Annotated in this window: 61 protein-coding genes, 1 tRNA gene and 1 pseudogene (1 of these 63 cut by a window edge); 41 read left to right on the top strand and 22 right to left on the bottom strand. The window is 61.5% G+C overall.

From position 1 onward, the window contains the following. Positions 1–403, top strand: partial view of a thiamine phosphate synthase gene (locus B3M53_RS03435; protein ID WP_273020938.1) — the 3' portion only. 215 nt of this gene lie to the left of the window's left edge; the window shows 403 of its 618 coding nt (coding positions 216–618); its start codon lies off the left edge, out of view; its stop codon occupies positions 401–403. On the opposite strand, the gene B3M53_RS03430 is transcribed toward B3M53_RS03435, so the two are convergent. Both B3M53_RS03430 and B3M53_RS03425 read right to left on the bottom strand, forming a co-directional pair. After that, positions 400–966 carry an NtrZ family periplasmic regulatory protein gene (locus B3M53_RS03430; RefSeq protein WP_156861410.1) on the bottom strand — a complete coding sequence of 189 codons (567 nt, stop codon included), beginning with the start codon at positions 964–966 and terminating at the stop codon, positions 400–402. The two genes, B3M53_RS03435 and B3M53_RS03430, sit on opposite strands and share 4 nt — an antisense overlap. Before the next feature lie 98 nt (positions 967–1064). Further along, positions 1065–2249 carry a porin gene (locus B3M53_RS03425; RefSeq protein WP_273020937.1) on the bottom strand — a complete coding sequence of 395 codons (1185 nt, stop codon included), beginning with the start codon at positions 2247–2249 and terminating at the stop codon, positions 1065–1067. Positions 2250–2500: 251 nt separating this feature from the next. On the opposite strand from B3M53_RS03425, the gene B3M53_RS03420 reads away from it, so the two are divergent. From B3M53_RS03420 to holA, 3 genes are read left to right on the top strand one after another with little or no spacing between them, the layout of a single operon-like run. After that, positions 2501–2980, top strand: a complete 480-nt coding sequence (locus B3M53_RS03420; RefSeq protein ID WP_160092881.1) for a DUF3576 domain-containing protein — start codon at positions 2501–2503, stop codon at positions 2978–2980. A 9-nt stretch (positions 2981–2989) separates the two neighbouring features. Continuing rightward, positions 2990–3493 (top strand): LPS assembly lipoprotein LptE, encoded by a 504-nt coding sequence (gene lptE / locus B3M53_RS03415; RefSeq protein ID WP_273020936.1) that lies wholly within the window; start codon positions 2990–2992, stop codon positions 3491–3493. Next, the gene (gene holA, locus B3M53_RS03410) at positions 3490–4536 is read left to right on the top strand and encodes a DNA polymerase III subunit delta (protein ID WP_273020935.1); all 1047 of its coding nucleotides are present in this window, start codon (positions 3490–3492) and stop codon (positions 4534–4536) included. The genes lptE and holA overlap by 4 nt, the downstream gene beginning before the upstream one ends. A 108-nt stretch (positions 4537–4644) precedes the next feature. Here holA and B3M53_RS03405 read toward each other — a convergent pair whose 3' ends face one another. The 6 genes from B3M53_RS03405 to B3M53_RS03380 form a co-directional block, all read right to left on the bottom strand. Next, on the bottom strand, positions 4645–5577 hold the full coding sequence (locus tag B3M53_RS03405) for a ParB/RepB/Spo0J family partition protein (RefSeq protein WP_022700836.1): 933 nt from the start codon (positions 5575–5577) through the stop codon (positions 4645–4647). After that, a complete protein-coding gene (locus B3M53_RS03400; RefSeq protein WP_040705353.1) occupies positions 5574–6392 on the bottom strand; it encodes a ParA family protein in 819 nt (272 codons plus the stop codon). The genes B3M53_RS03405 and B3M53_RS03400 overlap by 4 nt, the downstream gene beginning before the upstream one ends. 10 nt (positions 6393–6402) lie before the next feature. Beyond that, positions 6403–7041, bottom strand: coding sequence for a 16S rRNA (guanine(527)-N(7))-methyltransferase RsmG (locus tag B3M53_RS03395; RefSeq protein WP_273020933.1), 639 nt, complete (start codon positions 7039–7041; stop codon positions 6403–6405). After that, positions 7038–8930 carry a tRNA uridine-5-carboxymethylaminomethyl(34) synthesis enzyme MnmG gene (mnmG, locus tag B3M53_RS03390; protein ID WP_273020932.1) on the bottom strand — a complete coding sequence of 631 codons (1893 nt, stop codon included), beginning with the start codon at positions 8928–8930 and terminating at the stop codon, positions 7038–7040. The genes B3M53_RS03395 and mnmG overlap by 4 nt, the downstream gene beginning before the upstream one ends. Positions 8931–9039: 109 nt before the next feature. Beyond that, entirely contained in the window at positions 9040–10371 is a 1332-nt protein-coding gene (gene mnmE / locus B3M53_RS03385; protein ID WP_273020930.1) for a tRNA uridine-5-carboxymethylaminomethyl(34) synthesis GTPase MnmE, read from the bottom strand. 8 nt (positions 10372–10379) lie between these two features. Then, positions 10380–10631, bottom strand: coding sequence for a DUF6489 family protein (locus tag B3M53_RS03380; RefSeq protein ID WP_022700841.1), 252 nt, complete (start codon positions 10629–10631; stop codon positions 10380–10382). Between the two features lie 124 nt (positions 10632–10755). On the opposite strand from B3M53_RS03380, the gene B3M53_RS03375 reads away from it, so the two are divergent. Further along, positions 10756–11436: a dienelactone hydrolase family protein gene (locus tag B3M53_RS03375; protein ID WP_273020927.1), complete on the top strand. Its 681-nt coding sequence runs from the start codon at positions 10756–10758 to the stop codon at positions 11434–11436. A gap of 10 nt (positions 11437–11446) precedes the next feature. Then, on the top strand, positions 11447–12406 hold the full coding sequence (locus tag B3M53_RS03370; RefSeq protein WP_160092889.1) for a glycerophosphodiester phosphodiesterase family protein: 960 nt from the start codon (positions 11447–11449) through the stop codon (positions 12404–12406). Positions 12407–12464: 58 nt separating this feature from the next. On the opposite strand, the gene B3M53_RS03365 is transcribed toward B3M53_RS03370, so the two are convergent. The 5 genes from B3M53_RS03365 to hemE all read right to left on the bottom strand — a co-directional run bounded on the left by B3M53_RS03365 (position 12465) and on the right by hemE (position 17369). Next, entirely contained in the window at positions 12465–13106 is a 642-nt protein-coding gene (locus B3M53_RS03365; protein WP_273020925.1) for a glutathione S-transferase family protein, read from the bottom strand. Between the two features lie 122 nt (positions 13107–13228). Further along, complete coding sequence (gene rho, locus B3M53_RS03360; protein ID WP_028284616.1) at positions 13229–14485, bottom strand: transcription termination factor Rho; 1257 nt, start codon at positions 14483–14485, stop codon at positions 13229–13231. A 296-nt stretch (positions 14486–14781) separates the two neighbouring features. Then, on the bottom strand, positions 14782–15234 hold the full coding sequence (hemJ, locus tag B3M53_RS03355; RefSeq protein WP_022700846.1) for a protoporphyrinogen oxidase HemJ: 453 nt from the start codon (positions 15232–15234) through the stop codon (positions 14782–14784). Continuing rightward, positions 15234–16292 carry a ferrochelatase gene (hemH, locus tag B3M53_RS03350; protein ID WP_273020924.1) on the bottom strand — a complete coding sequence of 353 codons (1059 nt, stop codon included), beginning with the start codon at positions 16290–16292 and terminating at the stop codon, positions 15234–15236. Before hemH ends, hemJ begins: the two co-directional genes overlap by 1 nt. Before the next feature lie 39 nt (positions 16293–16331). Further along, positions 16332–17369, bottom strand: a complete 1038-nt coding sequence (gene hemE / locus B3M53_RS03345) for a uroporphyrinogen decarboxylase (RefSeq protein WP_273020922.1) — start codon at positions 17367–17369, stop codon at positions 16332–16334. Positions 17370–17860: 491 nt separating this feature from the next. Between hemE and B3M53_RS03340 the strand changes: the two genes are divergently transcribed. Genes B3M53_RS03340 through dnaQ form a run of 5 tightly spaced genes read left to right on the top strand, consistent with a single transcriptional unit; the run spans position 17861 to position 21426 of the window. Then, positions 17861–18694 (top strand): pyruvate, water dikinase regulatory protein, encoded by an 834-nt coding sequence (locus tag B3M53_RS03340; protein ID WP_022700849.1) that lies wholly within the window; start codon positions 17861–17863, stop codon positions 18692–18694. Positions 18695–18703: 9 nt separating this feature from the next. After that, complete coding sequence (locus B3M53_RS03335; RefSeq protein ID WP_160092893.1) at positions 18704–19288, top strand: Maf family protein; 585 nt, start codon at positions 18704–18706, stop codon at positions 19286–19288. A gap of 1 nt (position 19289) precedes the next feature. After that, on the top strand, positions 19290–20114 hold the full coding sequence (gene aroE / locus B3M53_RS03330; RefSeq protein ID WP_273020919.1) for a shikimate dehydrogenase: 825 nt from the start codon (positions 19290–19292) through the stop codon (positions 20112–20114). Next, entirely contained in the window at positions 20111–20716 is a 606-nt protein-coding gene (gene coaE / locus B3M53_RS03325) for a dephospho-CoA kinase (RefSeq protein ID WP_273020917.1), read from the top strand. Before aroE ends, coaE begins: the two co-directional genes overlap by 4 nt. After that, positions 20713–21426 carry a DNA polymerase III subunit epsilon gene (gene dnaQ, locus B3M53_RS03320; protein ID WP_022700853.1) on the top strand — a complete coding sequence of 238 codons (714 nt, stop codon included), beginning with the start codon at positions 20713–20715 and terminating at the stop codon, positions 21424–21426. The genes coaE and dnaQ overlap by 4 nt, the downstream gene beginning before the upstream one ends. 9 nt (positions 21427–21435) lie before the next feature. On the opposite strand, the gene secB is transcribed toward dnaQ, so the two are convergent. Further along, positions 21436–21939, bottom strand: coding sequence for a protein-export chaperone SecB (secB, locus tag B3M53_RS03315; RefSeq protein WP_022700854.1), 504 nt, complete (start codon positions 21937–21939; stop codon positions 21436–21438). Between the two features lie 184 nt (positions 21940–22123). Between secB and B3M53_RS03310 the strand changes: the two genes are divergently transcribed. The 6 genes from B3M53_RS03310 to B3M53_RS03285 all read left to right on the top strand — a co-directional run bounded on the left by B3M53_RS03310 (position 22124) and on the right by B3M53_RS03285 (position 28307). Continuing rightward, positions 22124–22783 carry a Tim44/TimA family putative adaptor protein gene (locus B3M53_RS03310; protein ID WP_022700855.1) on the top strand — a complete coding sequence of 220 codons (660 nt, stop codon included), beginning with the start codon at positions 22124–22126 and terminating at the stop codon, positions 22781–22783. Positions 22784–22910: 127 nt separating this feature from the next. After that, positions 22911–23999 carry a murein transglycosylase A gene (locus tag B3M53_RS03305; protein WP_233346007.1) on the top strand — a complete coding sequence of 363 codons (1089 nt, stop codon included), beginning with the start codon at positions 22911–22913 and terminating at the stop codon, positions 23997–23999. Continuing rightward, the gene (locus B3M53_RS03300) at positions 23999–24601 is read left to right on the top strand and encodes a Smr/MutS family protein (RefSeq protein WP_022700857.1); all 603 of its coding nucleotides are present in this window, start codon (positions 23999–24001) and stop codon (positions 24599–24601) included. Before B3M53_RS03305 ends, B3M53_RS03300 begins: the two co-directional genes overlap by 1 nt. A gap of 96 nt (positions 24602–24697) precedes the next feature. Then, positions 24698–25096 (top strand): BlaI/MecI/CopY family transcriptional regulator, encoded by a 399-nt coding sequence (locus B3M53_RS03295; RefSeq protein ID WP_022700858.1) that lies wholly within the window; start codon positions 24698–24700, stop codon positions 25094–25096. Continuing rightward, positions 25093–26694, top strand: a complete 1602-nt coding sequence (locus B3M53_RS03290; protein WP_273020912.1) for an ankyrin repeat domain-containing protein — start codon at positions 25093–25095, stop codon at positions 26692–26694. Before B3M53_RS03295 ends, B3M53_RS03290 begins: the two co-directional genes overlap by 4 nt. A 65-nt stretch (positions 26695–26759) precedes the next feature. Then, entirely contained in the window at positions 26760–28307 is a 1548-nt protein-coding gene (locus tag B3M53_RS03285) for a serine hydrolase domain-containing protein (RefSeq protein ID WP_273020910.1), read from the top strand. 96 nt (positions 28308–28403) lie between these two features. Here B3M53_RS03285 and hslU read toward each other — a convergent pair whose 3' ends face one another. Beyond that, a complete protein-coding gene (gene hslU / locus B3M53_RS03280; RefSeq protein ID WP_273020908.1) occupies positions 28404–29708 on the bottom strand; it encodes an ATP-dependent protease ATPase subunit HslU in 1305 nt (434 codons plus the stop codon). A 109-nt stretch (positions 29709–29817) separates the two neighbouring features. Here hslU and B3M53_RS03275 point away from each other — a divergent pair, with 109 nt between their 5' ends. Both B3M53_RS03275 and B3M53_RS03270 read left to right on the top strand, forming a co-directional pair. After that, a complete protein-coding gene (locus B3M53_RS03275; protein WP_022700862.1) occupies positions 29818–30249 on the top strand; it encodes a VOC family protein in 432 nt (143 codons plus the stop codon). Positions 30250–30334: 85 nt separating this feature from the next. After that, positions 30335–31507 carry a saccharopine dehydrogenase family protein gene (locus B3M53_RS03270; RefSeq protein ID WP_286799635.1) on the top strand — a complete coding sequence of 391 codons (1173 nt, stop codon included), beginning with the start codon at positions 30335–30337 and terminating at the stop codon, positions 31505–31507. A 72-nt stretch (positions 31508–31579) separates the two neighbouring features. On the opposite strand, the gene hslV is transcribed toward B3M53_RS03270, so the two are convergent. Both hslV and B3M53_RS03260 read right to left on the bottom strand, forming a co-directional pair. After that, entirely contained in the window at positions 31580–32134 is a 555-nt protein-coding gene (gene hslV / locus B3M53_RS03265; RefSeq protein ID WP_022700864.1) for an ATP-dependent protease subunit HslV, read from the bottom strand. A 1-nt stretch (position 32135) separates the two neighbouring features. Then, on the bottom strand, positions 32136–33125 hold the full coding sequence (locus B3M53_RS03260) for a complex I NDUFA9 subunit family protein (RefSeq protein WP_273020439.1): 990 nt from the start codon (positions 33123–33125) through the stop codon (positions 32136–32138). A gap of 229 nt (positions 33126–33354) precedes the next feature. Here B3M53_RS03260 and B3M53_RS03255 point away from each other — a divergent pair. After that, positions 33355–33441 (top strand) — tRNA-Leu (locus B3M53_RS03255). Between the two features lie 152 nt (positions 33442–33593). Here B3M53_RS03255 and B3M53_RS03250 read toward each other — a convergent pair. Continuing rightward, positions 33594–34064 carry a MarR family winged helix-turn-helix transcriptional regulator gene (locus B3M53_RS03250; RefSeq protein ID WP_273020437.1) on the bottom strand — a complete coding sequence of 157 codons (471 nt, stop codon included), beginning with the start codon at positions 34062–34064 and terminating at the stop codon, positions 33594–33596. Positions 34065–34176: 112 nt separating this feature from the next. Here B3M53_RS03250 and B3M53_RS03245 point away from each other — a divergent pair, with 112 nt between their 5' ends. The 8 genes from B3M53_RS03245 to ptsN all read left to right on the top strand — a co-directional run bounded on the left by B3M53_RS03245 (position 34177) and on the right by ptsN (position 40474). After that, on the top strand, positions 34177–34596 hold the full coding sequence (locus B3M53_RS03245) for an organic hydroperoxide resistance protein (RefSeq protein WP_273020435.1): 420 nt from the start codon (positions 34177–34179) through the stop codon (positions 34594–34596). A gap of 196 nt (positions 34597–34792) precedes the next feature. Next, the gene (locus B3M53_RS03240; protein WP_022700868.1) at positions 34793–35407 is read left to right on the top strand and encodes a ribonuclease D; all 615 of its coding nucleotides are present in this window, start codon (positions 34793–34795) and stop codon (positions 35405–35407) included. A 104-nt stretch (positions 35408–35511) separates the two neighbouring features. Further along, the gene (gene lptC / locus B3M53_RS03235; RefSeq protein ID WP_286799633.1) at positions 35512–36195 is read left to right on the top strand and encodes an LPS export ABC transporter periplasmic protein LptC; all 684 of its coding nucleotides are present in this window, start codon (positions 35512–35514) and stop codon (positions 36193–36195) included. Continuing rightward, a complete protein-coding gene (locus tag B3M53_RS03230; RefSeq protein WP_022700870.1) occupies positions 36192–36773 on the top strand; it encodes an LptA/OstA family protein in 582 nt (193 codons plus the stop codon). The genes lptC and B3M53_RS03230 overlap by 4 nt, the downstream gene beginning before the upstream one ends. Before the next feature lie 64 nt (positions 36774–36837). Continuing rightward, positions 36838–37596: an LPS export ABC transporter ATP-binding protein gene (lptB, locus tag B3M53_RS03225; protein ID WP_040705366.1), complete on the top strand. Its 759-nt coding sequence runs from the start codon at positions 36838–36840 to the stop codon at positions 37594–37596. A gap of 12 nt (positions 37597–37608) precedes the next feature. Beyond that, positions 37609–39120: an RNA polymerase factor sigma-54 gene (gene rpoN / locus B3M53_RS03220; RefSeq protein WP_022700872.1), complete on the top strand. Its 1512-nt coding sequence runs from the start codon at positions 37609–37611 to the stop codon at positions 39118–39120. Between the two features lie 207 nt (positions 39121–39327). After that, complete coding sequence (gene hpf / locus B3M53_RS03215; protein ID WP_273020429.1) at positions 39328–39966, top strand: ribosome hibernation-promoting factor, HPF/YfiA family; 639 nt, start codon at positions 39328–39330, stop codon at positions 39964–39966. 43 nt (positions 39967–40009) lie between these two features. After that, positions 40010–40474, top strand: a complete 465-nt coding sequence (ptsN, locus tag B3M53_RS03210) for a PTS IIA-like nitrogen regulatory protein PtsN (protein WP_022700874.1) — start codon at positions 40010–40012, stop codon at positions 40472–40474. Between the two features lie 76 nt (positions 40475–40550). Here ptsN and B3M53_RS03205 read toward each other — a convergent pair whose 3' ends face one another. Continuing rightward, the gene (locus B3M53_RS03205; RefSeq protein ID WP_022700875.1) at positions 40551–41411 is read right to left on the bottom strand and encodes an isoaspartyl peptidase/L-asparaginase family protein; all 861 of its coding nucleotides are present in this window, start codon (positions 41409–41411) and stop codon (positions 40551–40553) included. Between the two features lie 178 nt (positions 41412–41589). Between B3M53_RS03205 and B3M53_RS03200 the strand changes: the two genes are divergently transcribed. The 3 genes from B3M53_RS03200 to B3M53_RS03190 all read left to right on the top strand — a co-directional run bounded on the left by B3M53_RS03200 (position 41590) and on the right by B3M53_RS03190 (position 43452). After that, positions 41590–42090, top strand: a complete 501-nt coding sequence (locus B3M53_RS03200; RefSeq protein WP_273020427.1) for an Hsp20/alpha crystallin family protein — start codon at positions 41590–41592, stop codon at positions 42088–42090. 144 nt (positions 42091–42234) lie between these two features. Further along, positions 42235–43008 carry an SDR family NAD(P)-dependent oxidoreductase gene (locus tag B3M53_RS03195; protein ID WP_273020425.1) on the top strand — a complete coding sequence of 258 codons (774 nt, stop codon included), beginning with the start codon at positions 42235–42237 and terminating at the stop codon, positions 43006–43008. Between the two features lie 159 nt (positions 43009–43167). After that, entirely contained in the window at positions 43168–43452 is a 285-nt protein-coding gene (locus B3M53_RS03190) for a TMEM165/GDT1 family protein (protein WP_273020423.1), read from the top strand. A 78-nt stretch (positions 43453–43530) separates the two neighbouring features. Here the strand turns inward: B3M53_RS03190 and B3M53_RS03185 are convergent, their stop codons facing one another. Together B3M53_RS03185 and B3M53_RS03180 are read right to left on the bottom strand one after the other, a co-directional pair. After that, the gene (locus tag B3M53_RS03185) at positions 43531–44049 is read right to left on the bottom strand and encodes a CC0125/CC1285 family lipoprotein (RefSeq protein WP_022700879.1); all 519 of its coding nucleotides are present in this window, start codon (positions 44047–44049) and stop codon (positions 43531–43533) included. A 312-nt stretch (positions 44050–44361) separates the two neighbouring features. Beyond that, positions 44362–44994, bottom strand: a complete 633-nt coding sequence (locus tag B3M53_RS03180) for a tetratricopeptide repeat protein (RefSeq protein WP_273020420.1) — start codon at positions 44992–44994, stop codon at positions 44362–44364. A gap of 62 nt (positions 44995–45056) precedes the next feature. On the opposite strand from B3M53_RS03180, the gene B3M53_RS03175 reads away from it, so the two are divergent. Continuing rightward, complete coding sequence (locus B3M53_RS03175) at positions 45057–45905, top strand: SDR family oxidoreductase (protein WP_273020419.1); 849 nt, start codon at positions 45057–45059, stop codon at positions 45903–45905. Here B3M53_RS03175 and B3M53_RS03170 read toward each other — a convergent pair. Beyond that, a complete protein-coding gene (locus B3M53_RS03170; RefSeq protein WP_273020418.1) occupies positions 45902–46645 on the bottom strand; it encodes an alpha/beta hydrolase in 744 nt (247 codons plus the stop codon). The two genes, B3M53_RS03175 and B3M53_RS03170, sit on opposite strands and share 4 nt — an antisense overlap. A 107-nt stretch (positions 46646–46752) precedes the next feature. On the opposite strand from B3M53_RS03170, the gene B3M53_RS03165 reads away from it, so the two are divergent. From B3M53_RS03165 to B3M53_RS03125, 9 genes and pseudogenes are all read left to right on the top strand, one after another. Next, on the top strand, positions 46753–47871 hold the full coding sequence (locus B3M53_RS03165) for a glycosyltransferase family 4 protein (protein ID WP_273020416.1): 1119 nt from the start codon (positions 46753–46755) through the stop codon (positions 47869–47871). Between the two features lie 4 nt (positions 47872–47875). Continuing rightward, entirely contained in the window at positions 47876–48862 is a 987-nt protein-coding gene (locus tag B3M53_RS03160) for a glycosyltransferase family 9 protein (protein WP_022700885.1), read from the top strand. Between the two features lie 100 nt (positions 48863–48962). Then, complete coding sequence (gene infC / locus B3M53_RS03155) at positions 48963–49502, top strand: translation initiation factor IF-3 (RefSeq protein ID WP_040705371.1); 540 nt, start codon at positions 48963–48965, stop codon at positions 49500–49502. A 223-nt stretch (positions 49503–49725) separates the two neighbouring features. Continuing rightward, on the top strand, positions 49726–50673 hold the full coding sequence (locus B3M53_RS03150) for a peptidase (RefSeq protein WP_199285740.1): 948 nt from the start codon (positions 49726–49728) through the stop codon (positions 50671–50673). Between the two features lie 101 nt (positions 50674–50774). Then, the gene (locus B3M53_RS03145; protein WP_022700888.1) at positions 50775–51236 is read left to right on the top strand and encodes a pre-peptidase C-terminal domain-containing protein; all 462 of its coding nucleotides are present in this window, start codon (positions 50775–50777) and stop codon (positions 51234–51236) included. Positions 51237–51362: 126 nt separating this feature from the next. Next, positions 51363–53132 carry a hypothetical protein gene (locus B3M53_RS03140; RefSeq protein ID WP_273020414.1) on the top strand — a complete coding sequence of 590 codons (1770 nt, stop codon included), beginning with the start codon at positions 51363–51365 and terminating at the stop codon, positions 53130–53132. Positions 53133–53320: 188 nt separating this feature from the next. Beyond that, the gene (rpmI, locus tag B3M53_RS03135) at positions 53321–53521 is read left to right on the top strand and encodes a 50S ribosomal protein L35 (protein ID WP_286799630.1); all 201 of its coding nucleotides are present in this window, start codon (positions 53321–53323) and stop codon (positions 53519–53521) included. Between the two features lie 12 nt (positions 53522–53533). Beyond that, positions 53534–53710: pseudogene (gene rplT / locus B3M53_RS03130) on the top strand (50S ribosomal protein L20); the annotation flags it as partial. Between the two features lie 170 nt (positions 53711–53880). Further along, on the top strand, positions 53881–54029 hold a 149-nt coding region (locus tag B3M53_RS03125), incomplete at its 3' end, for a 50S ribosomal protein L20 (RefSeq protein ID WP_286799663.1).

Here is a 54029-nt window from a genome sequence, read left to right as displayed (position 1 = left end):
GACAATCCGACACGATAAAGGCGGACTGTGCCTGATCGCGGCGGAACCTGATCTGGCTGCAGAGGCCGGGGCTGACGGCGTCCACTGGCCGGAACGCTGGCTGACCGGCGCCAATGTCAGACGCTCACACGGGTTGATCTCCACCAGCGCGCATACGCCCTCAGCCCTGCGCCGCGCTCAGACGCTGGCGGATCTCGCCTTCGTCTCCACGGCATTCGCTTCTGAGAGCCCCAGCGCCACACGCCCGATGGGCGCGTTCAGGCTGGCCGCCTTCGCACGCCATGCTGAGATGCCTGTTTATGCGCTTGGCGGCGTCAACATACGCACCATCAAACGGCTAAAAGGCTTGGGAATTTCAGGAATTGGCGCGGTCGACGCCGTGTCAGGCCATACGCAAACCTAGAAGCGGAAGGCGGACTCAAACCGGATTTCCGGCGCTTTGTCCTCGCCGTTTTCACCAAACACCTGCTCTTCAGGAGAAGTGAACCGCACCTCGCCGCCAAAGCGGAAATGGTCCGAAAACTCGATAAAGGCGCCGGCGCTGAAGTCTTCCAGGTCCACGCCCTGATCGCCGCGCGCCGGCGCGGTGTAGCCCAGCGTCACACCCCAGCGGTCGCCTGCCTGAAGCTGAAACTCGTCAGACGGCTGAGCCCAGACCGACCGCGTGGCCGACGGGGCAAGCGTAAACCGCTCATACCAAGGCAGCGCAGAAGCCGAACCGCGATCATCAATGACGGTTGGACGAGACGGCAAGTCCACCGGATCAGACATCACGGCGTCGGGCGCCGCATCCAGCGCGTCAAAGGTCCGTAGAGACAGCGTGAACGGCTCAAGCACAGGGGCCAGGCTGGCGCCCCCGGTCAAGGCGAACGCATTGTCGGAATTGGACTCTTGCGCATACGCCGTGGTTCCGGCGCAAAGAGCGCCGGTGCACAGCAGAGTCGCAAGGAGCGTCTTGAAACGCATCAGTCCATCCAATCCTATCCAAACTCAAACATAGCGTAGCCCTGTGACGCTTGTAAGGCGCCGAAAGAGGCCGACCGGCACAATCCGCTTTGGGCGTGTCAAAAACGCAACCCTGTCTCTACAAGCACTTGAACGCTGTCGCGATCCGCGCCGTTCGCACGTTCACGCACCGTCATGAGCCCAACTCCCAATAACCCGTTCGCGCCAACCAGCCGGGACGCGCCGATGAGCGCGCTGACACTCTCGGCGCCCACCAATTCAGACCGGCCATACCCAAGCTCGGCGCCATAGACCCAGTCGCCTTGCTCATACGCCAAACCAAAGCCAAAACTGTCGTATTCCGCGTCCAGATAGCCGTCTGACCCGGTCAGACCAGACAGGCTGAGCGTCAGATCGCCCGCCTCGCGCACCAGGTCCGCCCGCAACAGCCAGGGATCATCAAACAGGCTTGCGGCCGGACCTTCCGCCTGCGCGGATTCATACCCGAGTGATGCGCTCCACCGCACGCCGGTTGACGGCAAGCGTCGGTCAAAACTGGCCGCCATCGACCAGATCGCGCTCAAATCGGCACGTAGAACCTCAGCTCCGGCCGGATGACAACCCTGCGCACAGGGATCACTGTCTGGCGCAAAGGATGCTGACACCCGGAAACCGACAAGACGTCGCGATTGAATGGACACAATGGGCGCAGCATCCGCCAATGTCAGACTCGTATCCGCCAGATTCAGACCGCTCAGGTCAAACACCCCGCCCTGAGCGCGGGTCAGGCGAAACGCATGCAGCGGCTCTGACGCTTCCAACTCTGCAGCAGACTCGCCCAATCCGGCGCGAAGCTTCACCCACCGTGTCTGGAGATAGAGCTGCGCCTGTTCAGCGATGAACCGCGCACTGGCGTCATCAAGCCCCGCATCGCCTGACAAGCCCGTCAACAGGCCTGCAATCGGACGGCCATTCACGCGAGGCCCGGTCAGGCCGGAACGCGCCAAACCGCGCCGCCCGTCCGAGCTGGTCAGACGCGCTTCAAGCTCGATTCCATAGCGCCAGGCTTGCTCTGTGAGGGTTTCACTGGAGCCGCGCAGCGTCAGATCGGCATAAGGCGAGTCTTTTCGAACTGCGGATTCTCCGACCCCGACGACGAGATCAACATCCGCTTCAAACTCAAAACGTGTTTCAGAGAGAAAAGATGAGCGCGCCGGAGCGTCCTGGCTCCAGGCTGATGTCGGCGCGGCCACGAGCCCGCCTGAGAAGACGCCTAAAATCAGCGCCTTACGGATACAGGTCATAACTCGTGGCCTCGCCGAACGGCCCCGTCCCCCCGGACGTGCCCTTGTTTTCTCCGCCTAACCGATGCTGACCGTCAAGCTGACAGGCCCAATCAGACGGCGGAACTGAATATTTGTGACATGAAAACAACAGCTGTACCGCCAAGAGCGCCAGCCTCAAGACTGGCGTCAGCGCACCGGCATGCTATAGAGCAATAAGATAAAGACGCGTCGGAAACCGGCGCTAAACCGCTTGGCCGGGAGCCGTTTACATGTTGTTTCGCCGTTTGATCACTCCGTTCGCCGTCGCCGCTTGTGTGATGAGCCTGGCTGCTTGCGCATCGCGTGGCGACAACAGTCAGGATCGTGGTCTTCTGGGCGGCGTCTTCGGCGGCGGCGGACAGGTCAGCGATGCGCCTGAAGCCGGCATCGGCGTGAACAGCTTCCTGTGGCGGTCTTCACTCGAAGTTCTGTCCTTCATGCCGCTTTCTGAAGTCGATCCGTTCGGCGGCGTCATCATCACCGACTGGTACGCCAATCCCGAAATTCAGAACGAGCGCTTCAAAGCCACGGTCTACATTCTTGATACCCGCCTGCGCGCCGACGCCCTGTCCGTGCAGCTGTTCAAGCAAGTGCGCGGCGCCGATGGCGGCTGGGCGGACGCTGAGGTTGATCCTGCAACCCGCATCCAGATCGAAAACGCCATTCTGACCCGTGCACGCCAGCTGCGCATCCAGACCATTCAGGACTAATCCGCACAGATGCTGTCCTTGCGCCCCTCCCTGCTACGCACTGGCGTTCTGGTGATCACACTGATCGGCCTGTCCGCCTGCGGCTTCAAACCGCTTTATGGGGGCGCGGGGTTCAGTCAATTGCCCGGGCTCGAAGTCAGCCGCGGACAAGAGCGCGTGGACTATCTGATCGAGGACGCCCTGCGTGATTTTCTGGGTGATGGACGCAGTCCCTATCACCTGACTCTGACCAATGAGACGACGCAGAGCTCTCTCGGTCTGAGCGCGACCGGCATTGCGCGCCAATACGCTCTGGTCATCACGACGACGTATACGCTGACCGACGCTTCAGGCGCAGTGATCACGGAAGGCCGGCTGCGCGAAGAATCTCTCTTCGACGCTAGCTCAGATCCCTATTCGCTCGTCTCCGGCGCCTCGAACGCGGAGGAGCAGGCCTCTGAAGCCATGGCTGAACGTCTAGTGCAGGAGATCGCCGTCGCGCTGCGTCAGCGCGAGGCGACAGCGAACCGGTGAAGCTCAAGCCCCGCGATGCGGACCGGGCGCTGTCCAAGCCTGATGGCTCTTATACGATCTATCTGATTTATGGGCCGGATCTGGGCATGGTGCGTGAACGCGCCGATACCCTGGCCAAAGCGCTGGTCAAGGATCCCGACGATCCGTTCGCTGTCACTCGCCTGACCGATGATGACGTGAAAGCCGATCCCGCTGCGCTGGCCGACGCGCTTGCAGCTCTGTCGATGACCGGGGATCCGCGTCTGGTGCGCTTGCGCCTGTCCGGCGATTCTGCGCCCGTCGCCCGTCTGCTGACTGAAGTTGATGACGGCGTAACGCCGTCAGAAGCCACTTTGGTGATTGAATCAGGCGATCTGAGGAAAACCTCAAAACTCCGCAAGGCCGCTGAAGACGGCAAGCGCAGCCTCGCTGCGCCCTGCTATGCCGACAATGCGCGTGATCTGATCGGCCTCGCTGAAGAGATGTTTCGCGCCGAGAGCCTCTCCCTGGACCCGGACGCGCGCGCCATGCTCGCGCCCTTTCTGGAAGGCGATCGCGCCCTGGCGCGCAGCGAGGTGGAAAAACTCATCCTCTATAAAGGTCTCGCCGCGCAACGCGATGGAGAACCCGCGCAGATCACTCGACAGGATATCGCTGACATCTCGGCCGTCGGCTCAGAAGCCGCCATGGACCAGATCCTGGATCCAGCGCTCGGTGGAGATGTGCGCGCAGCGGACGCCGCCTATGCCCGCGGGCTCTCCGCCGGTCTGAACCCGGTCGGCGTGCTGCGGGGCCTGCAACGCCGCATCGACCAGTTTGACACCTTCCACACCGGAGGCGGCGATGCGGGCGCTTTGGCCCGTGCGGGCGCTCCGCGCTTCGGACCGCCGGCCGATCAGTTCAAACGCTCAGCACGACTGTGGACCGGACGGCGTCTGGACCAGGCGCGCAAATATGCCTTTGACGCCGAACGCGCCGTCAAACGCTCGGGTGCCCCAGCCGAGGCCATTGTGGGGGATCTGATTTTGCGCCTGTCTCGCGCCGCCGCAAATGCGCGCCGATAAGTGATTTTATTTCAGTAACTTATAGAGAAATTTCTCTGAGAGCGCCTGAAATTTCGACAGACGTATCTGTCTACGCATCACGCGCTCTCAGCGAAGTTGATTTTCGCGCTAATAGGCGCCTGATCCGGTCTGGCTGAGCCGACGACACACATCATCAAGTTGCTCGAGGCTGGAAAAGCGGACACGCAGCTCGCCTTGCTCGCCCTTCGCCTTGATCTCGACCGCCAGGCCAAGCCGGCTGGAGAGATCCGCTTCGAGCGCTCGCGTATCCGCATCTTTGGGCTGGGACCCGCTGGACGCCGACTTGCGCTCCGGCGCCTGGCCTGAGGCGTTCCGCGCCAGAGCTTCCGCAGCGCGCACTGACAAGCCGTCACGAATGATCTGTTCGGCCAAGGCTTCAGGATTGGGCGCTGTGGCGATAGCGCGCGCATGCCCGGCGGTCAGACTGCCAGCCTCCAGATGCGCAAGCACCGCTTTGGGCATCGCCAGAAGTCGCAGGGTGTTCGCCACATGAGCGCGCGACTTGCCGACCGCCTTGGCCACGTCTTCCTGAGTATGACCAAACGTCTCCACCAGTTGACGGAAGGCGCGCGCCTCTTCGACCGCATTGAGATCCGCCCGCTGGACGTTCTCGACGATCGCGATTTCCAAGGTTTCGCGATCGGTTAGCTCACGAACCAGACACGGGACTTCATGCAGCTGCGCGCGCTGCGCCGCCCGCCACCGGCGTTCACCGGCGACAATCTGGTAGCGCTCGGTCTCACCCGACATCGGACGCACCAGGATGGGCTGGAGCAGGCCTTTCGTCGCGATGGAGTCACTCAGCTCGGCCAGATCAGCTTCGGTGAAGGTCTTGCGCGGCTGGTCAGGATTGGGCTGAACCAGTTCCACGGGCAAGATCTGCACCCCGTCCCGGCTGGAGCTGGACCGCTTGGCGTTGGCGGTGTCCGCGCGGATGGCGTCCGCCTCTTCCCCTTCGCCCAGCAGGGCGGACAGACCTCGGCCCAGACCGCGGCTCGGCTTGCGTTCGTCTGCACTCATGCCGGGGTCAGCGCGTCAGCTGCGCGCCGCTCCTGCTTGACCACTTCACTGGCCAGTTTGAGATAGGCCTGCGCCCCGGCGCATTCGAGATCGTACAGCAAAACCGGTTTGCCGAAGCTCGGCGCCTCAGACACCCGAACATTACGCGGTATGACCGTCTTGTAGACCTTGTCTCCGAAATGCTCACGCACATCGGCGGCGACCTGAGATGAGAGGTTGTTGCGGCGGTCATACATTGTCAGGACAACACCTTGAATTTCCAAGGTTTTGTTCAAGTTTCCGCGAACAAGATCAATCGTCCGCATCAGTTGGGTCAGACCTTCCAGCGCAAAGAACTCCGTTTGCAGCGGCACCAGCACGGAATCGGCCGCCGTCATGGCGTTCACCGTCAGAAGATTGAGAGAGGGCGGGCAGTCGATCAGGATGTAATCGCAATGCTCGCCCATGCCTGAGAGCGTCCGGCGGAAACGGTCAATCGCATGCCGCAACCGATAGGAGCGACGCGGCGCATCCGACAGTTCAAGCTCGGCGCCCGACAAATTCTCATCAGAGGGAATGATCGCCAGGCCCGGCACATCCGTGTCGATCAAAGCGTCCTGCAACGGACGCTCATCAACCAGCACGTCATAGGAGGTTGCTCGCCGGTCTGCCCGGGAGACGCCCAGACCCGTGGACGCGTTACCCTGCGGATCCAGATCGAGGACGACAACCCGTTGACCGATGGCGGCGAGCGCCGTGGCCAGATTAATGGCGGTCGTGGTCTTGCCCACGCCCCCCTTCTGGTTCGCGACGGCGATAACCTTGGGCGGCGCGATGCGAGAGCTTTCAGACACGAGCAAGTCCCCTGATTTTAAGAATAGCGGCCTCGGGCGATGTACGGCTCGGCAAGACCTCTGCCTCAAAAGTCCAGCTTTTCCGCGCCTCGGTCAATTCCTCATTATACCGTGCGCCCTTCGGAAGCAGGGCTACAGCCCCTTTTTCCACAAATGGATGGACATAGCCGAGCAATTTGCCCAAAGGCGCCATGGCGCGGGCGGTGACGACATCCATTTCAGGGACAGGATGGATCGATTCCACCCGGTCTGCACGCGCAATCGCGGGGGCTTTGGTTTCCCGGATGACCTGGTTCACGAACGCCATTTTCTTGGCGACAGAATCCACCATCAACACATGGCCCGCCTCAACGCCACGCTCCATCAAGCCGAAAGCGATGGCGAGACCCGGAAAACCCGCCCCGGCCCCCAGATCCGCCCAGCGGGCGGCGTCTGGCATCAACTCCAGCACCTGCCAGCTATCCAGCGCATGACGATGCCAGAATTCGGCCAGCGTCCCCCGCCCCACCAGATTGGTGTGGGCGCTGGTCTCTTCCAGAAGCCGCCGCCAGGTTTCGAACCGCTCCAGTGTTTCACGTGAAACACCGGTTTCAGCCTGAAACTGCTCAGGCCCGTAGCTCATCTCGCTCATGCGCTCTGCGCCCCGGCCGTCCGACGTTTCAGATGCGCGAGGAGCGCCGTCAGGGCGCCAGGCGTAACGCCTTCAATGCGAGCCGCTTGTCCCAGCGTGGCAGGGGTCGCCGCAATCAGCTTTTCACGTACTTCATTGGAGAGCCCGCCCACGTCCGAATAGTCAAAGCCGGTGGGGATCCGAACGCCTTCATCGCGTTGGAACGCAAGAATGTCCAATTGCTGACGCTCGAGATAGCCATGATAGACCGCATCGATCTCGATCTGCTCAGCCACACGCGGCTTGATCTCGCTCAATTCAGGCCAGATCGCCGCCATATCACTCCAGCCAATATCGGGATAGCTCAGCAATTCCATCACAGAGCGCCGTTTGCCGTCCTCATTGACCTTGATGCCATGACGTTTGGCTTCCGCCGGCGTCAAAGTGAGATCCGTCGCCATCTTCCGAGCCTGAGCCAGATCGGCCTGACGCTGACGCCAGGATGTTTCACGTGAAACACTCACAGCGCCCAGCGCAATCGCCTTGTCGGTCAAGCGCTGATCAGCGTTATCGGCTCGCAAGGTCAGGCGGTATTCGGCCCGCGACGTGAACATGCGATAGGGTTCGGTCACGCCTCGGGTGATCAGATCATCGATCATCACGCCGATATACGCCTCTGACCGATCGAGAATAAAGGGCTCAGACCCTAAAGCTTTCAGCGCAGCGTTGAAACCCGCCATCAAGCCTTGAGCCGCCGCTTCTTCATATCCCGTGGTGCCATTGATCTGACCCGCCAGGAACAGGCCCGGCATGGCCTTGATCTCCAGCGTCGCGCTCAGCTCGCGTGGGTCTACATAATCATACTCAATGGCATAGCCGTATCGGCGCACCTTGACTTGTTCGAGCCCCGGAATGGTGCGCAGAAAAGCGTCCTGGACCGCATCGGGAAGCGAGGTGGAAATGCCATTGGGATAGACCGTGTCGTCATCGAGCCCTTCCGGTTCCAGAAAGATCTGGTGCTGGCTTCGGTCTGCAAACCGCACGACCTTGTCCTCGATCGAGGGGCAATACCGTGGTCCCCGTCCCGAGATCGCCCCGCCATAGACCGCGGACTGATCAAGATTGTCAGCAATGATCTTATGCGTCTCTTCGGTGGTGCGCGTGATGCCGCACGCAATCTGCGGCACCGTGATCGTATCCGTGAGGAATGAGAACGGCACAGGCGTGTCGTCCGCCGCCTGCATCTCAAGCGCCGACCAGTTAATGGTCGAACCGTCCAGGCGCGCCGGCGTGCCCGTCTTCAACCGACCAAGCCGCAAACCCAGACCGTAGAGCGTTTCAGACAGGCCATTCGCAGGCGCTTCGCCGTGTCGGCCCGCCGGGATGCGCTCATGCCCGCGATGAATGACGCCTTTCAGAAAGGTGCCCGTGGTCAGAACCACTGCGCCTGCGCGATAGGCGCGCCCCTCCCCGTCAATGACGCCGCGGCACTGCCCGTTCTCGATGATCAGGTCTTCCGCCGCAGCCTCGACGATGGAGAGGTCAGACTGTGAAGCGAGCGCGGCTTGCATGGCTTCGCGATAGAGCTTGCGATCAGACTGGGTGCGGGGCCCGCGCACCGCCGGACCTTTGGAGCGATTGAGCAGTCGGAACTGGATGCCAGACGCATCCGCTACCCGGCCCATCACACCGTCCAGCGCATCCACTTCACGCACCAGATGCCCTTTGCCCAACCCGCCAATAGCCGGGTTGCAGGACATCTCGCCAATGGTCGACGCCTTGTGGGTCAGCAAAAGCGTGCGCGCGCCCAGACGCGCCGAGGCGCTGGCCGCTTCACAGCCCGCATGGCCGCCGCCGATAACAATCACGTCCCAGGGCTGCGCCTGGGCTTGGGTCTGATCAAGTCTCATGGGTCAACTCTCAGGCGCGGGGTCTCTGCGTCGCGCCGGGCCGCTTACATAGGGCGCCGGGGGTAAGGAGTCGAGATGATGTCAGATTTTCAAGGCCTGAAAATGGCGCCTATTTGCCAATGCAGAACTGGCTGAACACCCGATCGAGCACGTCTTCCACGTCGATGCGTCCCGTGAGGCTTTCCAGCGCCCGGATCGCCAGGTGCACATCGCTGGCCGCAAGCTCCGGCGCCCGTGCGAGCTGGCTCTGCGCAGCCTTCAGATGATCAAGAGCCCGCTCCACCGCCTGACGATGGCGGGCGCGAGACAAGGCTGGCGCCTCCCGGCGGCTCAATCGCTCTATGACCTGACGCTCCAACCAGCCTTCCAGGGCTGACAATCCCTCGCCGGACTTCGCACACAACTTGAACCGGGTCATACCCAGCTCATCTGATAGATGAAGCGCCTGTCCCTGATCCATCTTGTTCAGGATCAGGGCATCATTCGTACGCAGCGTTCCCAGCAACTTGTCGGGACGTGTTTCACGTGAAACATCGACGACGCCGAGCCGAAGATCCGCACGTTCCGCCCGTTCGAGCGCACGCCTGATGCCCTCCGCCTCCACCTGATCGGCCGCGTCTCTCAAACCCGCCGTATCTGCGATGATCACCGGAAACCCACCCAGAACCAGACGCACTTCAACGACATCGCGCGTAGTCCCTGGAATATCGGTGACGATGGCCGCATCTCGACGCGCCAGGGCGTTCAGCAAGGTGGACTTGCCCGCATTCGGTTCGCCGATCAGCGCGATGGAGAACCCTTCACGCACACGCTCTCCCCGCCGCCCATCATCAAGATGCCGGGTCAAAGCCTGGCTGAGCGCCTCAAGCGGAGGACCCGCCGTATCTGACAAGGTGTCCGGCACATCCTCTTCGTCCGGGAAATCCACCTCCCCCTCTATGGCGGCGAGGACCGAGATCAATTGTTCGCGCCAGTCTTCGTACAGGCTGCGCAGAGAGCCGGTCATCTGGGACAAAGCCTGCTCTCGCTGACCTTCGGTTTCTGCGTCAATCAGGTCAGCAAGGCCTTCTGCCTCGGTTAGATCCATCTTCCCGTTCTGGAAGGCGCGGCGCGTAAATTCTCCGGCTTCAGCGGGTCGTGCGCCCAGGGCCATCAGGCGATCCGCCAGCGCTTCAATGACCGCTGACCCGCCATGGACATGAAACTCGGCGCAATCTTCACCAGTGAAGCTCGCCGGGCCTTCAAACCACAGCGCCAAACCCTGGTCGATGACCGCGCCGCTATCGGATCGGAACGCCCGCAAGGCGGCCAGACGCGGCTTGGGTCGCGGCAAGCCCGCGACAGCGTCCAGCACATCTCCTGTCCGGGGCCCGCTCACACGGATCACAGCAACGCCCGCGCGACCCGGCGCGCTCGCCAGTGCAAAAATCGTCTCAATCATGAAGGAGGTCAGCTCTTGTCAGATCCTGAGCTCCGGCCAGAGGCGGCCTGGCCCATCAGACCCATCATCTGTTTTTGCCACTCGCCCCCCATGGTCATCCAGGAGCGCATCAGGGCGTCAGGCTCCATGGCGTCCATATTGGCGGACATGCGCTTGCTCATCTCTTCGACAAGCTGAGCATTGAGCCCCGTGACATCAGGCAGGCCCATAAAGGTCCGCGCCTCTTCCGGAGTGCATTCGATATTGATGTTGACCTTCATGGGGGCCTCGCCTCAGTCTCGCCGCGCAGCGGGCGAAGAATTCATCGCCTCACTGTACGCCTCCATGCGGCACATGACAAAGCCAGGCTGCCGCACCCGCTCAACACGCAAGGAGACTCGTCTCATGGCAGGATCAAACATCATCATTCATGGCCCCGACGGCGACTTTTCCGCATATCAGACCGGTGAAGGCCCCGCCCTGATCGTTTTGCAGGAAATCTTCGGCGTGAACGCCGTCATGCGAGAGCTGTGCGACGATTACGCCGCTCAGGGCTTCACGGCGATCTGCCCTGACCTGTTCTGGCGGATCGAGCCTGGTATTCAGATTACGGACAAAACCGAGGAAGAGCTGAATCAGGCGTTTGATCTCTTCGGCAAGTTCGATGTGGACGCCGGAATCCGCGACGTCGCCGCCACCATCGCCCAGCTGAGACAGAACGGCGCCCCCAAGGTCGGCGCGGTCGGGTACTGCCTGGGCGGTCAGCTGGCCTATCTCACTGCATGCCGTACAGATGCGGACGCGTGCGTGGGCTATTACGGGGTCAACATCCAGAACCTGCTCTCAGAGGCGCGCTCAATCTCTCATCCGCTCATGCTGCACATGGCTGGCCAGGATGAGTTTGTGCCGCCCGAAGCGCAGGCCCAGATCCAAGAAGAGCTGTCCCGGCATGGACTTGTCACGATTCATCATTATGCAGAGCGTGATCACGCCTTCGCCCGGCCCGGTGGCGCTCACTATCATGCCGAAGATGCGAAACTTGCCAATGCAAGATCAATCAACTTCTTGAATGATCAACTGAAATAGGAATTCTTCCATGCGCTTCCTCTTTGGCGTCAGCCTATTCGCCCTCGCCGCCTGTTCCGCACAAGCGCCGGCGCCCGAGCAAGCCGCCGAACCAGCGACGCCGTCCGAGCTCAACGCGGCGCATGCCGAAACCGCCGCAGCGGATCTGTGGCTGACCGGCGTCGATCTGCCCGCCTATCTCGACTGCGCGCGCGAGCAAGGCGTCACCTTGCTCCAGGCGCACCGCACGGGCGATCGTCCGGGCGCGGCGGAAAACTCAATCGGCGCCATGCAGGCCTCGCTTGATGACGGCGCTCTGTTCATGGAAATGGACGTGGCCAAAACTGCGGACGGCGTATTGATCCTGATGCATGACGACACCGTGGACCGCACCACCAACGGAACCGGCGTCGTCACCGAGATGACCTATGCCGAGATTTCAGAGCTGCAGCTCGTCGATGTGGACGGTCAGGTGCTGGATGAAAACGTGCCCACTTTCGCCGATGCACTGAGTTTTCTGGACGGTCGCGGCTTCGCCCAGGTCGACCTCAAGGACACCAGTTTTGAAGAGATCAGCGAAACTCTGGTCGCCGCAAACGCCGTTGATCGCTCTATCGTCATCACCTATTCGATCGAGGATGCGATCACCCTCTCCGCTCTTCAGCCTGATGTCACCCTGTCTGTGGGCGCCCGTGATGCCGCAGACCTTGAACGTCTGAGCCAGGGCGGCGTGGATTTCAGCCTGACCACGATCTGGTTGGGCGTTGGAACCGGAAACCCTGACTGGGACGCCGTCCTCGCCAATCTCGGGATCGAGACAAGCTTCGGTGATTTTGGCGGCGAGCGGAATGGCACGGTGGACTATCAGCTGCTCAGCCGAAACGGCGCGGAAGTGATCTCGGTGGACGATGTTCCAGCCGCCGCTGCAGCGCTGAACGCCGATGAAGCGTCACGGGCTCTGCTTGAGGCGTGTCCAGCGGCTCAGGGCTAGGCTCAAACCTGTTGGACAAGAAAAAAGCCGGCGAGATCTCTCGCCGGCTTTTTCATGCTCAATCCGCGCTGGCGCGCTGCCAGGCTGGACGGGTCCGCAAGCGATCAAAATACGCGTTCACCGCTTCAGGCGCGCCATCAAACTGTTTCACGATCTTCAGAAGATAAAACAGATAGCCCAAGGCGATGTCGGCGGCCGTAAACCGATTGGCCGCCAGATACTCCCGACCATCACCCAGACCGCGCTCAGCAATCAGCTTGAACTGCTTGTCGAGTTCCATGCGCGCCCACTTGGCGAGTCCTGGATTACGCTGTTCCTCAGGCAACAGCGTCGTATGCGCCAAGGTGAGATTGACCGCCATGGACATGGTGCCCTCGCTGAAATGCATCCATTCCAGATAACGGTCATAGTCAGGCTCGTCCGGCGTCACAGCGAGCTCGGTCGGCCCGTATTTGGTGACGAGATATTCCACCATGGCGACCGATTCCAGCATCACACGATCACCGTCCGTCATTGCAGGAATTTTCTGCATGGGATTGATCGCCTTGAAGTCTGCTCCGCCCATATTTCCGCGCTGGTTTGCGGTGATGGGACCAAGATTGACCAGCGTATGCGGCAAGCCCATTTCCTCGAGACACCAGCGGACGCGGACGGAGCGGGACATGGGCGCGTGATAAAGGGTGATATTCGGATCAGACATGGGTTTTCTCCCCGATACTTTAGCTTTTAAGCATTATCCATATCCCATCATCCAAACGCTAGCCCCAAACGCAAACGGCCGCCCTGAAGGGCGGCCGCTGGAACACACAACACCTTGAAATATCAGGTGTTCATGGAGTCATAGAACTCTTCGTTGCTCTTGGTTTCCTTGAGCTTGGAGAGCAGGAACTCGATCGCGTCCTGTGTGCCCATCGGATTGAGGATCCGGCGCAACACATAGGTTTTCTGCAGATCCTGCTTAGGCACCAGAAGTTCTTCTTTACGGGTGCCGGATTTGAGAATGTCGATGGCCGGGAAGACGCGCTTGTCGGCGACTTTCCGGTCCAGGATGATCTCGGAGTTGCCGGTGCCTTTGAACTCTTCAAAGATCACCTCGTCCATCCGCGAGCCGGTGTCGATCAGCGCGGTTGAGATGATGGTCAGGCTGCCGCCTTCTTCGATGTTCCGCGCCGCGCCGAAGAAACGCTTGGGACGTTGCAGGGCGTTGGCGTCCACACCGCCCGTCAGCACCTTGCCAGAGCTCGGGACCACGGTGTTGTAGGCGCGGCCCAGGCGCGTGATGGAATCAAGCAGGATGACCACGTCACGCTTGTGCTCGACCAGGCGCTTGGCCTTCTCGATCACCATTTCGGCCACCTGGACGTGACGCGTCGCCGGCTCGTCAAAGGTGGAGGCCACGACCTCGCCCTTCACGGTGCGCTGCATGTCCGTCACTTCTTCAGGGCGCTCGTCAATGAGCAGCACCATCAGATAGCACTCGGGATGATTGGTCTCGATGGCGTGAGCGACGTTCTGCATCAGCATCGTCTTACCGGTCCGCGGCGGCGCCACGATCAGGGCGCGCTGGCCCTTGCCCAGCGGAGAGACGATGTCGATCACCCGGCCCGACCGGTCTTTCTTGGTCGGGTCCTGGATTTCCATGTTGAACCGCTCGTCGGGATAGAGCGGGGTCAGGTTGTCAAAGTGAACCTTGTGACGGGATTTCTCGGGCTCTTCGAAATTGATCGAGGAGACCTTCAGCAAGGCGAAATACCGCTCATTATCACGCGGCGCGCGGATCTCGCCTTCCACCGTATCGCCAGTGCGCAGACCAAAGCGGCGGATCTGGCTGGGAGAGACATAAATGTCGTCAGGGCCCGGCAGATAATTGGATTCCGGAGCGCGCAGGAAACCAAACCCGTCCTGCAGCACTTCCAGCGTGCCGCCGCCTGAAATCTCTGCCCCTTCATCCGCAAGCGCCTTGAGAATGGCGAACATCATGCCTTGCTTGCGCAGGGCGGAGGCGTTTTCGATATCAAGGCTTTCAGCCAACTCCACCAGTTCGGCGGGCGACTTTTCCTTCAATTCCTGAAGCGACATGCGGCGGGTCGAATGGGACACGGCGTCGCTGCCGTCCTGCGGCTCGGTTTCAGGCGTATCGGTCATGGGTTTCTCAGACAGCTCGGCTCACAAGACCGGACACTGCAAGGGTCTTGCGAAACACCAGACGACGAACAGCGCCGGTCTCGGCGCAGATCGACTATGGAAATGGGTAGTCGGCTCAGGCGCTGTCCAGACATGAATGCTGGCGCGGCCCGAAGCCAAAAGGAGGGATCCTGTAAAGGAGTCACCTTTCCCTGCCACGAACCCGGGTCTGCGTCAATGATTTTTCAGGCTCAGAAAGGCTTCACGACAGCCAGCAGCACGATGATGATCACGAGGATCGCCGGGCCTTCATTCATGATCCGCCAGAACTTTTCAGAGCGAGGTCGTTCGCCCTTGGCGAATTTCTTGGCGCTCGCCGCATAAAATCCGTGAATGCCGGACATCAACAGCACCAGCAACAGTTTGAAATGAAACCAGCCCTGGCTGAACAAACTCGGATTTGCGGCGATCATCACAATCGCCAGAACCCAGACCGCAATAAGGGCCGGGTTGAGGATGATCTTGAGAAGATTGCGTTCCTGGATCAGCAACGCCCCTTCCAGCTCCCCCGCCGTCTGGGCCTGATGATGATAAACGAACAGACGCGGCAGATAGAGCATGCCCGCCATCCAGAAGATCACCGCGATGATATGCAGTGCCTTGATCACCAGATAGCCGGTGGAGCCTGGAAGAATGAAATCCATTACGCCGCAGCACCCTGTTTCAGACCCGCTTCAAGACATGGGCAGCGTCCGAACTTGCCCGGACAGATCGGTTTGCCCTGAGGCGGCTTGAGGCCGTTGCCGCCTTCAAGTGCTTCTAGCGTGATCTTGGCGAGCGCTGCAATGAAATCAGGCTGATCGCCCAGCGCCGGCACCCGGTCATAACCGCGTGCGCCATGCTCTTCGGCAAGCTCGGCGTATTCCTCATCAAGTTCCACCAGCGTCTCGATGTGCTCGGACACAAAAGCGATCGGGGTCAGAAGAATGTGCTTGTCATCCTGACAGGCGCGTTCGATGGCTTCTTCGGTGGACGGTCCGATCCATTTGAGCGGACCGACGCGGGACTGAAAACAGATCTCGTGGTTTTGCAGGTGTTCAGGCAGGCGCGCATTCACCTGGGCCACGGTCTGCTCGACCTGCCATTGATAGCTGTCGCCCTTCTTGATGATGGTCTCCGGCAGACCATGCGCCGAATACAGCACCCGCGTATTGTCTGGCTTGCCGGCTTTGTCCCAGGCCTGTTCGATCAGCTTGGCGTGAGCGGTGATGAAATCGGCCTCTTCGGGATAACAACAGATCGCCCGCGCTTCAGGTCCGCCCGCATCCTTCCACGCTTTCAGCGATGAGCCGGTCGTGGTCGTGGAAAACTGCGGATAGAGCGGCAGAAGCACAATCTCATCAGGATCATAGGCTTTCACCGCCTCAACCGATTCCGCAACAAAGGGATGCCAGTAGCGCATGGAGAGGAAACAGCGCACCTCGTCGTCTTCATTGAGATGCTCTTGCAAGGCGGCGGTGAGAGCGGTCGCCTGTTTCTGGCTTTCCGGCACGATGGGCGATCCGCCGCCCATCTTGGCGTAGTTTTCCGTCGCTTCCTTGGTCCGGGTCGTGGAGATGAACCAGGCCAAGGCTTCTCGGATCAGGCCAGGCGCGCCGATGATTGCGGGATCCCTGAACAAATTGCGCAGGAACGGCCGCACATTCTCGGGCTTGTCCGGGCCGCCCAGATTGAACAGCACCACTGCAATACGCCGCGCCATGACCTTACTCCTGTCTGAAATCAACGCCGCCGGAATGGCTTAAGCCTTGAAACTCCGCACCCGTTCGATCAGTCGAGTGACGTTTTCAGGCGGCGTGTCGAGATGAATGCCGTGTCCGAGATTGAACACATAGGGCCGACCCGACCATGCGGAAAGGAGGCGATCAATCTCACTGTCCAGCTGTGCGCCGCCTGCCCGCAGCACCGCCGGGTCCAGCTGGCCTTGCAAGACGAGATCCTTGGGGAAAGCCTCACGCGCCCAGCCCGTATCCACACCATGATCAAGGGCCAGGCATTGCACCCCGGTTTCACGCGCATAGCGAATGGCTTGCGGACCGGCGCCACGTGGAAAGCCGATGACGGGCAAGTCCACGCCCATTTCACGCAAACGATCGATGATCAGCTTGGTCGGCCTGATGATCACCCGGTCAAACAGGGGATCAGGCAAGCCCTCCGCCCAGGAATCAAAGAGCTTGAGCGCATTTGCGCCAGCATCGGCCTGCGCCTTGAGGTACTGCGCGCTCGCTTCGGCCAGCAGGTCCATCAAAGCGTCAAACTCGGCGGCCTGGCTCCAGGCGAGCGTTCGGGCCTTGAACCGGTCCTTTGATCCGCCGCCCTCGATCATATACGTGGCGACCGTCCAGGGCGATCCGGCGAAGCCGATCAGGGAGCAGGTGTCAGGCAGACCGGCGCGCACTTTGCGGATGGTCTCGCTGACGGGCTTAAGAACCTCTTTCGCTCTTTCGACAGACAGCGAACCTATATCTTCAAGCGCCAGCGGCTCCAGTTTCGGCCCTTCGCCTTTTTCAAACCAGACTTTTTGGCCCAGTCCGTAAGGGATCAGCAGAATATCGGCAAAGACGATTGACGCATCAAAGCCGTAACGGCGAATAGGCTGCAAGGTGACTTCAGCGGCGGCGTCAGGGTTCAGGCAGAAATTGATGAAATCAGGCTGTCCGGCCCGAACTTCACGATATTCAGGCAGATACCGTCCCGCCTGACGCATCAGCCAGATTGGCGGGGGAGAGACGGTTTCGCCGGCCAGGGCGCGCAGGAAGGGCTGGTTCTTGTCAGTCATTGATAGCTCTCTTCAGCGCCGGGGTTTGAAGGTTATCCCCGGTCAGGTCAGACCCGGTCATACCTTTCTTTTAATTTGAATCAAAAGAGGGGGTGATAGTAGAGGCGCCCATAACGTGGATAAGTGCGACGCTTCAACGCTGGCGCCAGCTTTCCACAGGGTGTGAGCATGGGTCATCCACGGTCTGACTTTTGTATCAAAATGAGACGTTAACTCATTTTTTACCTTCGTTAACATTGACCTATGCGAGTGTGTGGTGGCAGAGAGGGAAAAACCGGGTCCCGGACTCAGGTAATTATCGACAGACCGCAGGCAAGTTTCGATCTGTTTATGCCCATGTGTGAATGAGTGGGCGCCAAATGGGCGCCGACGAGATCCTCGCTCGGTCTTGTCCCCATTCACTCTCATGTCGTGGACAAGCAGACAGGGTTATTCACAGCTTGCGCGCAACAAGCTACCGATGGGGGATGAGGTCTGCTGAGGAGCCGCGCATGCCCCGATCCGGCGATATCGGAATCTATTTCCACGTCCATATGATTTCCGATTCCACAGGGGAAACCCTGATGGAGGTGATGCGCGCTTCGGTGGCGCAGTTCCAGAATGTGAGGCCCATCGAGCATTTGTTTGCCCTGGTGCGTTCCCCGCGCCAACTCGAGCGGGCGCTCGAGCATATTCAGGCGTTTCCCGGCATCGTCATGTTCACGCTGGTGAACGCGGATCTGCGCCGGGATCTGGAAGACGCCTGCGCGTCCATGGGCATGCCTGCGCTGGCGGTTCTTGATCCCATTCAGGCCACCATGTCTAGCTATCTGGGTGCGCCGGTTCAGGGCAAGGCGGGCGCGCAACGGGTGCTGGACGCCGACTATTATCGCCGGATAGAGGCGATGAACTATTCCATGGCTCATGATGATGGTCAGGGGGATGATCTCGCCAGCGCCGATGTTATCTTGCTCGGCGTGTCGCGCACCTCGAAAACCCCGACCAGCATCTATCTGGGTCATCGCGGCGTGCGCACCGCCAATATTCCTCTGGTGCCGGGCGCGCCTTTGCCTGAAATCCTGTATCGCTTGAAAAAGCCGCTGATAGTCGGGCTCACCGCCTCGCCCGAGCGCATTATTCAGATTCGCCGCAACCGGCTGTTGAATCTGAAAGAAGACCGCTCCACCGATTATGTGGACGAGGAGACGGTGAAAGAGGAGGTCATTCACGCCAAGCGTCTGTTTGCACGCTATAACTGGCCGTCGATTGACGTCACCCGTCGCTCGATTGAAGAGACCGCGGCGAAGGTTCTCAACCTTCTCAATGATCATAAATCCAAATTCTGAGGCGCTTACATGAGCTTCATTCTCGCATCAGGGTCGGCGTCACGCCGCGCCATTCTGGAAAACGCCCAGCTCAACTTCGAGATTGATCCCGCTGATATTGATGAGGGCGCGGTCAAAGACAGTTTTGAAGGCGACCCGGCGGCGCTGGCGTTAAAACTCGCTGAGCTCAAGGCGTTGGACGTCTCCAGACGACGGCCAGGCGCGCTGGTGCTGGGCTCTGATCAGGTGCTGGAGTTTGACGGCGTCGCCTATGACAAGGCGCGTTCGGTTGAAGAGGCTGAAGCGAGGCTGCGTCAGCTGCGCGGCGGCGCACATTATCTTCAGGGCGGAATCGCCCTGGCGCGAGATGGTGAGATCGTCTGGCGACATCAGGCGCGATCAACCCTGGTGATGCGCGATTTTTCCGATGAGTTCCTGGCATACTACCTTGAGAACGCTGGGGAGATTCTGACCAAGGGCGTGGGGTGCTACGCCTATGAAGGGCTGGGCGCGCAATTGTTTGAGCGCACTGAAGGCGACTATTTCGCCATTCTGGGCTTGTCGCTCCTCCCGGTTCTGGACGCGTTGCGCCGTGAAGGCGTTGCGGCGCGCTGACATGGTGAGTGACTGGCCCAAAGCAGCCGTGGTGGGATGGCCGGCGAAGCATTCGCTGTCTCCGTTGATCATGAAGACCTGGCTCGATGAAACAGGCCAGCCCGGCGATTACGTCATCATTGAATGTGAGCCGGATGCGTTCGCTGAAGCGGTCCGCGCGCGGTTTCATGCGGGTCTGGTGGGCGTCAATGTCACCATCCCGCACAAAGAGGCGGCCTTGCAGGCCGCTGATACCGCTAGTGATGCGGCGCGCGCCATAGGAGCAGCGAATGTGCTGGTCTGGCGTCAGGGCCGCATTGAAGCGGACAATACCGATCATGTGGGGATCGCCCGCGCCCTTGAATCAGATTCAGGTTCAGGGCCTGCTGTTCTGATTGGCTCCGGCGGCGCGGCTCGCGCTGCGCTGTATCATCTCAAATCCCAGGACCGTGAAATCCGTATTCTCAATCGTACGGCGGATCGTGCGAAGGCTTTGGCGCAGGATTTTGGTCTGACGGCGGAGATCTATGCGCTGGACGATGCCGCGGCGTTTGAGGGCGCAAGCCTTGTCATCAACGCGACGTCCCTGGGCATGACCGGCCAGCCGCCCCTGACGGTTGATCTGTCAGCGACAGCGAGCGACGCGCTGGTGTTTGACATGGTCTATGCGCCGTTGAAGACAGAGCTTCTGGCGCAGGCCGAGCAGTTGGGCCGGCGCACCGCTGATGGCCTCATCATGCTGGTGGGACAGGCGCGCCCGGCGTTTGAAGCGTTTTTCGGCGCTCCGGCTCCTGCACATGACGAGGTGCGCGGGGCTTTGCTGGCGGCGTTGGAGCAACGGGCATGATCGTTCTGGGCCTCACAGGATCCATCGGCATGGGAAAATCCACCACCGCCACCCTGTTCGCCGAAGAAGGCGTGCCGGTGTTTGATGCGGACGCGGCGGTGGCGCAGATGTATCTCCCAGGCGGCGAGGCGGTCCCCTTGATCGAGCACGCGTTTCCGGGCTGCACGTCGGACAGCGCAGGGGTGGATCGCGTCAAGCTGAGCGCGGTATTGCAGGCGGATCCGGCGAAATTTGAAACGCTGAACGCGATTGTCCATCCCCTCGTAGGGGCGGCGCGTCGCCGGTTTTTCCATGAGGCGGAACAGTCTGGCGCTGAAATCGTGGTGCTCGATGTGCCGTTACTGTTTGAAACCGGGCAGCATGACCAGGTGCATCATGTGGTGGTGGTCTCGGCGCCCGAAGCGGTTCAACGTGAGCGGGTTCTGGCGCGTGAGGGCATGAGCGTGGACAAGTTTGAAGCCATTTTGGCGCGGCAGACGCCGGATGCGGAAAAACGGTCCCGGGCTGATCATGTGATCGACACCAGCCAGGGCGTTGAGTTTGCGCGCGACCAGGTGCGCGCGCTGCTGGATCAGCTCAAAACGGATGGGGACGCGTCATGAGCAAGCGCGAGATCATTTTCGACACCGAGACGACAGGTCTGGACCCCAGAGGCGGTGATCGCATCACCGAGCTGGGCTGCGTGGAGGTGATTGACCTCATCCCGACCGGCAAGGACTTGCGCATCCTGATCAATCCCGAGCGCGACATCCCCGCCGAGGTGACCGCCGTGACGGGTCATACCCGCGAAATGCTCAAAGACGAGCCCGTCTTCATCCAGATCGTCGATCAGTTCCTGGAGTTTATCGAGGACTCAACGCTGGTCGCGCATAACGCCATGTTCGACATGGGCTTCATCAATATGGAGCTGGAGCGTTGCGCCCGGCCGATCATCCCCAAGTCACGCTTTATCGACACCGCCGCCATGGCGCGGGCGAAGTATCCCGGCTCACCGGCAAGTCTCGACGCCTTGTGCAAACGCTTTGACGTCTCGCTCGACAGCCGCACCAAGCACGGGGCGCTGATCGACTCCTACTTGCTGGCGGAAGTGTATCTCGAGCTCAATGGCGGACGTGAGCAAAGCTTGAGCTTTTCAGGGTCTGACGGCGGCGACGGCAAAGTGGTCTATCCCGTGCGCACGCCGCGTCCGAAATCGCTCAAATCCCTGGTCTCTGAACAAGAACGGGCCGCCCACGCCGAGTTTATCTCGGAGATGGACGACCCGCTCTGGCAGTCTCTGGGCCTGCTCAAGGCTGACGCCTCGGCAGAGTAAGGCTTGATCTTAGGCGTCAGCCGGCGGGGTCGCCGGTGCGCCTTGCTGGGCCTGGGCGCGCTGAGCCATTTGCTGGCGGTAGAGCGCGGCGAAGTCGACCGGCTCAAGCATCAGCGGCGGAAAGCCGCCGTCGCGGGTGGCGTCAGACAGGACGCGGCGTGCGAACGGGAAGATCAGGCGCGGGCATTCGATCAGCAAGAAGGCTTCGCGCGCTTGCGCATCCACGTTCTGGATCTGGAACAGGCCGGCATAAGTCAGCTCGACGATGAAGACCGGGTTGGAGTCGCGCTGGGCGCGGGCGCCGATGATCAGCTCGACCTCGAACATGTCGCCGCCCATATCGCGGGCCTGAACGTCCACGCTCAGATCGATATTGGGCTGTCCGGCGCCGCGCAGGCTGTCTGGCGCGCCAGGATTTTCAAACGACAGGTCTTTGACATACTGTCCCGCCACACGGATGGCGGGAGGCATCGGCTGTTCGCCGCCTTGCGGCGTGGCGGGCGCGTCGGTCATGATGAGTTTACTCAGGTTTTGATCGGGACCGCGCAGGCTGCGCCATCCCGTAACAGACTAAGGGTGAAGCGGGGCGCGTAGCATGCGCACGCGTGTGCGGCAAGCTCAACCCCCCGCGTGACGCGGGCGGTCATAGCCCCTATATCTGAAGGCCAACGCACTCAAACCTGCGCGAGCGCCCCTTATGGACATTCTTCAAATCCTGTTTTTCGCTGGCCTGGCCGTGTTCCTGGGCGTGCGCCTGTACATGGTGTTGGGCAAGCCGTCGGGACGAACGGCGGAGGATGTGGAACGCGAACAGCGCGAGCGGGCCGAAGCCGCCGGCGCCATGCCGTCTCCGCCCTCCATGCGCCCGCCTCAAGAAGATACGCCCTTCGCTGCGAGTTTTTCCGGTCCGGCGGGCGAGGGTCTGACCCAGATCGCCCGGCATGATCCCAGCTTTGACCCCAAGGAATTCACCAAAGGCGCCAAAGCGGCCTATGAAATGATTGTTTCGGCTTACGCCAAAGGTGACCGCGAAGCGCTTCAGCCGCTTTTGTCAGATCGGGTGATGAAAGCCTATGATCAGGCGATATCGGCGCGTGAAGACCAGAACCTGACGATGATCACAGAGATCGACCGGATCAAGTCCGCCGAGATTTCTGAAGCCTCTCTTAACGATAATCGGGCCAAGGTGAAGATCGCCTTCTCCGCCGAGCTCGCCAGTGAAACCCGCAATGCTCAAGGAGATGTGGTGGAGGGAGACCTCACCACTCTGAAAACGGTCGATGAGATCTGGAGCTTTGAGCGTGACGTCACCAACGACAACCCCAACTGGCGCCTGTCCGGGGTCAAGCCCGCTTAAGCTGGCCGGGCTTCTGGCCCTGTTAGTCGTGGCTGCGTGTTCCAGCGGACCGGGCGCGCCCTCACCCGCTCAACCTGGCCAGACGGACCGCCCCGGCGGTTTTCCGCCGCGCCCGGCGGTGAGTTCAGTGACGCTTCATCCGGTGCCGTTCTCTTCAGTTGAGGGTTGGCATCGCGTGGATGCGCAAGCGGCGCTCTCTGCTTTTGTGCGGTCATGCGAGCGTATTGAAGATCGACCAGACCGCGATCCGATGAATCCGCGCGTCAGCTATGCCGGCTCTGCAGGCGATTGGCGTTCGGTCTGCTTGCAGGCGGCGATGATCGCGCCCCTGCAGCCCGATGCAGCCAGCGCGCGCGCCTTCTTTGAGCGCAGCTTCACGCCGGTCGAGCTGGATGGCGCAGGACGGCTGACCGGGTATTACGAGCCTGTGGTCGAGGTCAGCGCCTCGCCGACGCCGGAGTTTTCGATGGCGATCCGGGGATTGCCAAGTGATCTCCTGACCGGGGATCTGGGCCAGTTCATCGCCGGACTCGAAGGCCGCCGCGTCGTCGGCCGGGCCGCCGATCGCGAGTTCGTGCCGTATCAGTCGCGCGCCGAGATCGAAGCGCAAAACCTCGGCGTGCCACTGGCCTGGGGCCGTCCGATTGATGTCTTCTTCTTGCAAATTCAGGGCTCGGGCCGTCTGCACTATCCGGACGGCTCTGAAGCGCGGGTGCGGTTCGCGGCGCATAACGGCCGGCCCTATGTGTCGATCGGGCGTATCCTGATCGATCGTGGTGAATTGTCTGAACACAACGCCTCCAAACAGGATATCGAGAATTGGCTGCGCCTGCGCGGGCCGCAATCCTGGCGTCCGCTGTTTGATGAAAACCCGCGCTATGTCTTTTTCACCCTCGATAGCCTTGATGATCACACCGAAGGTCCGATCGGCGCGCAAGGCGCGCCTCTGACGCCGATGGCGTCGATTGCGGTGGATGCGGCGCACCACGCCTGGGGCGTGCCTGTGGTGGTGAATGCGCGACTTCATGGCGCGCCGAACTGGAGCGGGCTGGTGATCACCCAGGACGCTGGTGGCGCGATTCAGGGTCCGGTTCGGGGCGATCTTTTTTTTGGCTGGGGGTATGAAGCGGGCGAGCGCGCCGGGCGGCAGAATGATCCGAATGCGCGCTGGACGCTGCTTTTGCCGAATGAGCTGGCGGCGCGACAGCTGCGCTGATGGCGAAGCGGCGCACTCCACGCGGGCTCAAGCCTGAAGAGCGTGAGCTCTGGACCCGGTTTGCGCGCGGGGTCAAACCGCTGGATGCAGAGCGTCTGAAACGGCTGGAGCGCGAGGATGTCGAGCCGCCCAAGCCCAGCGCTCCGCCCATCCCGCAGGTCGAACCGTTGAAATCAGGCGCTTTGCAGCGCGATCTGATGCGGGAAATGGCGCAGCGCCCCGCAAGGCGCACCCCTGTGGACCGAACGCCGGAAAAGAAGGTCCGCCGCGGTCAGGTCGAGGTCGAGGCGCGTCTGGATCTTCACGGCATGACCACGGCCAGTGCGCGCCACGCGTTATTGGGGTTTTTGCATCGCTGCCGCGGCAAGGGTTTTCGGACGGTGCTGGTGATCACCGGCAAAGGCGCCGGCGCCCGGGCGCTCGATGACCGCCGGTTCCAGCCCTGGGACCCTGAGGAACGGGCTCTGCCTGGCATATTGCGCCGGTCCTTCACCCAGTGGATGCGCGATCCAGACTTTGCCCAGCTAGCGTCCGGCTTTGCCGAAGCGAGCCGTAAACACGGCGGCTCGGGGGCGTTCTATGTGATGCTGAGACAGCGATAAATCTTAGCATATTCAATCAGGTATATTCCTAACTAAGTTTTTAGTTGATAGCAGGGCGGGCCCATGCGATGACAAGAAAAACTAAGGAATACGTTGATGGCCAGACCTGCCTCCCCGACCCTGACCGAAGCCGAACACCGCATCATGAGTGTCTTATGGACGCGCGGTGAAGCCAGCGTCCGTGAGCTGACGGATGCCTTGGAGCCCGCTTACGGACTCGCCTACACGACCGTACTGACCACGGTGCGGATCATGGCGGACAAGGGTTATGTCAGTTTCCGCAAGGAGGGCCGGGCGCATATCTACGCGCCGGCCTTGTCTCAGGAGGGGGCTCAGCGCACAGCGCTCGGTTCGGTTCTGAAATCCTTTTTTGGCGGCTCGCCCCAGCAGCTTGCTCAGCATCTGATCGCAGACGAGGCTTTGACTCTGGACGATATCGACGCCTTGCGCGACGAACTGCTCAAGCAGAGTGCGCAGAAAGGCGGCGACGCATGATACTCGCCCTTTTCCAGTCGGCCCTGTTCGTTCTGATCGCGTCGACGGCGTTCAGTCTCAGCGTGTTCGGCTTTGACCGCCTCGCGCCGCAATTCCGTATCCGGGAACGTCATGACCTGGCGCTGGCGGCGGTCTTCACCGTGCCGATCATTTTTCTCATCGCGCTGACGCCAGCCCGACAGGGCGCGGTTGAAGCTTTCAACGTCAGCTCGGTGGCGGTTGAGCCTGTGGCCGTGATCCCGCCTGAGACACTGGCGGCTCTGCCCGTTGAAGCGCTGACTGTGCAGAATCCGGCTCTGACCCTGCCTCATCTCCTGACCGGTCTCGGCTTTGCGCTGGTCTTCGTGTGGATGATCGGGCTGGTCTGGGCGAGTCTCGGGCTGATCCGCGATCTGTACAATCTCAACCGCCTGACCTCACGTGCGACGCCGGTGACGACAGACCTCGCCTTGTCGTGTGAGGTCGCCCTGCGTCAGAGCGAAGATGTACTCTCTCCCATGGTGGCGGGCTTCGTGAGCCCGGTGATCCTGATCCCGGACGATTTCCGCTTTGATGAGGCCGGAGAGGCCGTGCTGGAGCACGAGATCGCCCATATCCGCCGGCATGACGCCATGACGGGGCTTGCACAGCGGATTATCGCCAGCGTGTTCTGGTGGGCGCCAGGCGTGCACCATTTGAACCGCCATGTGCGCAGCATGCGTGAAGCCCTCTGCGATCAGGCTGCCGTGCGCACCCAGGGCAAGCCTTTGGTGCTGGCTCACGCCCTTTTGGATGCGGCGCAAAAAGCTGTGCTGGCGCGTCCTCTGACGCTGGCGGCGCAACCGCCGCGCAAATCTGAATTGAGGTTTCGTGTGAACGCTCTGACTCAAGCGCGTGCGGGCTCCGTGCGCCGCTCCTTTCTGAACCTGATGATCGCTTTGCCGGTGCTGATCATTCTGGCGACCCTGCTGACGCCACGTGTGGGTGCGCTCGATTTGCTGGAATCGCCACTGATACAGGCCGTGCGCCAGGGCGATGTCGCTACGCTTGAGGCCCGGCTTGAGCGTGGCGCGGATGTGAACCGCATCTGGCCTACCGATGGCACGGCGCTGATCGAGGCGAGCCGCCGGTCTGACGCTGTCATGGTCGCCCTGTTGCTGGACGCGGGCGCCGAGCCTGATCTCGTCACCCGTCAGTCCGGCACAGCCCTGATCGCCGCCGCCCGGGCCGGCAGTCTTGATGTGGTGGACCTGTTGCTGGAGGCGGGCGCGCACATCGATCTCGCTGCGCCGCAGAACGGGTCCCCGCTCATCAATGCAGCGCGGGGCGGCCATGTCGATATCATGACCCGGTTGCTGATGTCCGGCGCTGATCCGAATGGATATGTGCCGAGCGACGAGACGCCGCTGATCAATGCGGCGGCGGCCGGACAGATTGGAGCGGCCGAGCTTTTGGTGAACGCCGGAGCGGATGTGTCCCTGACGGTTCCGGCGGCGCCCGGAGATTTCGGCGGACCCTATCGCTCCCCGCTCAGCGAGGCCAAACGTCATGAGCAGACGGCGATGGAAGACTGGCTTGTGGCCAACGGCGCCCGGCACCAGCCGCCTGAAACGAACTAACCCCTCTCATAACAACAAAAACCAAAGATTCTGGTGATCCGTCGATTGATGGAAAGGAGACCTCTATGCCTGGATTCCGCTTCAACCCTGCCCTGTCAGCCCTGATGCTGGGCGCGGCCGCTCTGGTCAGCACGCCGATCCTTTCGGCCTGCCAGCCGGCCTCGGCGCTCAGCACGGCTGACCCTGAACGCTTTACCGAAAACCTGCGCGGCCGCTTCTCCTATGACGGCGTCGTCGAGCGCTTCTCGCTTGAAGAACGCATGGCTCATTTCGGCGTGCCGGGCGTGGCCGTGGCGGTCATCGAGGACGGCGAACTGCTCTACGCGCAAGGGTTCGGGGTGTTGCAGGCCGGGTCTGACGGGCCGGTGACGGCGGACACGGTGTTCTCGGTGGGCTCGGTCAGCAAGATGGCGACCGCCTTTTTGGCCTTGAATCTGATTCAGTCTGGAGCGCTCGATCTTGATTCCGATATCAGCCATGCCCTGCCGTACTGGTCGCCCGAGACAGGCCCCTATGACGGTGCGCCGCTGACCGTTCGCATGCTGCTGTCGCATACAGGCGGGCTCAATCTGCACGGCTTTGCCGACTTCATGCCCGGCGAGGCCTTGCCGACACGTGCGCAGACCCTGAACGGGCAAGCGCCGGCCGATCATGACCCCTTGCGCGTGGAAGCGCTGCCAGGATCGAGCTATCGCTATTCCGGCGGCGGTTATACGCTTCTGGAAGGGTTGATCGCGCAGGCGACCGGTTTGTCGTTTGAGGAGACCGCAGAGGCGGCCCTGTTCGAGCGTCTGGGCATGACCCGGTCCAGCTTCGCCAATCCATTGCCAGAGGACCATGGAAACATCGCCAGGGCCCATGATCGGGAGGGGGCGCCGACGGCCTTGCCGCGCGGCTATGAAGCCTTTCCGGAGATGGCGGCGTCGGGGCTTTGGACCAGCGCTCACGATCTCGGGCGCATGACGGCGGAGATGATCCAGGCGTATCACGGCGACAGCGCTTATCTGCACCCGGTCCTGGGTCAGGAGATGATGACGGGGGTTTCGCCCTCAGACCATGGCCTGGGTCCGCGTCTGGAGGGTCGGGGCGAAAGCTTCATCTTCCATCATGGTGGGAGCAATAACTCCTATCGCGCCTGGATGGAGGGCCATCTGGCGACCGGGAATGGCCTGGTGATTCTGACCAATGGCGCCAACGGCGCGGATTTGGCGGTGGAGATCCGAAACGCCATGAATGATGTGATGGGCTGGACGGTTAATCCGGTGCTTGATGTACCCACGCTGGCGTTAAGCGAAGATCAGCTGGCCCGTTATGAGGGCGTCTACGCGCTGGATTCGAACTTCCCGCTCGATCTGCAAGCCCATATGGCTGCGCCGCCCTTCACTTCTGACCTCACCATCTATCGCGAGAACGGGGCATTGATGGCGAGCTATAATGGCGGACAATCAGGCGCGCGATTGGTCCCGATCGCACCCGACCGTTTCTACATTACTGATTTTTCACTAAGATCAGGCGTCTTTGAACTGAAGTTCAACAGAAATTCACTTGCACAGATCACCTCGGTCAGGGCTTCTATGGCGTCAGCTGAGACGGTGTATCTCCCCGCTTCGTAGCGTGCGGCTTCGGCCGGCGCCGGTATCAGCTCGCGCCGCGCCGGTCCCCTTTTTTCGGCGCGGCGCACCCCTTTCCAGGGTGCGCCGCTTCAACATTCAGAGAATGAATTTGGACAGGTCTGCATTGCGGGCCAGGCTGCCCACGCGTTCGGTGACGTAGTCTGCGTCAATGGCGAGACTGTCGCCCGAGCGATCAGACGCGGTGTAGCTGATTTCCTCGCAGACTTTTTCCAGAATGGTGGACAAGCGTCGCGCGCCGATATTTTCAACGCTGGCGTTCACTTCAGCGGCGAAATCGGCGATGGAGTCGATGGCGCTGTCATCAAAGCTCAGCTCGAAACCTTCAGTTTTCATCAGCGCCACATACTGGGTGATGAGGCTGGCTTCAGGCTCGGTCAGGATGGCGCGGAAGTCATCGCGGGTCAGCGCCTGCAGCTCCACCCGGATCGGCAACCGACCTTGCAGCTCCGGCAAAAGGTCTGAGGGCTTGCTGACATGGAAGGCCCCGGACGCGATGAAGAGCACGTGATCGGTTTTCATCGGGCCGTATTTGGTGGAGACGGTCGCCCCTTCGATCAGCGGCAGCAGATCACGCTGCACGCCCTCGCGGGAGACGTCAGCGCCGCGCGCATCGGCGCGGGCGCAGACCTTGTCGATCTCATCGAGGAAGACGATGCCTTCATTTTCGGCCAGACGAATGGCTTCGGACTGTATCTGGGTTTCGTCCAGTAGCTTGTCCGCTTCTTCATTGATCAGCGGCTCGTAGGCTTCTTTCACTGTGGTGCGCAGGGTTTTGGGCTTGCCGCCAAATCCCTTGCCCAGCATGTCGCCGAGATTGATCACGCCCATCGAGCCCATGCCGGGCAGATCCATGCCCTGGAAGGGATTGCTGGAGTCGTCGACAATATCGATCTCGATATCCTTGTCGTCGAGTTCGCCGGACAGAAGTTTCTTTCTGAAGGTCTCGCGGGTCGAAGCGCCCGCATCCTTGCCCACAAGGGCGTCCAGAACGCGGTTTTCTGCGGCGGCGTGGGCCTTGGCCTTCACCTCTTCGCGCTTGTTTTCACGCACCAAGGTGATCGCGATTTCAACGAGGTCCCGGGCGATGGAATCCACATCCCGGCCCACATAGCCCACTTCAGTGAACTTCGTGGCTTCGACCTTGATGAAAGGCGCGCCCGCGAGCTTCGCCAGACGGCGCGAGATTTCGGTCTTGCCGACGCCGGTCGGCCCGATCATCAGAATGTTTTTCGGCGTGACCTCTTCACGCAGTCCTTCAGGTAGATGCTTGCGACGCCAGCGGTTTCTCAGCGCGATGGCGACGGCTTTCTTGGCGTCGGCCTGGCCGATGATATGGCGATCGAGCTCATGGACGATTTCGCGCGGAGAAAACTCAGTCATGACGCCCCATGTCTTTTTCAGGTTCGGGTGGTAAGGATACCGGACATGTAGGGCTTTCCGGTCCGGAACTCAAAGCCCGGCGCTGTCACCCTTGCTTCAGGAGAGTTCGATGTCCCGTCCCCGCTTTCATCTCGCCTTCCCCGTGGACAATCTTGAAGCGGCGCGGCGCTTTTACGGCGATGTGCTGGGCTGTCCGATGGGGCGCGAGAGCGAACACTGGATCGATTTTGACTTTCTGGGGCATCAGATCGTCGCGCACCTGGCTCCGGAAGAGTGTCAGGCGGCCAAGACGGGTGCGGTGGACGGCAAGCAAGTGCCCGTGCGCCATTTCGGCCTGATCCTTGAGTGGGACCAGTTTGATCCTCTGGCCGAGCGCTTGCGTCGCGCCGGGACGCCGTTCGTCATTGATCCCTATGTGCGCTTTGCGGGAAAAGCGGGCGAGCAAAAGACGATGTTCGTCACCGACCCGGCTGGCAATGCGCTGGAATTCAAGGCGTTCAAAGATGACGCCATGGTGTTCGCCACCGAGCTTGATGCCTAGCTCGGCCTTCTGAGCTCTTGGCAAGCTGGCGCTTCCTTCCTAATTCACTTAATGAGTAAACTAATACTTCAGGGAGGAGAGCCCCATGTCGAACCGTGAATTTGACGTTGTGATCTATGGCGCAACCGGCTTCACCGGCCGTTTGGTCGCAGAATATCTGAGCCGTGAATACGGCAAGACTGTCGCCTGGGCGATGGCGGGCCGGTCAGAAGACAAGCTCAAGAGCGTGCGCGACGAGATCGGCGCGCTGGCCGATACCCCGCTTGTGGTGGCGGATGCTTCTGATCCCGCCTCGCTCAAGGCCATGGCCGAGCGCACCCGCGCCGTGATCACCACGGTGGGGCCGTATCAGCTGTATGGCGAAGCGTTGGTGAAAGCCTGCGTCGAGGCCGGAACCGATTATGTGGATCTGTCGGGCGAGCCCGCCTGGATGCACGACATCATCAGCGCCTATGGTGACAAGGCGAAAGCCTCTGGCGCGAGGATCGTGCATTCGTGCGGGTTTGACTCTGTCCCCTTTGATCTGGGCGTTTACTTCCTGCAAGAGCATGCCAAGGCGAAAACCGGCAAGCCGCTCAGCCGCATCAAGGGCCGGGTCCGCGCCATGAAGGGCACGTTCTCGGGCGGCACCGCAGCGAGCTTCGCCGAGACCATGAAGCGCGTGGCGGCGGAGCCTGAGGTTCTCAATGTTCTGATCAATCCCTTCTCCTTGTGCGAAGGGTTCCAGGGACCAGAACAGCCCGCAGGCAACAAGCCGATCTTTGAAGAGGATCTGAACGCCTGGTCCGCGCCCTTCATCATGGCGGTGATCAACACCAAGAACATCCATCGCTCCAACGCGATGATGGGCCACGCCTATGGAGAGGACTTCGTCTATGACGAGATGTTCCTGACCGGGCCCGGCGATAAGGGCGAAGAGATGGCGATCGCCATCTCCAAGGATCGCTCCATGCAGGACAACCCGCCCAAGCCGGGTGAAGGCCCCTCGAAAGAAGAGCGTGAGACCGGCTTTTACGACGTCATGTTCACCGGTGAGACGGCCGACGGTCAGCGTCTGACGGCGTCCGTGAAGGGCGACAAGGACCCTGGTTACGGTTCGACCTCGAAGATGATCACTGAATGCGCGCTGGCGCTGGTGAAAGATGTCAGCCGCGACCAGACGCCGGGCGGCGTCTACACCACGGCGCCCGCGCTGGGTGACGCCTTGATCAAGCGCCTGACCGAGCATGCGGGCCTGACCTTCGCCATCGAAAGCTAGAGACGCAGTACTCATGAAAAACCCCGGCTCTCAAGGCCGGGGTTTTTTGTCTTCAGGCTTTGACGTCAGGTCCTAGCCCAGTGTCTCGACGGTCAGATTGCCGTTGGAATAGACGCAGATTTCGCTGGCGATCTTCATCGCCTTGCGGGCGATGACTTCCGCGTCGTCTTCATAGTCCAGCAGCGCGCGCGCGGCTGACAGGGCGTAATTTCCGCCCGATCCGATCGCCGCCACCCCGTCTTCAGGCTCCAGCACGTCGCCCGCGCCTGTCAGGGTGAAGGTTTCCTTGGCGTCGGCCACGATCAGCATGGCTTCCAGCCGCCGCATATAGCGGTCGGTGCGCCAGTCCTTGGCGAGCTCCACGCAGGCGCGCGCCAACTGGTCAGGGTATTGCTCAAGCTTGGTTTCCAGCCGTTCAAACAGCGCAAACGCGTCCGCCGTTGCGCCGGCGAAGCCGGTGATCACCTTGCCGCTCGACAGGGGGCGCACCTTGCGGGCGGTGGCCTTGACCACCGTATCGCCGATGGAGACCTGGCCGTCGCCGGCGAGGACGACCTTGCCGTTCTTGCGCACGCTGAGGATCGTGGTGCCGCGCCAGCCGGGGAACTTACGCTCGGTATCAGGCATATTATGCAATCATTTCCGGATCTTCAGAGAACTGGCCGCCCTTGCGGTAGCGCACCAGATAGGTCGGGGTGATCGCTTCGACAGATTCCAGATCAATGCCGAAATCCTTGACGCTGCCCAGATTGTCATCGGTCAGGCCCGACACATTATCAGACTTGAGCAAGGTCACCTGATCACGGGTCAGGAAGGGCTCGACAAAGGGCAGCGCCCCCAAAATTTCGCCCACCATGCCCAACGGGTAGGCCGCAAAGAACGGCACCGGCACCAGGAAGCGCTTTCGGCGGATCGTGGTCAGGATGAACTCAAGGATTTCCTTGAAGGTGTAAATGCCCGGCCCGCCCAGTTCATAGGTGCGACCGGCATATTTGGACGGGCTCTCCACCGCTTTCAGAACGCACTGGGCCACGTCTCCGGCGAAAATGGGTTCAAACCGGGTCTTGCCGCCGCCGATCAGCGGCAGGGCGGGGGCGAACCGCGCCATGGAGCCGAACTTGTTGAAGAAGCCGTCCTCGGTCCCAAACACGATGGAGGGGCGCAGAACCACGGCGGATGCGATCGCGTCGCGCACGGCCTTTTCGCCCAGCGCCTTGGTGCGGGCGTATTCAGACGCGCTGTCTTCATCGGCGCCGATGGCGGAGATCTGCACGAAATTGGTGATGCCCGCCTCGGCGGCGCATTTGGCCACAAGGCCTGCGCCATCAGCCTGCAGGGACTGGAAGTTCTGCTTGCCGCTCTGCGCCAGGATGCCCACCAGATTGACCACGGCATGGGCGCCGTCGACGGCGCGTCGCACCGAGTCTTCATTGCGCAGATTGGCCTGGATCAGCTGGACCTGACCGACCACGCCCATGGGTTTGAGCTCATGGGCCAGATGCGGGCGGCGGGTCGCGGCGCGCACCCGGTAGCCGGCCTTGGCCAGCTCGCGCACCACATACCGGCCGATGAAGCCCGAAGCGCCGAAAACGGTGATCATTTCATTGCGAAGTGTCATGGTCCGCCCCTGAAAGGCTCGCACGCGCCAGTGCGTGCGACATGTAAGATAGGTTCATAGGGCGATAGACCAAAACGGGCGCCGCTGTCCATGCGGCGCTGTAATCGCAAGGCCGTATTGCAACGCCCTGAAAGCCAACAGGCGCAGCATGTGCGCAATGTGCAGATCATCGGCGCCATGCCCGTTGACAGCGCCCTGTCTGCGCCGTATCACCCCCGCTCCTTCACTTGCCCAGGTGGCGGAATTGGTAGACGCGCTGGCTTCAGGTGCCAGTTCCCGCAAGGGAGTGGAAGTTCGAGTCTTCTCCTGGGCACCATCCTCCTGACACTTTAGATTACCCCTTCGGGGCAAGATCCTCGCTTCGCTGCGGGCGGCCTTTGGCCTTGCGAACCCTTCGGGTTCGGGGTGTTTGAGTATGACATGCGCCGCTGCATCCGCAGCGGCTTTTTTCGTTCTGGGGTTGGGCGTTCAGCCCCCCGCGCACTGCGCTTTTTTCAGCGCCTGCTCGCGCAGATGATTGAGCGCTTCGATCCAGGGTTTGAGATCCATATCCGCTTCGCTGGCCATGGCGTGCACGCAGGCGAGGGCGTCTGTGGCCTGGGCCTGCAGGGCGCGACCCTGATCGGTCAGGCGGATGCGCACCACGCGCTCATCGCTGGGGTCGCGCGTGCGGGTGAGATGGCCCATGCCCTCAAGGCGTTTCAGAAGCGGGGTCAGGGTGTTGGTGTCAAGATACAGCCGCTTGCCCAGCGCCCCCACGGTCACATCATCGGTCTCCCACAGCGCCAAGAGCGCGATGTATTGCGGATAGGTCAGCCCCAGCTTGCTCAAATAGGGCCGGTACATGCGGTTGATCGCCGTGTTCGCCGAATAGATCGCAAAGCACAGCTGATCATCCAGCGTGGCGAGGTCGGGCGTTTGCGAGCGCGGATCGGTCATGCCGGGTCTTCCTGATTAATCGCGCACGATAATATCGCCGAGCCTTGACGCTCGCAAGAGGTTGATTATATCGTACTCGTGAATATCGTGTACGATATAAAGGAAGCATCCCATGTCCGTTCTCTACACCGCTCGCGCCAGTGCGAATAAAGGCCGTCATGGCCGCGCCTACTCCGATGATGACCGTCTGGATGTTCAGCTTTCCACCCCGGCCGCCCTGGGCGGTGATGACGGGCCGGGCACCAATCCCGAGCAGCTGTTCGCCGCCGGCTATGCAGCCTGCTTCATGAGCGCCATGGGTCTGGTGGCCCAGCAGGCCAAACTCAAACTGCCAGACGACGCCAGGGTGGACGCTGAAGTGGGCATCGGCCCGAATGAGGCGGGCGGGTTCGGTTTGGAAGTGACGCTGATCGGCTATCTGCCGGGGCTCGAGACCGAACAGGCCAATGAATTGATGGCGAAGACCGAGCAGGTCTGCCCCTATTCCAACGCGACGCGCGGCAATGTGAAGACCACGCTGAAGCTCGGCTGATCTTCGTTCGCTCTTGCATGAATGACGCGTCCGGGGCCCAGGCTTCGGGCGCGTTGTCATGTGTGATCAGGGCGGCTGACTGGCGATGAAGCGTATGCCCCGTCTCTGCGGCGCTACCCGCCCAGATTGACGCTTCGAAGCGAACGTCCGATACCCTGTGCATCTTTACAGATTGAAGCTGCGGAGCTGACGCCACATGACCATCCATTTTCATCGCGGGGATTTGCCGGACGGGCTCGATCTGGGCAAGCGGGTCGCCATCGACACCGAAACTCAGGGTCTGTCGCTGGTGCGCGATGGTCTGTGCCTGGTCCAGCTCTCGGCGGGCGATGGCGACGCCCATATCGTCCAACCGGACCGCAGCACCTATGATTGCCCTAATCTCAAGGCGTTGTTGGCCGATCAAAGCGTTGAAAAGCTGCTGCATTTCGCCCGCTTCGACCTGGCGATCGTCGAGCGTGATCTGGGCGTCACCATGACGCCGGTCTATTGCACCAAGATCGCGTCCAAGCTGGTGCGCACCTATACCGACCGTCACGGGTTGAAGGATGTCTGCCGCGAAATCGCAGGCGTGGAGTTGTCCAAACAACAGCAAAGCTCGGACTGGGCCGCCTATGATCTGAGCGAAGCCCAGCTCAATTACGCCGCGTCCGACGTGTTGTATCTGCACGCCATCGCCGATGGCCTGACGGCCATGTTGGAGCGCGAAGGCCGCATGGAGATCGCCCGGGCGTGTTTTGACTTCCTGCCCCAGCGCGCGCGTCTGGACCTGATGGGTTGGGACGAAACCGATATCTTCGCGCACTCCTGAGCCTGCTTGCACGCGGCGGCGATGACCGTCACAAAGGGTGCAGTCAATATTCAACCGGAGCCCGACCGCTGATGTCTGCGGCCCTGATACATGCGGATGGCCAGATGATTGGCCAACGCCGCGCGAAATCGCTGGCCGACGCCCGTCGGCGCAGTCGCTTTGTCGCGGGCTTGCGCGGGGTGCTGATCGCGGCGGCGGTACTGGTGGCGCTTAATGCGCTGATCCAGATGGTGCTGTCCGGCGGAACTGATAGCCCGGCCACTGACGTGGCGATCAGCGCTGGCGCTGGCGAATCCGAGCGCATCATCAATCCGCGTTTCACCGGACGAGATGAGGGCGGCGTGCCTTATGTCATCACGGCTGAAACGGCTGAACGTCGCCGTGGCGCCGAGCAGGCGCTGACGGATCTGGAGCGCCCGACGCTGGATTACGCGCTGCTCGACGGCGGAGAGGACGCGTCGCGCGTTCTCGCTGAGCATGGCGTGTTTGACGATGCGAACCTGTCCTTGCAGCTCGACACCAATGTGCGGCTGACCACGCGTTCGGGATATGTCTTTGACACCCAGTCGGCGACGCTGTTTCTGCGCGAAGGCGTGGTGACAGGTCCTGCGCCCATGCATGGCCTGGCGCCGTGGGGTGCGGTGCGGGCGGACCGGTTCGAGGTGCGCGACGACGGCCATCACATAATATTGGAAGGGGATGTGCGCACACGGTTTGACGCATCCTCCACTCCGACCGCTACAGACGTTGACGCCGGCGCGGGCCGGTCAGAGGAGAACGAGCCATGACCCTGCGTATCCTGATCGCTGCGCTGCTTGCGGCGCCGCTGCTTGTGACGGCTCCCGCCCTGGCGCAATCCATCGGGCCGGGCGAAGGCCCTGCCGATATCAGTGCGGATCGCAGCGAGCTGTTCGACGCCCAGGGGCTGGTGGTCTATTCGGGCGACGTGAACGTGGTGCGCGGCGGCGTACGCCTGCGGGCGGACCGGCTGGAAGCCTATTATGTGCGCCGTGACACCGGCGGGCGCGAACTGCGCCGCATCGTGGCGGAGGGCGAGGTGTTTTACGTCACCGAGGCCGAGATCGCGCGCGGGGACCGCGGCACCTATGATCTGGTCAACGAGGTCATCGAACTGACCGGATCTGTTGTTCTGACCCAGGGCTGCAATGTCTCCACCGGCGAGCATCTCTACGCGGAGCTGGCGACCGGAATAGCGCGCCTGGATGGCGGCGAGAACAGCACGGACCGTGTGCGGTCTGTCTTCTTCACGGATGATGACGCAGCGAGCGCGCAAACGCCGCAAGAGTGTCCCGCGCCCGTCATTCCGGGCGACGGCCCGCGTCCCTATGAAGCGCCTGAAGGCTGAGCCTGCGCGCTGAGTGCGCCAGACTTCACAGTTTTTTAGGCCGTCGGAGTTAAGCATGACGACCATGGAATACGAGCGGATCGACGCGCCAGACCAGGCGTTCGCCGGGGAAGGCGTCCAGGTGCAGAATCTGGGCAAATCCTATGGCAAGCGCGCCGTGGTCAAGAATGTCTCCCTGTCGCTCAAGCGCGGCGAAGTGGTGGGACTTCTGGGTCCGAACGGGGCTGGCAAGACGACCTGCTTTTACATGATCACCGGCCTGGTTTCGGCCGATCACGGACGCATCATGCTTGACGGCGAGGACATCACCGGCCTGCCCATGTACCAGCGCGCACGGCTGGGCATCGGCTATCTGCCGCAGGAAGCCTCGATCTTTCGGGGTCTCACGGTGGGCGAGAACATTGCGGCGGTCGCTGAAATCGTCGAGCCGGACCGTCAACGTCGCGAGACCCTGATCAACGAATTGCTTGAAGAGCTGCATATCGACCATTTGCGTCACAGCCCGGCCATGGCCCTGTCCGGCGGTGAGCGCCGCCGTGTGGAGATTGCGCGCGCGCTCGCTGCGCAGCCGAGCTTCATGCTGCTGGACGAACCCTTTGCGGGGATCGACCCGCTGGCCATCGCTGATATTCGCGATCTGGTCGATTATCTCAAACAGCGCGGCATCGGCATTCTGATCACCGATCACAATGTGCGCGAAACGCTCGAGATCACGGATCGGGCGACCATCATCCACGATGGCGAAGTCCTGTTTGAAGGCGCTCCCGATGCGGTGCGCAATGATCAGGACGTGCGCCGCTATTATCTGGGCGAAAGGTTTTAACTAGGGATCTGAATGGCGGGACTGGGACATAAGCTTGAGGCTCGGCAGGGCCAGGGTCTGGTGATGACCCCTCAATTGCAGCAGGCCATCAAGCTGTTGCAATTGAACAATATCGAGCTGGCCGAGTTTGTGGAGACCGAGCTTGAGCGCAATCCCTTGCTGGAGCGCGACGAGCGCTCGGACGCGCCGGCGCTCGATGAATCCGCCCCGTCTGATCCCTCTGTTGCGGCCAAGTCCAAAGAGGGCGACGAACTCAGCTTTGATACGCCGGGCAAGGCCGACGAATCCTTCGACGCCGATACCGAGGCGATGTATTCTGATTCCAAATCCGACATGGCGGGCGCCGAGAGCGCGGCCGGGTCGGTGGACTGGTCCCGGGCCGGACCTGGCGGATCCTTCAATGCATCCGAATTTGACGCCGCCGATCACGCCAGTCGTGAAAAAACCCTGCATGAGCATTTGCATGACCAGCTCGCGGATCTGGCGTTGCAGCCCTCTGACCGGCTGATCGCAGCGCATTTGATCGATCTTGCGGACGAGGACGGCTATCTGCGCGCGGACCTGGGCGAAACCTCTGATCGTTTGGGCGTCACCCGCTCGGAAGTCGAAGCGGTGCTCTTCGCCTTGCAGAAATTCGAGCCGACCGGCGTCATGGCGCGCACCCTGCAGGAATGTCTCGCCATGCAGCTGCAAGAGCGCGACCGTCTGGATCCGGCCATGGCGGCGCTGGTGGATCATCTGCCGCTTCTGGCCAAGCATGATTATGCGGGTCTGAAAGCTCTGTGCGGCGTGGATTCAGAAGATCTTGAAGACATGATCGCCGAGCTCAAGCGCCTGACCCCCAAGCCGGGCCTGGGGTTTGGCGCGGATGGGGCTCGGGCGGTCGAGGCAGACGTGATGGTGCGTGAGCGCCCGGACGGCGGTTGGGCGGTGGAGCTGAACACCGACACCCTGCCGCGCGTTCTGATGAATAATCGCTACGCCGCCCAGATCAGCGCGTCAGCGCGGTCAGAGGACGAGAAAGTCTTCATCAGCCAGTGCACACAGAATGCGTCCTGGCTCGTGAAAAGCCTGGATCAGCGCGCCCGGACGATCCTCAAGGTCGCCAGCGAGATCGTGCGCCAGCAAGACGCTTTCTTCGCCAAGGGCGTGGCCTGGCTGCGCCCGCTGAACCTGAAAACGGTCGCGGATGCGGTGGGCATGCATGAATCCACCGTCAGCCGGGTGACGTCCAACAAATACATGGCCACCCCGCGGGGCCTGTTCGAGCTGAAATACTTCTTCACGTCTGCGATCGCGTCTGCAGATGGCGGCGAGGCCTATTCCGCCGAGGCGGTGCGGTTCCGCATCAAGGCGATGATTGAATCTGAAACGATCGATGATGTGATGAGCGACGACAAGATCGTCGAGCGTCTGCTGGCGGACGGCGTGGACATTGCGCGCCGCACAGTCGCCAAATACCGCGAAGCCATGAACATTCCCTCTTCGGTCAAGCGCCGGCGCAAGCTCAAGGGCATGGGCTGACCGCGGAACATGTTGCGCTGCATGATGCGTTTGCCTCACGCGCCGTTCACCGTGTCGCACCGGTTCTGATTGACGGCCCGGCTCGCCAGCAGATACCGTGAATGTCCGGTCTTTCGTTAGGCCGGCCGCGCCCGGCGCGGGAGTGGCCCTTCAGGGGTCCAACGCGCCGAAGGCGCGCTTTTGGACCCCCAGTTGAAGGGAGCTCTCATGTTTATCCAGTTCGTCTCCAAAGGTATCGATGTGTCCCCGGCTCTGCGTGAGCGCATGGAGACCCGCATCACGGACGCCGGCTCGAAATATTTCAATCGACCGGCTGAAGCCTTTGTCGTCGCGAGCAAGGAAGGATACGGCTTCAAGGTGGACATTTCGCTCCATCTTCCGTCCGGGGCTTTTCTTCAGGCGTCGGGATCGGCCGAGGAGGCCTATAGCGCTGCGGAAGACGCCGCCGGGCATCTGGAAAAACGATTGCGGCGTTACAAACGCCGCCTGAAAGACCACCAATCGGGTCCCAAGGCGGATCTGCCAGCAGCGGAATCCACGCCTGTTCTGGTCCTGCGCTCGGATCGCCGGGCTGTGGAAGTGCCTGAGGATGAGCTTGAAGAGGATGATGGCGGCGCGGTTGGCGGCGATGAGCCGGTGATCATCGCCGAACAGGTGGCGGAGCTTAAGACCCTCACGGTCTCCATGGCGGTGCTGGAAATGGACCTTGCTGACGCGCCATTTGTGATGTTCCGCAACGCCGCGAACGGCGCCATGAACTTCGTCTACCGGCGCCCTGATGGTCATGTGGGGTGGATTGATCCGTCCCGAGGGGCTAAAGACGCGGCCAGCGCGGCTGCGGAGTGATCCAAGCTCACAGCCGCTGGAGCAATCAGCAGTTGAGCGTTTCATGGCTCTGAGCACACTTCTTTCGCCAGGCGGCGTGTCCGCTGAACTGGCCGCAACCAGTCGCAAACAGGCCCTTGTCGGCTTGGCTGAGCTGGCGGAGCGCGCTTTGGGCGTGGCGTCGCGGCCTGTTCTGGACGCGGTCATCGAACGCGAGAAACTCGGATCGACCGGGGTGGGGGATGGCGTGGCCATTCCCCATGCCCGCACCGATCTGGTGGACCGGGTTTGCGGCGTGTTTGCACGACTTAAACATCCTGTAGATTTTGACGCCATTGACGGTCAGCCAGCGGATCTGGTGTTTTTGCTGTTGGCGCCGGAAGACGCCGGCGCAGACCACCTGAAAGCCCTGGCTCAGGTGTCACGCTTTTTCCGGCGTGAGGATTTACGCCGTGCGGTGCGCGCTGCACCGGATGCGGATGCGATCACAGCCTTGCTCAATAATGGCGTGGAAAGCGACGCGGCCTGACCGGTTCGCTTTAAGGACAGTAAAAAAAGCCCCGACCGATCGGTCGGGGCTTTTTTGCAGTGGTTGGCGAGGCGGATCAGCTCATCTTCACGTCGATGCGGCCATCAGAATGCACGATGGCGCGCTTCATGCCGGGGGAGTTGAACTGGGCGGTCACCGCGCCTGAGGCGTCGACTGCGATCAATCCGCCTTCCCCGCCGAGCTGCGCCACGTCTTCGAGCGCGCCTTTGACGGCTTCCGCCAGCGGCCTGCCCGCATATTTGACGCGGGCGGAGACGTCGGCGGCGGCGTTGGCGCGCATGAAATACTCGCCCTGCCCCGTACAAGACACCGCCACGCGCTGATCCGCCCAGGTGCCCGAGCCGATGATGGGCGTATCGCCCACTCGTCCCCAGACCTTGTTCAGCGTGCCGCCGGTCGAGGTCGCGGCGGCGAGCCGGCCGCCGAGATCAAGCGCCACGGCGCCCACCGTACCAGTGGGAATGGGGCGAGGGTCCGGGTCGGCGGCGGATTTGTAATAGGCGTCAGGATCGTCAACCTGAGCCAGCCCGGCCTTTTCCGCAAAGGCTTCCGCCCCCTTGCCGGCCAGCAGCACATGGGGCGTGGTCTCCATCACCGCGCGAGCCGCGCGGATGGGAGACAGAAAGCCGGTGAGGGCGGACACCGCGCCCGCATTGCGGTTGGCGCCGTCCATCACCGCTGCGTCCAGCTCATACCGGCCCGCTGCGTTGGGCGCGCTGCCCTTGCCCGCCACATAAAGCCCTGAGGCCTCAAGATCGGCCACAGCCTCCACCACGGCGTCCAATGCGGACTGACCCGCCAGCAACGCGTCTCGGGTGCGTTCGGCGAGGGCGGTGAGATGATCGATCTCGCGATCATAACTGCGCTGAGCCAGCACGCCCGCGCCGCCATGGAGAACCAGAACCGGTGTCGTCATCACGCCCTCATCGGTTTGAATTGCAGGGCTGACTTATCACCCTTGAACGCAAGCGCCTAGCGGGGCTGGCGGACGCGTCGCGCGGTCGCATACGCATGCAATTCCCTTTCTGGTAGTATGGGTATTCCAGTCGCTACGCTGACTGGACCATAGAGCTGATCATTACAGGGAGAGTGAGATGACTGACACGGACACGACGCCGACTGAACGTTCCATGCTGCCTGCGCAGGGATCTATGGAAGCGTTTGAACGTCTGCGAACCGACATGATGGATGTGGCCGAGAACTTCTGGCGAGGCGCGCCGCTGCCCTGGATGTCGACGCCAGCCTGGCCGCTCGCGAACGGATGGGGGCCGATGAACCCGCCTGTGGATATGAGCGAGACGGATGACGCTTATGTGGTCACGGCTGAGTTGCCCGGCCTGAAGAAAGACGATGTTGTGGTCGAGGCGGACAATCAGTTGCTCACCATTTCAGGATCCAAGGAAGACGAGCACAAATCCGTCCGCAAGCATCACCAGTACGCCGAGCGGCGTTATGGCGCCTTCAAGCGCATTTTGACCCTGCCCCGGGACGCCGATGTGGAGGCTGTCGATGCGGTGTTCAAGAACGGCGTGCTGACGGTCACCCTGCCCAAGCGCGCAGATGTGGTGGCGGGTCGCAAAGTCCCGGTAAAATAATACCCTTCAGAGTTTGACCTCTGCGTCGTCCGATCCGGGGCGGCGCATTTTCTTTTGTTCGCGCCCGCGGTATGAAGTTTTCGAACGCGCCGGAGGGCTCCGGCGTCACGCCTTCGATTGATAAAGCCCAAAGGGGAGAATTTCATGGACTTCAAAGGCATCGCAGCAGTCGTCACCGGTGGCGCATCGGGTCTGGGCGAAGGCACCGCTCGTCGTCTGGCCGCCGAAGGCGCCAAGGTCACCTTGTTTGACCTCAATGAAGAGCGTGGCGAAGCGGTCGCCAAGGAACTGGGCGGCGTGTTCGCCAAGGTGAATGTGGCCGATCCTGAAAGCGTGAAGGCCGGTTTTGAAAAGGCGCGCGACGCACATGGCCAGGAACGGGTTCTGGTGAACTGCGCCGGCATCGGCTGGGCGGAAAAGACGGCGCGCCGGTCCTCCAAGGGCGATATCGTGATGCACCAGCTCGACAAGTTCCAGCTGGTGATCAATGTAAACCTGGTGGGCAGCTTCAACTGCGCAGCGATCTCCGCCGCCGGCATGCTCGAGCTTGAGCCCGATGCGTCAGGCCGCGGCGTGATCGTGAACACCGCGTCCGTCGCCGCTCAGGACGGCCAGATCGGTCAGGTCGCCTACGCCGCCTCCAAGGGCGGAATTTATGGCATGACCCTGCCGATGGCGCGTGATCTGGCGCGGGAAGGCGTGCGGGTGAACACCATCCTGCCGGGCTTCTTTGAAACCCCGATCTACGAGCAGATGCCGCCGGAAGTGAAAACTAACCTGGCTGCGAACCTGCAATTCCCGCAGCGTTTCGGCACCCCGGCGGAATACGCCGATCTGGTCGCCTTCATGGTGTCCAATGACTACATCAACGCCGAATGCGTCCGTCTGGACGCCGGCGCGCGCATGCCCCCGAAATAAGGGCGGTTTTAGCGCTGGAGTGACAAACCCCGCAGCGGAAGCTGCGGGGTTTTGTTATGATTTGATCCAGGCTCTGCCTGCCTTTTTCAGCCTTCCCGCCTTGCTGACGCTCCGCAAATCCTGTCTGACACGCTCGATTATTTCGATAGGGAGAGCAGGATGGGCTTTGCAGCGATCTTTCTGGCGGTGTTTCTGGCTGAGTTGGGCGACAAGACGCAAATCGCTTCCGCCGCATTTGCAGCCGGCGATCCCGGCCGGGCCTGGAAAGTTTTCGCCGCGTCGTCGCTGGCGCTGGTCTGTTCGACGGCGATCGCTGTTTTTGTCGGCCAGTATGCGGGCGAGCATCTGGCGCGTCTGCCGTTGAAACTCATCTCCGGCGTGGTGTTTATCGTGCTGGGCGCGCTTGCGGTGTTTGATCATTTCCGAACGCTGGGCGGCGCCTGACCCTAAAAAGACAACGCGCCCGCTCATAAGAGCAGGCGCGTTTCCTGTTGCATTCATGACTGTGGTCGCAGCGTGTGCTTAGCCTTCGACTGGGCGCTGAACACGCGGCCCGAGATTCTGCACCACTTCGCGGGCGGTGAAGGCATCGGGCGTATCCGGCGTGGCGCCGCGTCCCAGAACGATTTCCGCCATCGCTTCATAGCGCGTGACTTCGCGGATGTTCACATCATTCCAGAATGGATCGTAACGGCCATACCAGCCATAGGCGGGGTGGTAATAGCGATACTGCAGGCCGAACCGATCATATGTGCTGGAACCGACCAGACGGGTCTCGGTTTCGGTGTCGCGCTGGGCGAGGCGGAAATAGTCATAGCCTTGAGACAGCGTCAGCTCAGCGGCGCGATAGAGCAGATAGGTCTCCACCGTATCGCGGTCTGTCAGCGAGTTGCCGCTGAAGCTTATTCGGAAACGGTCGGATTCAACCTGTTGCTCGGTCAGCCCGTACCGGCTGTCGCCTGCCGGGGCATAGGGCGTGGGACCGCCAGCGCAGCCCGCCAGGACGGCGGCCAGAGTGATGATGGTGATGGATCGCAGCATGATCTCAGTCCTCTCATGACCTCTCCTCAAAATATGGGGAGAAGCGGGCGCCAAGTGAAGATGTGAAGACAAATTTAACCTTGGCGCGGGACTGAACGGCTAGAATGCTATGTGCTTGCCACGCAGCACGACGACATTATCCGTGTTCAGCAGGCGACGGCGTTTGTCCGACAGGGTCCGACCCCGTCCTGCCTTGTGCGCCTTTTGGGATGTCGACTTGGCGAGCGCCAAGATGTTGAGAGAACGCCGCATAACAACCTCCTGTACGGTTTCAGGAGAAAGACTGCATCTAAAAGTTGTTTTTGAAAAGCCTTAACCGGTGCGTCGCGCGTCAATTATGCGGCCTCGGAGCACCAGGATGTCGATATCCTCCGGCGACAGGGCGCGTGCGGCTTCAATGTCGCTCAGCGCCTCATCATAAGCCTGCAAGCCCAATCGCGCTTCGGCGCGCAAGCGCCAGATAAGGGGTCGGGCATCGTCCTGAGACAAGGCGAGGCTTGCGGCGTCTTCGGCGGCGTTGAAATCTTCAAGCGCCAGATGGGTCCGCGCGAGCCCGGCCAGCAGCCCTGCATCGTGCGGGGCGAAGTCCAGCGCGGCGGTAAAGCTGATCAAGGCCTGATCGTATTCTTCAGCGGCCAGAAAGGCGTCGCCCGATTGGCCGAGCATGATGGCGCGGCTCGGATCGCTCGCCATCTCCGCGTCCAGCGCCGCTTCGCGTAGCCGAAGCGCGCCGGGCGCTTCCTGTCCCAAAGCGATCAGAGCGAGAGAGACACAGTGCTCTGCGGGCCAGCCGCCGCCTTGATAACGCCAGGTCAGCGCGTCTTCATAGGCGTCTTCAGCATCGTCCTGAATGGCGCTCAGGCACGTTTCAAGCCGTTCCTGATCACTGGGCGGCAGGGTCCATGCGGTTGCAAGAAGCACGGACACGATGAGCACTGGCGCCATGGGCGGGTTTCCCTCGGGCTGGGTTGAGCGCTAAGCCTATCGGCCAGATCAAGGAGACGTCCATGGGCGCACGCAGCATCTGTCTTTTGGGGTTCGGCTTCACCGCCAAGGCGGTCGCCCGGCGACTGAGCGCTGAAGGCTGGCGGATATCCGCCACCACGCGATCCGCCGAGCAGGCCGAACAGATCCGGGCGCAAGGGTATCAGCCTGTCCGCGCCGATCCGGCCAAGCCAGACGATCACGACGCTTTGTGCGCCGCGGTCGGCGCCTGCGACGCCGTGCTCGCCTGCGCTCCGCCAGGCGAAGCGGGCGATCCGTTTCTACCGGCCTTGCCAGCTGAAACCCTGAGCGGGAAATGGCTGGGATATCTCTCCACCACCGGTGTTTATGGCGACCGGCAGGGGGGCTGGGCGTTTGAGTATGAACCCGTCAGCCCCGGTCAGGACCGCTCGATCCGGCGCGCTCAGGCCGAAGCACAGTGGTTGGAGCATGGCGCGCGGTTGTTCCGCTTGGCGGGCATCTATGGTCCGGGGCGTTCGGCCTTTGACCGGCTGGAGGCGGACAAGGTTGTTTTTGACGTGCCCGGCCATGTGTTCAGTCGCATCCACGCGGACGATATCGCCCAGGCGATCGCGTTGAGTCTTGAGAAACCCGAAGCGAAAGGCGCGTTCAATCTCGCCGATGACTGGCCGGACACCCAGCCCAATGTCATGACCGGCGCGGCGCAGATTGCCGGCGTGCCCGGCCCGCGCATCCAACCCTTTGATCCTGACAAGGCCAGTCCCATGCAGGCGAGCTTTTATGCGGAATGTCGCCGCGTTTCGAACGCCCGCGCCAAGGCGGCGCTGGGCTGGCGGCCGAGTTATCCGAGCTGGCGGGAGGGGCTTCAGGCGATCTGGGATCAGCGCTAGCCGCTGACGCTTTCGATTGCGTCCACCAACGCCTTGAGATCTTCCGGTGTGCTCAATCCATGATCGCCGGCCTTGGAGAGCTCATAGCGCACATCTTTTGAGGTGAGCTGTTCGAGCACGCGCAGGCCATGGCTCCACGGCACGTCCTTGTCCTGCCAGCCGTGCAGGATGCGCACCGGACCGTCAAAGGGAATGGGCGCGTTCAGGAGACTCCAGGTCCGTCCATCCTCAATCAGGGTTTTGGTGATCGCATAGGGCTCGCCATAGGCGTTGGGTCGCAACCATTGGCCTTCGGTCTCGATCTGCTCGCGGATATGGAAGGGCAATTGCTCCCAGATCAGGCTCTCGGTGAAGTCCGCGGCGGGCGCGATCAGCACCAGCGCTTTCACCCGGTCTGGCCGCGCCATCGCCGCCAGCAGCGCCATCCAGCCGCCCATGGATGATCCCACCAGGATTTGCGGCCCGTCCGTGCACTGGTCGAGCATGTCCAGCGCATCCTGGCGCCAGTGGGTGATCGTCGCGTCCTGCCAGGCGCCCTCGGACGCGCCGTGCGCGCTGTAGTCAAAGCGCAGATAGGCGCGGTCGTTCTCATTCGCCCAGTCCTGCAGCGCTGTGGCCTTGGTTCCGGTCATGTCAGACTTGAACCCGCCCAGAAACATCACGCCGGGCCCCTGTCCGGGACGGTCGAAATAAGCGAGGCGGGGCTGGCCTGGGCGGTCGAGGTGTTTGGGCTGAGTCATCTCATCGGCCTCCAGTGCGGCGCTCATGGTTTACGGACCGGGCCGGTCGCGGTTATCTGATCATATCGCGGGCCGTCAACCTGTCCGCTCGTATAAGGCGAACGCGTTTGAATATCTTGCAGGTTATCCCCCAGATGCATGCGGGCGGCGCGGAGCGCACGGTCATTGAAATGGCCGAAGCTATTCTGGCCGATGGCGGTCAGGCGGTCGTCGCCAGTAGCGGGGGGCGACTTGTGGCGGACCTTGAAGCGCTGGGCGCGCGCCATGTGACGCTGGAGATGGCCACCAAGAACCCGCTCAAGGTCTGGACCAATGCGGACAAGCTGGCGCAGCTGATCCGTGCTGACAAGATCGACATTGTTCACGCCCGCTCCCGCGCGCCGGCCTGGAGCGCGAAATGGGCGGCGCGGCGCACGCAAATCCCGTTCGTGACCACCTATCACGGCTTTTACAAAGCCAAATCCCGTCTCAAGCGCTGGTATAACTCGATCATGGCGCAGGGCGACCGGGTGATCGCCAACTCAGAGTTCACCGCCCGGCATGTGCGCGAAGAGCATGAGATCGACCCGAACCGGCTGCGGGTCATCCCGCGCGGCGTGGATCTTGACCAGTTTGATCCCGCGCTGGTCAATCCGGAGCGCATCAAGGCCCATCGCGCGGCCTGGGGCGCAGGACCTGAAAAGCTCGCTATCGTGCTGCCCGGCCGTTTGACCCGGTGGAAGGGTCAGCTGTTGATGATCGAGGCGCTGGCGCGGCTCAAGCTCGATCCCGGCCCTTTGCTGGTGTGTCTGGGCGAAGGCGGCGACAAGCCTGAATACCAGGCGGAAATCAAAGCCGCGGCGGATGCGGCGGGCATTGATCTGGCCCTGCCGGGCCATACGACAGACATTGCGGCGGCCTATATGGCGGCGGACCTGGTGGTTTGCCCCTCGCTCGAGCCTGAAGCGTTCGGGCGCACCGCCGCCGAAGCCCAGGCCATGGGCGCGCGGGTGATCGTCGCCGATCATGGCGGCGCGCGCGAAGTCGTTCGCGACGGCGAAACCGGCTGGCGCGCGGCGCCGGGCGATGCGGAGGCGTGGGCTAAAGCGGTCAAAGCCGCCTTGTCACTGAACGCTGAAGGCGCCAACACTCTGGCGCTGGCTGCGCGCAAGCGCGTCAGAACGCATTTTTCCAAGGTGCAACTGCAACAAGCCACCTTGCGGGTCTATCGGGAGCTTCTAGACTAAGCCCATGTCCGAAGACGAAGCTGACAAAGAACAGATCCTGGTGATCCATGAAGGCGCGCTCACTGACGTGGTGCGCATGCTGGCGCCCGCCAAGATGATCCGCGATCATCACCGCAAGGCGCGGATCACGCTGCTGTGCGGCGAGGAATATGAGGGCCTGCTCAAGCATTGCCCCTATTTCAATGCGGTGGAGACCAATCTCGACGACACCGCCAAGCGCAACTTCTTTGACCGGCTCAAGGCGGCCCGTAATTCGGGCTTTGACGTGATCTATGATTTGTGCGGCAGCGAAGGCGCGAAAAAGATCGGCCGCGCCGTCCGGTTTTCCAAAACGCGCTGGGTCAACGCTGCGCCGCGCTCTGATCGTCCGGGCCATCCGCTGGAACAGATGGCCGCCCGCCTGGGGGAGGCCGGTCTGGGGCCGACGACCTATCTTCTGGGCGAGGCGCCGCCGCCCGATTTGAGCTGGATTGATTTCGTCGCCAAACGCTCGCGAACGCTGGAGCCGGCGTATTTCGGACTTCTGGGCCGCTACGCCCTGTTCGCGCCTGCCGGAGAAGACGTGCTGCCCGCGCAACGCTGGCCGAAAGAGCGCTGGGCGTCCTTGGCGCACGAACTTCTTGAGACGGGTGTGGAGCCGGTCATCGTTGGCGGGCCGAACACGCGCGAAGTGGGCCGGTATGTGGCTCATGTCACGCCCGGCGCTCGGGATCTGACCGGACGGGCGAACCTTATTCAGCTGGCCGGGCTTGGCCGGAAGGCCAGCTGCGCCTTTGGGGAGGCGGCTGGATTGCTGCATTTGATGGCCGCGGCCGGATCACCCGCCGTGCTCTTCCATCCCGGTGATAACGCACCGCTTGAGAGCGCGCCGCGGGGCTTGTCGCCCACCTTGCTGATGCATGCGCCGACCCTGGCGCAGATCAATGCAAAGGAGGCTGTGCAGGCCATGCGCTGTGCTGGAGGCTTCGCTGACGCCTCAAACGCGGCGTGACGACCTTGATTTTCGCCTGTTGTTCGCGGTATTCGCTACCGCTCACGCACAAAGTCAGTTACTTTGCGCGTTCCACTCGCAGTCGCCATGGAGAAGACGCATAGCACGACGTCCGCATGCCGCGCCCCCGCCTAAGAAAGAAGGGCCGCGCATCAACAGAGAAATCCGCGTACCGCGGGTTCTGTTAATTGATGAATCTGGGGAAAAACAAGGTGAAATGCCAATTGACGCAGCGCTTGAAGCCGCGTCAGAGGTTGGTCTTGACCTTGTAGAAGTTTCGCCGAACGCCAACCCGCCGGTCTGCAAGATCGTCGATTACGGCAAGCTCAAATACCAAGAGCAAAAGAAAAAGGCCGAAGCTCGAAAGAAACAGAAGACCCAGGACGTCAAGGAAATCAAAATGCGTCCGAACATCGACATCCACGATTACCAGGTCAAAACCAAAGCCATGACCCGGTTCTTCGAGGATGGCGACAAGGTCAAAGTGACTTTGCGGTTCCGCGGGCGCGAAATGGCGCACCAGGAACGCGGCATGGATGTGATGAATCGCGTCAAGGCGGACTTCAACGAAGTCGCCAAGGTCGAGTTCGAACCCAAGCTCGAAGGCCGCCAGATGATTATGGTGATGGCCCCGCGCTAGCGTTTTCGGACGTTTCGCCGCATTCCGGCTTCTAAAAAACCCTATCGCTCTGAGCGGTAGGGTTTTTTCATGCGCCGTTCAGATTCCATCACCACAATAGACCTCGAGACTTTTTGAAAAATGGGGTGGTCGATCAAGGTTCGATCTGGCCCTTTTAACCAAGCCTGCTTAAGGTGAACGGATGATCCGCAGCCTGCTGCGGGGGAATACGGGGGACGACATCATGATGAAATCTGTAACGCTGACGGCCAGTGTTTTTGCGGCGGCGCTTTTCGCCGGACCTACGGCTCTGGCTCAGGACTTTACTGAGCCGCCCTCCTTTGGTCGGGCCACCTTGAGCGCTGGGTTCACGCCGGACCCTTACGTGCGCAATCTGACGGCGGGCGGATCGATCCGCGCGCAGGACCGGTTCTCGGATTGCCGCGGTTATATCGCCAATGCGCCGGACTTTTCGGTCAATTACAGCGCCGGCTCTTTCCCGCTGATTTTCTCGGCGGATTCAGACGCTGACACAACGCTGGTCATTAATGGCCCGGATGGTCGCTGGTATTGCGATGATGACGGCGCGGAAAGCCCACTCAATCCGCTGGTGCGGTTCTCGAACCCGTCTTCCGGCCGGTATGATATCTGGGTGGGTACCTATCTGAGCGGTTCTGGCGTTCCTGCGACCTTGTTCGTTTCTGAACTCGGCGAGTACACGCGTGACAGCGCAGGCAGCGGCGCGGGCGGCTATAATTACGGCGACACTCTGGATATCTCTCTGGCGTCCCGTTTCGCCGACATCACGCTCAATGGCGGATTCTTGCCTGACCCGTATCAGCTGCGCCTGACGGCGGGTGGTTCGGTGTCAGTTAGTGACGCGTTGGAATATGGCAGCGGGTCCTGCCGCGGTTATGTCACGCGCGAACCCAGCGTCGAGCTTGATTACAACGGCTATGGCTCTCTCTACATCTATACGGACGGAGATGCCGACACGACGCTCGCCATCAATGGCCCGGATGGTCAGTGGTACTGCTCTGACGATGAGATCGGCACGGATGCCGGGATCGAGTTCAACAGCTCCACACGGGGTGTTTATGACATCTATGTGGGCACCTATTCACGCGGTGACCGTCAGACCACGCTGATGATTTCCGAGATTGAAATGGGCTACCGCCCGTCCCGGAAGTAACCGGTTCGCTGACGCGCCCCAGGCGCGTCAGCGCACACCGCTTTGATGGGGGAGCCGTCAGGGCCGGCAGGAGGATAGCAGGGAACCGAAAGGGTCTTGAGATGCGCTATAGTCTGATTACCGCCGTTGCAGCTGTCGGCCTGATCGCCGTCTCCGCCCAGGCTCAAAATGTTTCGTTGAGCCCGACCTACGGCACTGTCAGCCTCTCGAGCGGATTTTCACCGGATCCCTATGTCGTCAGCCTGGATGCAGGCGGTTCGATTTCGGCGTCCAATATCGGATGTACCGGCTATATCGCCAATGCGCCTGACCTGCGGCTCAATTATCGCGCCGGCGACTCCCTGCCTTTGATCATCTCGGTCGCTTCGGAAGCCGACACCACATTGGTGATCAATACGCCAAACGGCGGATGGGCGTGCAATGATGATGGCGGGAACGGCTCCAATCCGTCGATCCGTTTCAATGCGCCGCAAACGGGTCAATACGACATCTGGGTCGGCACCTATAGCAATGGCGGCATACGCCCTGCGGATCTGCACATCTCCGAGATCTACAGCCAGTAAGCCTAATGCGGGCTCGCCTTGTTCCGACGGATCACAAGGTATTCCGAGCCCGGCGCCGGATCGACATGATCTGGCCTGTTTTTCAGTCACACACTGACTGATCTTGAGATTTCAAAGGGGGACGACATGACTGCATCATTGAAATACGCCGCATCCGCGGCCGTTCTGGGCCTCGCGATGACTGTGAGCCTGGGCGCGACCGCCTCCGCGCAGTCTTTCTCTGGCGACCCGGCCTATGGCGGGGTGAGTCTGCGAGAGGGGTCGGTGGAGGCCGCTGTCCGAGCGGGCGGCGCCTGGAGCGCGGATCTGCTGAGCCAGGGCTGCTACGGCTATATCACCGAAGGGCCGACGCTGACTGTGGAGTATGCAGGGGGCGAAGACCTGTATCTGTCTGCAGGCGCGGACGAAGACACCATGCTGGTGGTTCGCACGCCGAACGGCGATCTGCATTGTGATGATGACGGCGCGGGTGATTTGAACCCCGGCCTGGTGTTTGCGAAAGCCGAGCGCGGCGTATACGAGCTCTGGCTGGGGACGTATTCAGCGGGCGTCGGCACGCCGCCGGCCCAGATTCACGCCTCTACGGTCGGTTTTGACACCTCAAATCCGTTCAGCGTGACGCCGAACGCGAGCTTGCCCGCTGATCAGGCTTTGCGCCTGCGCGCAGGCTTCCGTGATGATCCGCGCCTGATTGATGTCATTGCGGGCGGTGAGGCGCGGCTCGAGGTGCTGGGCGATATGTGCTACGGTTATTCAGGTGAAGCACCCGACCTGGCGCTGACCTATCGCGCGGGTTCACTGCCGCTCTATATCGCCATGGAAAGCGAGCGCGACGGCGTTCTGGCGGTGCAGACGCCGTCTGGCGAAATGCTGTGCAATGACGATGCGATCGGCCTCAATCCCGGCGTGCATATCGAAACCCCCGAACGCGGCGAGTATCTGATCTGGACAGGTCTTCTGGGCGACCGGGGCGTGACCGCGGATGGCGTTCTGTCGATTTCCGAGATTGGCTTTCAGGGCGTCGACCGGCGTCTGGACCTGACCGAGCCGGCCCTGTTCGGTTCACGGTCGCTGCGCGCCGGCTTCATGCCCGACCCGTTGGCGGTCCAGGTGCAGGCCGGCGGCCCGATCGAGGCGAATATGGCGGTGCAGGACAGCGTTGTCTCGATGGGGTATTGCGCTGGTGATGTCACTCGCGCGCCGACTTTTGAGCTCGACTTCACGGCTGGTGAGGCGCCGCTTTTCATCTCCGCTGTCTCTGATGACGATACGACGCTGGTGGTCAACGGACCGGACGGCGCCTGGATGTGTGATGATGATAGCGGCGCGGGCCTGAACCCGGTCCTAGAGATCAATGATCCGCAAAGCGGCGTCTATGACATCTATGTGGGTCGGTTCTACAGCGAAAGCGAGACGTCCCCGGCGACGCTTTATGTCTCCGAGATTGGCGGCGGCGCGGACCCGATCAATTCGCGTGTGGATCTGAGCTTGCCGGCGATGTACGGCGATCATGAGCTGGATGCCGGTTTCGTTCCGGACCCGTACCGGATCTCGGTGCAGGCGGGCGGCCCGCTTGAAGCCAGTTCGTCGGGCATTTCCTCGGATACCGATTGGTGCAGCGGCAACTATACTGCGGCGCCGACGGCTGAATTGATGTGGAACGGTCAGGACGGTCCGCTGTCGATTTATGTGGAAGGTGAGCGCGACACCACCCTGGCCGTCAATCTGCCTGATGGCAGCTGGGCCTGTAACGATGATGGCGGTCCGGGCCTGAACCCGGCGCTCCAGTTCGACCGCGCGCTGAGCGGCGTCTACGATATTTATGTGGGCGTGTTCAGCGGCGAGCCGTCCTCGGCGCGATTGATGATCTCCGAGTTCGACGCGCCCAGCGACTAACAGGCGTATCAGCACGGTATAAAAGGCGCCCCGGGCGGACCGGGGCGCCTTGCATTTTGGGCGGGGGCGCGTATAACCCCCGCTCTTACTCACCAGCCTCCCCGGCTTCATCGACATGCCGGGCGGCTGAGAACGCTGGAAAGACTGGCCCTGAACGGCCGGATTTCCCCGCAGGAATGGAGAGCGAAATGTCGAAACTGAAGACCAAATCAAGCGCCAAGAAACGCTTCAAGGTCACGGCCTCTGGTAAAGTGATGGCCGGCCCGGCGGGCAAGCGCCACGGCATGATCAAGCGCAGCACCAAATTCATTCGTGACGCTCGCGGCACGACCACGCTGTCCAAGGCTGATGAGCAAATCATCAAGCCGATGATGCCCTACGCACGCTAAGGAGAACGTGAGATGAGCCGAGTTAAAGGTGGTACCGTCACCCACGCCCGTCACAAGAAAGTTATCAAGGCTGCGAAAGGCTATTACGGCCGCCGCAAGAACACCTTCCGGGTGGCAACGCAAGCCGTTGATAAAGCGAACCAATATGCAACCCGCGACCGTAAGAACCGCAAGCGCAACTTCCGCGCCCTNNCGCCACGGCATGATCAAGCGGACCCCGAAACAGATCCGTCAAAAGCGCGGCACCTCCGCGCTGGCGGCTCCGGACGCTAAAGTCGTCAAGCGCTCATACATGCCGTACAACCGCTAAGGCGGAACGGCTAAGCCCACCTTTTAAAAAGATTTAGGAGACAGCCCGAATGGCTCGAGTGTCCTCCGGCCCGGCCCGTCACGCCCGGAAAAAGAAAGTTCTTGATCAGGCGAAAGGCTATTATGGCCGTCGCAAAAACACCTTCCGCGTCGCCAATCAGGCGGTGGAGAAGGCTGGTCAGTACGCCTATCGCGACCG

The sequence above is a fragment of the Oceanicaulis sp. UBA2681 genome (assembly GCF_002354675.1).
Lineage (GTDB): Bacteria > Pseudomonadota > Alphaproteobacteria > Caulobacterales > Maricaulaceae > Oceanicaulis > Oceanicaulis alexandrii.
Note: the sequence above shows the minus strand (reverse complement) of the source record. Positions and strands in the feature narration are given on the sequence as shown.

Excerpts from the sequence above, each read along its gene's own strand:
- mnmG (WP_273020932.1), bottom strand. The coding sequence starts at position 8,930 with ATGAGACTTGATCAGACCCAAGCCCAGGCGCAGCCCTGGGACGTGATT.
- B3M53_RS03180 (WP_273020420.1), bottom strand. The coding sequence starts at position 44,994 with ATGGCGCCAGTGCTCATCGTGTCCGTGCTTCTTGCAACCGCATGGACC.
- aroE (WP_273020919.1), top strand. The coding sequence starts at position 19,290 with ATGGTGAGTGACTGGCCCAAAGCAGCCGTGGTGGGATGGCCGGCGAAG.
- B3M53_RS03145 (WP_022700888.1), top strand. The coding sequence starts at position 50,775 with ATGCGCTATAGTCTGATTACCGCCGTTGCAGCTGTCGGCCTGATCGCC.
- mnmE (WP_273020930.1), bottom strand. The coding sequence starts at position 10,371 with ATGATTGAGACGATTTTTGCACTGGCGAGCGCGCCGGGTCGCGCGGGC.
- lptE (WP_273020936.1), top strand. The coding sequence starts at position 2,990 with ATGCTGTCCTTGCGCCCCTCCCTGCTACGCACTGGCGTTCTGGTGATC.
- rpoN (WP_022700872.1), top strand. The coding sequence starts at position 37,609 with ATGGCGGGACTGGGACATAAGCTTGAGGCTCGGCAGGGCCAGGGTCTG.
- B3M53_RS03190 (WP_273020423.1), top strand. The coding sequence starts at position 43,168 with ATGGGCTTTGCAGCGATCTTTCTGGCGGTGTTTCTGGCTGAGTTGGGC.
- B3M53_RS03175 (WP_273020419.1), top strand. The coding sequence starts at position 45,057 with ATGGGCGCACGCAGCATCTGTCTTTTGGGGTTCGGCTTCACCGCCAAG.
- B3M53_RS03430 (WP_156861410.1), bottom strand. The coding sequence starts at position 966 with ATGCGTTTCAAGACGCTCCTTGCGACTCTGCTGTGCACCGGCGCTCTT.
- B3M53_RS03365 (WP_273020925.1), bottom strand. The coding sequence starts at position 13,106 with ATGTCTGATCCGAATATCACCCTTTATCACGCGCCCATGTCCCGCTCC.
- B3M53_RS03310 (WP_022700855.1), top strand. The coding sequence starts at position 22,124 with ATGGACATTCTTCAAATCCTGTTTTTCGCTGGCCTGGCCGTGTTCCTG.
- hemJ (WP_022700846.1), bottom strand. The coding sequence starts at position 15,234 with ATGGATTTCATTCTTCCAGGCTCCACCGGCTATCTGGTGATCAAGGCA.
- B3M53_RS03200 (WP_273020427.1), top strand. The coding sequence starts at position 41,590 with ATGACTGACACGGACACGACGCCGACTGAACGTTCCATGCTGCCTGCG.
- rpmI (WP_286799630.1), top strand. The coding sequence starts at position 53,321 with ATGTCGAAACTGAAGACCAAATCAAGCGCCAAGAAACGCTTCAAGGTC.
- secB (WP_022700854.1), bottom strand. The coding sequence starts at position 21,939 with ATGACCGACGCGCCCGCCACGCCGCAAGGCGGCGAACAGCCGATGCCT.
- B3M53_RS03140 (WP_273020414.1), top strand. The coding sequence starts at position 51,363 with ATGACTGCATCATTGAAATACGCCGCATCCGCGGCCGTTCTGGGCCTC.
- B3M53_RS03270 (WP_286799635.1), top strand. The coding sequence starts at position 30,335 with ATGTCGAACCGTGAATTTGACGTTGTGATCTATGGCGCAACCGGCTTC.
- B3M53_RS03370 (WP_160092889.1), top strand. The coding sequence starts at position 11,447 with ATGCGCTTCCTCTTTGGCGTCAGCCTATTCGCCCTCGCCGCCTGTTCC.
- hslV (WP_022700864.1), bottom strand. The coding sequence starts at position 32,134 with ATGCCTGATACCGAGCGTAAGTTCCCCGGCTGGCGCGGCACCACGATC.
- B3M53_RS03260 (WP_273020439.1), bottom strand. The coding sequence starts at position 33,125 with ATGACACTTCGCAATGAAATGATCACCGTTTTCGGCGCTTCGGGCTTC.
- B3M53_RS03240 (WP_022700868.1), top strand. The coding sequence starts at position 34,793 with ATGACCATCCATTTTCATCGCGGGGATTTGCCGGACGGGCTCGATCTG.
- B3M53_RS03170 (WP_273020418.1), bottom strand. The coding sequence starts at position 46,645 with ATGACTCAGCCCAAACACCTCGACCGCCCAGGCCAGCCCCGCCTCGCT.
- B3M53_RS03230 (WP_022700870.1), top strand. The coding sequence starts at position 36,192 with ATGACCCTGCGTATCCTGATCGCTGCGCTGCTTGCGGCGCCGCTGCTT.
- coaE (WP_273020917.1), top strand. The coding sequence starts at position 20,111 with ATGATCGTTCTGGGCCTCACAGGATCCATCGGCATGGGAAAATCCACC.
- B3M53_RS03285 (WP_273020910.1), top strand. The coding sequence starts at position 26,760 with ATGCCTGGATTCCGCTTCAACCCTGCCCTGTCAGCCCTGATGCTGGGC.
- B3M53_RS03150 (WP_199285740.1), top strand. The coding sequence starts at position 49,726 with ATGATGAAATCTGTAACGCTGACGGCCAGTGTTTTTGCGGCGGCGCTT.
- lptC (WP_286799633.1), top strand. The coding sequence starts at position 35,512 with ATGATTGGCCAACGCCGCGCGAAATCGCTGGCCGACGCCCGTCGGCGC.
- B3M53_RS03195 (WP_273020425.1), top strand. The coding sequence starts at position 42,235 with ATGGACTTCAAAGGCATCGCAGCAGTCGTCACCGGTGGCGCATCGGGT.
- B3M53_RS03420 (WP_160092881.1), top strand. The coding sequence starts at position 2,501 with ATGTTGTTTCGCCGTTTGATCACTCCGTTCGCCGTCGCCGCTTGTGTG.
- ptsN (WP_022700874.1), top strand. The coding sequence starts at position 40,010 with ATGGCTCTGAGCACACTTCTTTCGCCAGGCGGCGTGTCCGCTGAACTG.
- B3M53_RS03340 (WP_022700849.1), top strand. The coding sequence starts at position 17,861 with ATGCCCCGATCCGGCGATATCGGAATCTATTTCCACGTCCATATGATT.
- B3M53_RS03405 (WP_022700836.1), bottom strand. The coding sequence starts at position 5,577 with ATGAGTGCAGACGAACGCAAGCCGAGCCGCGGTCTGGGCCGAGGTCTG.
- B3M53_RS03185 (WP_022700879.1), bottom strand. The coding sequence starts at position 44,049 with ATGCTGCGATCCATCACCATCATCACTCTGGCCGCCGTCCTGGCGGGC.
- B3M53_RS03275 (WP_022700862.1), top strand. The coding sequence starts at position 29,818 with ATGTCCCGTCCCCGCTTTCATCTCGCCTTCCCCGTGGACAATCTTGAA.
- B3M53_RS03290 (WP_273020912.1), top strand. The coding sequence starts at position 25,093 with ATGATACTCGCCCTTTTCCAGTCGGCCCTGTTCGTTCTGATCGCGTCG.
- B3M53_RS03160 (WP_022700885.1), top strand. The coding sequence starts at position 47,876 with ATGTCCGAAGACGAAGCTGACAAAGAACAGATCCTGGTGATCCATGAA.
- hemH (WP_273020924.1), bottom strand. The coding sequence starts at position 16,292 with ATGGCGCGGCGTATTGCAGTGGTGCTGTTCAATCTGGGCGGCCCGGAC.
- B3M53_RS03250 (WP_273020437.1), bottom strand. The coding sequence starts at position 34,064 with ATGACCGATCCGCGCTCGCAAACGCCCGACCTCGCCACGCTGGATGAT.
- hslU (WP_273020908.1), bottom strand. The coding sequence starts at position 29,708 with ATGACTGAGTTTTCTCCGCGCGAAATCGTCCATGAGCTCGATCGCCAT.
- B3M53_RS03425 (WP_273020937.1), bottom strand. The coding sequence starts at position 2,249 with ATGACCTGTATCCGTAAGGCGCTGATTTTAGGCGTCTTCTCAGGCGGG.
- hpf (WP_273020429.1), top strand. The coding sequence starts at position 39,328 with ATGTTTATCCAGTTCGTCTCCAAAGGTATCGATGTGTCCCCGGCTCTG.
- B3M53_RS03395 (WP_273020933.1), bottom strand. The coding sequence starts at position 7,041 with ATGAGCGAGATGAGCTACGGGCCTGAGCAGTTTCAGGCTGAAACCGGT.
- B3M53_RS03375 (WP_273020927.1), top strand. The coding sequence starts at position 10,756 with ATGGCAGGATCAAACATCATCATTCATGGCCCCGACGGCGACTTTTCC.
- hemE (WP_273020922.1), bottom strand. The coding sequence starts at position 17,369 with ATGACTGACAAGAACCAGCCCTTCCTGCGCGCCCTGGCCGGCGAAACC.
- dnaQ (WP_022700853.1), top strand. The coding sequence starts at position 20,713 with ATGAGCAAGCGCGAGATCATTTTCGACACCGAGACGACAGGTCTGGAC.
- B3M53_RS03335 (WP_160092893.1), top strand. The coding sequence starts at position 18,704 with ATGAGCTTCATTCTCGCATCAGGGTCGGCGTCACGCCGCGCCATTCTG.
- rho (WP_028284616.1), bottom strand. The coding sequence starts at position 14,485 with ATGTCGCTTCAGGAATTGAAGGAAAAGTCGCCCGCCGAACTGGTGGAG.
- B3M53_RS03380 (WP_022700841.1), bottom strand. The coding sequence starts at position 10,631 with ATGAAGGTCAACATCAATATCGAATGCACTCCGGAAGAGGCGCGGACC.
- B3M53_RS03245 (WP_273020435.1), top strand. The coding sequence starts at position 34,177 with ATGTCCGTTCTCTACACCGCTCGCGCCAGTGCGAATAAAGGCCGTCAT.
- B3M53_RS03295 (WP_022700858.1), top strand. The coding sequence starts at position 24,698 with ATGGCCAGACCTGCCTCCCCGACCCTGACCGAAGCCGAACACCGCATC.
- lptB (WP_040705366.1), top strand. The coding sequence starts at position 36,838 with ATGGAATACGAGCGGATCGACGCGCCAGACCAGGCGTTCGCCGGGGAA.
- B3M53_RS03205 (WP_022700875.1), bottom strand. The coding sequence starts at position 41,411 with ATGACGACACCGGTTCTGGTTCTCCATGGCGGCGCGGGCGTGCTGGCT.
- B3M53_RS03300 (WP_022700857.1), top strand. The coding sequence starts at position 23,999 with ATGGCGAAGCGGCGCACTCCACGCGGGCTCAAGCCTGAAGAGCGTGAG.